A 56,262-nucleotide genomic window follows, 5' to 3' on the forward strand; every position below is an offset into this window, starting at 1 on the left:
AGGATCTCGGGCACGACCAGGAGTGGCCCGACGACCCGGTCGCGCGGGTCGCGCTGGCGGTGGACCTGATGTGGCTGCACTTCCGGCAGCCGTATTTCTGGGCCTCGATGGAACTGTGGCTCGCGGCCCGCTCCCACGAAGAACTCCGCCGCGAATTGATACCGCTCGAACGGACTCTCGGCGGGATGATCAAGGCGCAGACCGATCGGTTCTTCGGCAGCGACTTCATCGGGCTCCCGCGCTACCGCGTGGTGCGCGATCTCGTCTACAGCAGCATGCGGGGGATCGCCCTCGGTTATGCGATCGATCCCCGCGATCCGGACGCGGACCCGAATCTCGTGGTGTGGCGTGAACAGTTCGAGGATCTTCTGCGGCGGTGATCCGTCACCGGGTGTCGACGACATCCTCGAGTACCTGCGACAACACCCGGTTCAGCGACCATCGCAGGACGGAGACGTCCTGAGCGGGAAGAGTTTGCTGATAACCGATCAGGGCGAACATCGCGAGATGCGCGAATCTGTGCGCGTCGTCCCCCGGGCCGAGGATCGCGGCGGTGGACTCGGCCACCACGTCGAATCGCTGCCGGTCCACGAGGGCCTGGATGTCGCGCACGGCGTGATCGCTGTACGCCCAGCCCCGGATCGCCGATTCGGCGGGATGCGGCAGCTTGCACGCGAAGTCGATGAGCATCTCGAGCCGGCGCCGGGGAGAACCTTCGAGCCGTGCGGTCTCGGCCAGTTGCAGGGTCTGCCTGTCGAGCCAGTTCTGAAGGAACTCTTTCTCGAAATCGGCCCAGCTCGCGAAGTAGTTGTAGAACGACCCGGTGGTGACCTCGAGGTGTGCGCACAGGCGTGCCTGCTTGAGTCCCGCGTGGGCGTGCGTCGCAAGAATGTCGAGGGCGGCGGTGAAATAGTCTTCGCGCCTGACAATCGTCGCCACGTGGGTTCCCCTTTCGTCCGGTGCGTCGTCCCGCTGTTCGGGCAGGCTACGTTCGTACGGTCTCGACGTGATCTCATTCCGTCGGGTCGTGGGACATCGAGGCGGCGTTCCGGGCGCCGAATGCTCTCCGGCGGGCATCCCTGCGGGGCGAGGATCGAGGAGGACGGGTGACGCGCGAACCCAAGCAGGACCGCAGTCGAGCGACGCGTCTGCGCCTGCTCGAATCCACGATAGATTGCCTGGCCGAGTTCGGCTGGGCGGCGACCACCGTCGGCGTCGTCGCGGAACGCGCCGGAGTGTCGCGCGGGGCGACCCAGCACCATTTCCCCACCCGTGAGGATCTCATCACGGCTGCTCTCGATTTCATGTTCGACAGCCGGATGGAACGCGCCCGGAACGAGACGCCCGACGTGCCGCCCGGCAGCGCTCGCACCGAGGCGGTCGTGTCGCGTCTCGTCGAGCAGTACACCGGCAATCTGTTCAACGCGGCGTTGCAGGTCTGGACCGCCGCGGCGGCGGATCCCGCGCTGCGCGAACGCCTTCTCCCGCTCGAGGAGCGTTTCGGCCGGGTCGCGCACAAGGTGGCTGTCGAACAACTCGGCGCGGACGACTCCGATCCGGTGGTGCACCGCATGGTGCAGGCGACTCTGGACCTCGCCCGTGGCCTCGGCCTGGCCGACGTCCTCACCGACGACTCGGTGCGACGCCGCGAGATCGTCAGGCACTGGGCGGCCCAGCTCGACACCGTGCTGGAAGACGCCCGGCGTCGGCGCGCAGCAGGCCCTGCGGCTCGGTAGTGTCTCGGCCATGTCCTTCGAGCGGACCGGTAGCAGAGCGGCGACGGCGGCCCTGGCATTCCTGGCGATGCTCGTCGCGGCCGGATGCGGCTCCGGCGACGATGCCGCAGACCAGGTGCAGACCTCGACGACATCGGCTGTGACCGAGCCGGGCCCGCTTTTCGGGGAGTGCGGGTCGCTGACCGACGACGAGGTGGCGAATGCGTTCGCGCTCGGTCCGTTCTCGTCTGTCACCCGCAACTCCGTCGGCTGTGAGTGGGAACTCTTCGTGGGTGGGCCGAGCGTGAGTTTCAGCTGGTACCGGGGAAGTCCGATCGGCAGGGAACGGGCCGGGTCCGATCTGATCGGCCGTCCTGCAACGGATGTCGAGGTCGGGGGCAATCCCGGCTTCCTGGGTTCGTCCCAGTCGCTGGACGGGCAGACGACCCTGTGCGAGATCGGGGTGCAGTTCGGCGGCGACTTCATCCATTGGTCCGTCTCCTACGGGAACTTCCCGCCCGCGGCCGACGCGTGTGCGGTCGCTCGCAGCCTCGCGGAGACCAGCGTCGACAGGGCGCAGCAGTGATGCGCCGGGTCCCGCTCCGGCCGGCCGGTCGTCGTCTCGGCGCCGGCATGGCAGCGCTGGCGGTCTGCGCCACGGTGCTCACCGGATGCTCCCGGACGATCGAGGGCCGCGCGGTGCAGGAAGGTGCGGGTGGCGGCGGAAACACCGAGGAATTCACCCGGCTGCTCACCGAGTGCGACGCGGTCGCGGACCCGCAGATCGCCGAGGCGGTCGGAGCCGAAGCGGTGTACCGGGGGTTCTTCGGAGCGATCTGCCGGTGGGAGGGCGACGGGCCCGGCGGCGTCGTGAAGGTCACCTTCAACTGGTTCGAGACGGGCTCGCTCGACCACGAGCGCTCCGCTGCGGAACACCTCGGGTACGCGGTGGAGAACACCACGGTGGAGGGACGACGGGCCCTGCAGATGCGCCGGCCCGACGACCCGTCGTCGTGCGGGGTGAGTTCGGGTGCCTCGACGACCGGTATCTTCGGCTGGTGGGTGCAGTACCAGGGCGGTGGGCCGGACCCCTGCGAGGCCGCTGCTACCTTGGCACGGCTCACCTTGAACCTCAGCAGCTGACCGTGGCTGGGGCCGACCAGGGTCGAGCGGGTCCTCGGTTGCCTACCTCACTTTGACCTGATGCTCGCCAGCCGGGTATCGTTGTGGGTCGTGTCCGGCAAGCCCGGACCGGTCTGTGTGCCTATGCGAGGTAGTGCCGTGCGCGTCGTCTGTAGAAGTCTGCAGTTACGAGTTCCCGGCTGCCTGTGTGGGGGTACGCGACACACCCGACCTCGTGTGCACACGAGGGGCGAGTGAGGGGCAGCTAGCTCTCTTGTCCCAACCGATGGATCCCTAATTTCAGAACAGCCAGTGTTGCTCGTGTGAGCAGCTCCAGACAACGAAGAAAGCCGGTTAATGCCAACCATCAATCAGCTGGTCCGTAAGGGCCGCCGCGACAAGACCGTCAAGGTCAAGAGCGCGGCCCTCAAGGGCAGCCCGCAGCGTCGCGGCGTGTGCACTCGCGTGTACACCACCACCCCGAAGAAGCCGAACTCGGCTCTTCGTAAGGTCGCCCGCGTGCGCCTCACCAGCTCTGTCGAGGTCACCGCGTACATCCCGGGTGAAGGCCACAACCTCCAGGAGCACTCGATGGTGCTCGTGCGTGGCGGTCGTGTGAAGGACCTTCCCGGTGTCCGCTACAAGATCATCCGCGGCTCGCTCGACACCCAGGGTGTCAAGAACCGCAAGCAGGCCCGTAGCCGCTACGGAGCGAAGAAGGAGAAGGCCTGATGCCACGTAAGGGTCCCGCTCCCAAGCGTCCACTGATCGCCGACCCGGTTTACGGGTCCCCGCTGGTCACCCAGCTGGTCAACAAGATCCTGATGGACGGCAAGAAGTCCACTGCAGAGCGCATCGTCTACCAGGCGCTCGAGCAGGCACGTGAGAAGACCGGTACCGATCCGGTCGTCACCCTCAAGCGCGCGCTCGACAACGTCAAGCCCGCCCTCGAGGTTCGTAGCCGCCGCGTCGGTGGTGCCACCTACCAGGTGCCGGTCGAGGTTCGCCCCGGCCGTTCCACCACCCTCGCACTTCGGTGGCTGGTCACGTTCGCACGTCAGCGTCGTGAAAAGACCATGGTGGAGCGCCTCGCCAACGAGCTCCTCGATGCGAGCAACGGCCTCGGTGCCGCTGTGAAGCGTCGCGAAGACACGCACAAGATGGCTGAAGCCAACAAGGCGTTCGCGCACTACCGCTGGTGAGTCGAGGCCGGTCGGGAGGCACCGTGATCCGGACCTCCCGATCGGCTGCTCGCACAACTGTGTCGGTCCCGTAAAGGCCGGCTGACAACACAAGAACATGGGTCCGCACAAAAGGACCGACACTAGCTACGAGCGGGGTTACCTGTGGCACAGGAAGTGCTGACCGACCTGAACAAGGTCCGCAACATCGGCATCATGGCGCACATCGATGCCGGCAAGACCACCACGACAGAGCGCATCCTCTTCTACACCGGTGTGAACTACAAGATCGGTGAAACCCACGACGGTGCTTCGACCACCGACTGGATGGAGCAGGAGAAGGAGCGTGGTATCACCATCACCTCCGCCGCCGTCACCTGTTTCTGGAACAACAACCAGATCAACATCATCGATACGCCCGGCCACGTCGACTTCACGGTCGAGGTCGAGCGGTCCCTGCGCGTCCTCGACGGCGCCGTTGCCGTCTTCGACGGCAAGGAAGGCGTCGAGCCCCAGTCCGAGCAGGTCTGGCGCCAGGCTGCCAAGTACGACGTTCCGCGCATCTGCTTCGTCAACAAGATGGACAAGATGGGCGCGGACTTCTTCTTCACCGTGCAGACCATCATCGACCGTCTCGGCGCGAAGCCGCTGGTCCTGCAGCTCCCGATCGGTGCCGAGGATGCCTTCGACGGCGTCGTCGACCTGGTCGAGATGCGTGCGCTGACCTGGCGTGGCGTCACCGAGATCGGCACTCCGCCGACGATCGAGGAGATCCCCGCCGATCTCGTCGAGCTGGCTGCGGAATACCGCGAGAAGCTTCTCGAGACGGTTGCCGAGTCCGACGAAGAGCTCATGGAGAAGTACTTCGGCGGTGAAGAGCTCACGGTCGACGAGATCAAGGGCGCCATCCGCAAGCTCACCGTGGCCTCCGAGCTGTACCCGGTCATCTGTGGCACCGCGTTCAAGAACAAGGGCATCCAGCCCATGCTCGACGCTGTCATCGACTACCTGCCGACTCCGCTGGACATCGGCGAGGTCGAGGGTCACAAGCTGAACGACGAGGAGACCATCCTCACTCGTAAGCCGAGCAAGGACGAGCCGTTCTCGGCTCTCGCGTTCAAGATCGCGGCGCACCCGTTCTTCGGCAAGCTCACCTTCGTGCGCGTCTACTCGGGTCGTATCGATCCGGGTGCCCAGGTGCTCAACGCCACCAAGGGCAAGAAGGAGCGCATCGGCAAGCTCTTCCAGATGCACGCCAACAAGGAGAACCCGGTCGACGAGGCCGTGGCCGGCCACATCTACGCGATGATCGGCCTGAAGGACACCACGACCGGTGACACCCTGTGCGACCAGGCGAACCCGATCGTCCTCGAGTCGATGACGTTCCCGGACCCGGTCATCCAGGTCTCGATCGAGCCGAAGACCAAGTCCGACCAGGAGAAGCTGGGCACCGCGATCCAGAAGCTCGCCGAAGAGGACCCGACCTTCTCGGTCGAGCTCGACGAGGAGACCGGCCAGACCGTCATCGGCGGTATGGGCGAGCTCCACCTCGACATCCTCGTCGACCGCATGCGTCGCGAGTTCAAGGTCGAGGCGAACGTCGGCAAGCCGCAGGTCGCGTACCGCGAGACGATCACCAAGCCGGTCGAGAAGCTCGAGTTCACGCACAAGAAGCAGACCGGTGGCTCGGGCCAGTTCGCGAAGGTCATCATCGCCCTCGCGCCGTTCCGCGGCGAAGACGGCGCGACCTACGAGTTCGAGAACAAGGTCTCCGGCGGTCGTGTGCCCCGCGAGTACATCCCGTCGGTCGACGCGGGTGCGCAGGACGCGATGCAGTACGGCGTGCTCGCCGGCTACCCGCTGGTGAACGTCAAGGTCACGCTCCTCGACGGTGCGTACCACGACGTCGACTCGTCCGAAATGGCGTTCAAGATCGCCGGCTCGCAGGCCCTGAAGGAAGCGGCTCGCAAGGCTGCTCCGGTCATCCTCGAACCGCTCATGGCTGTCGAGGTCACCACCCCCGAGGATTACATGGGTGAAGTGATCGGCGACCTCAACTCCCGCCGTGGCCAGATTCAGGCCATGGAGGAACGCAGTGGTGCCCGTGTCGTGAAGGCGCTGGTTCCGCTCTCGGAGATGTTCGGTTACATCGGTGACCTTCGGTCGAAGACCCAGGGCCGCGCGAACTTCTCCATGGTGTTCGATTCCTACGCAGAGGTTCCGTCGAACGTCTCGAAGGAAATCATCGCCAAGGCGACCGGCGAGTAGCCTTCGGGTTATCCCCTCGGTCACCTGCACGACCAAGTAATACAAACCGCACTGCTGCATACTGCAAGCAACAACAGTCCAGGAGGACATTCCAGTGGCTAAGGCGAAGTTCGAGCGGACCAAGCCGCACGTGAACATCGGCACCATCGGTCACGTCGACCATGGCAAGACCACCACGACGGCCGCCATCACCAAGGTGCTGGCAGACAAATTCCCGGACCTGAACGAGAGCTTCGCGTTCGACCAGATCGACAAGGCTCCCGAGGAGAAGGCTCGTGGCATCACGATCAACATCTCCCACGTGGAGTACCAGACCGAGAAGCGTCACTACGCGCACGTCGACGCCCCGGGTCACGCGGACTACATCAAGAACATGATCACGGGTGCCGCCCAGATGGACGGCGCAATCCTGGTCGTGGCTGCAACCGACGGCCCGATGCCCCAGACGCGTGAGCACGTGCTGCTCGCTCGCCAGGTCGGCGTGCCGTACATCCTCGTCGCGCTGAACAAGGCCGACATGGTCGACGACGAGGAAATCCTCGAGCTCGTCGAGATGGAGGTCCGCGAGCTCCTCGCTTCGCAGGAGTTCGACGAGAACGCTCCCGTCGTCCCGATCTCTGCTCTCAAGGCACTCGAGGGTGACGAGAAGTGGGTTCAGTCGATCGTCGACCTCATGCAGGCCGTCGACGACTCCATCCCGGACCCGGTCCGCGAGACCGACAAGCCGTTCCTCATGCCCGTCGAGGACGTCTTCACGATCACCGGCCGCGGCACGGTCGTCACCGGCCGTATCGAGCGTGGCGTTGTCAACGTCAACGAAGAGGTCGAGATCGTCGGCATCAAGGAGACCTCGACCAAGACCACGGTCACCGGTATCGAGATGTTCCGCAAGCTGCTCGATCAGGGCCAGGCGGGCGACAACGTCGGCCTCCTCGTCCGCGGCATCAAGCGCGAGGACGTCGAGCGTGGCCAGGTCGTCGTCAAGCCCGGCACCACGACTCCCCACACGGAGTTCGAGGGCCAGGCTTACATCCTCAACAAGGAAGAGGGCGGCCGCCACACGCCGTTCTTCAACAACTACCGTCCGCAGTTCTACTTCCGTACCACGGACGTGACGGGCGTTGTTACCCTTCCCGAGGGCACCGAGATGGTCATGCCCGGTGACAACACCGAGATGTCCGTCAAGCTGATCCAGCCGATCGCCATGGACGAGGGCCTTCGCTTCGCTATCCGCGAGGGTGGTCGTACCGTCGGCGCCGGTCGCGTCACGAAGATCATCAAGTGAGCTAGTTCTCACTGACGCCAACGGCGTCCACCCTTCGGGGTGGACGCCGTTCGGCGTTTCAGGACCGGTGGGCGATGCGGCCGGCGGGTGCCGTCAGTCGTGTTCGGAATGCGGCGGATCGAGATGCAGCAGCACCTGCGTCGCCACCCTGGCACCGCCGAGTGCGCACGCGGCGCGTTCCGCGGTGTCCTCGGCGTGCGCGGTGAACTCGGCGACGTCGATTCCCGGCTCGGCATGCACGACCACCGACAGCGTGGGCAGGTGACGTTCCACCACCGCGCGGCCGCGCGCCGACCGCACGCCCGGAAGCCCGGCGAGTTCGCGTGCCACGCCCTCCGCGACCGGGCCCAGTTCCACACCGAGCGTCGCGTCCGTCACCTCGTCGAACAGTTGCACCGTCGAGGTGCGACGGCGCGACAGATTCACCACGAGCAGGACGATGCCGATCGCGGCTCCCACGGCGAACACGGTCCACAGTGCGGGCGTCCACCAGTCCTGATCGGGAACGTCGATGACGCGTGGCCGGTCGAGTTGCGAGAGCCGGTCCCGCGCGAGGGGCACTTCCCACAGCCAGGCGAGCGCGAAGGCGCCGATTCCGAGCAGGGCGAAGCCCGTCACAAGCGCGAAGAAACGGTTGGCCAGCACCGTACGGAGTTTCATCGGCGCGTTCCTCCCACGGCGTTCGCCCGCGTCTCTGCGGGGGTGATCTTCACGATCAGTGGAAGGGGATCGGCGAGCAGCGAGAGATTCGGTTCGACCTCGGCACGCACGGTCGCGGTGAGTTCGGCGACCGGTACTTCGGGGTCGGCGACTATCCGTACCACCGCGCGCCGGCGATCGACCACAGTCCGCGCGGTGCGTACACCGGGGAGCGCCGACGCCCGGGCACTGCACATGCGGGCGACGTCGGTACGCCGCATCCACACCGTGTCGACGGGACCGGAGACTCGGAGCGGCAGGTGGGTGCGTCGCCGTGGCTTGATCGCCGCGAACAGCAGCGCGGCACCGAGCAGCACGAGCACCGCGGCCACCGGACCGATCCACGGTTCCCAGTGCAGCCTGCCGAACCACTCGAACGCGTTGCGGAGCCACGGCGCTCCGGCGTAGGTGCCGCGCACGATGAGAAGCTCGCGGGCGGCGACGAACGAGAGTCCGAGCGCACCGATCGCGATGAGCGCCGCGGCCGGCGCCGCCGCCGGGGTCGCGAGCGGGGGCAGCGGTTGCACGACCGGTATCCGCGCGCGGGACTCGGTGTGAGCGACGATGTCCGATTCGAGGTACTCGACAGGCACGGATTGCTCGGCCGGTTCGTCGTCGTGTGCCTGGGGGGTCGCGGCGACGAGGACGTTCAGTTCGGTGACGTGCAGGCCCGTGTAGTCGTGCAGGTGACGCGCGACGGCGTCGTGCACCCTCCGCGTCAGTGCCGCTGCGTCGTAAGGCCATTCGGCGGCGATGAAGAGATTCACCGCGACCGCCCGTCCGCCGGTGGTCACATCGGCACGAGGAAGTTCCCGGCCCGTGAGCAGACTCAGGTTGCCGGTGTGCCGGACCACGCCGGGAACCTGGAGTGCGGCCGACGCGGCGATGCGTTCGACTGCGCGGTCCTTGATGACGAGGGTGCCGCGGTTCCCGACCGTGTCGATGTCGTCGAGCGTGGAGCCCGGCAGTGGCCCGGTCTCCGTGGGGACGCCATCAGCCACGGCCGCGGCTCCGCAGAATCGCACCGAGGTCGAGCAGACCGTCCCGGTGTGCACCGATTGCGGCACCGAGCGCGCCGAGAAGGACCGCGAACAGCAGTCCGCTGACGCCCCCGAAGATCCCGGCAAGAGCGAGGAGGAGACCGGCGATCAGGCCGACCGCGGTGTTGCCGGTGGGAGTGTGGTTCACGGGGACACCTGTTTCTGTTCGAGGTGGACGTCTTCGATCGTCACATGCACCGGAGGGCCGACGACCGCTTCGACGAGCGCTCGCACGGTGTCGGCGAGGGCCGACAGATCGGCGGGGTATTCCGCGGTGATGTGCACGGCGCACCCCTCGGGTCCGAGCCGGATCCCGGGGATCCGGCGTCCCGGCAGGTAGGTCGCGACCGATCCGAACGGGCCGCTGTTGAGCCCGGCGACGCCTGCGACACCCGTGACGATCTCGGCGACGAGGTCTGCGACCTCGGGGTCGGGATGCGTACGGGGGTCCGCGCCGGGAGACGAGGTCACTGCACTCGAGGCTTGAGCTCGTCGGCTGCTGCCGCCTCGTCGTACAGCACCACGTCGAAGACGGTGATGTTGACTTCCGTGACCTCGAGACCGGTCATGCGTTCGACGGCCGTGATCACGTTGTGCCGGATCGCGATCGCCAGCTCGTGGAGCGCCACGCCGTATTCCGCGACGATGCCGATGTCGATCGCTGCCTGTTTCTCGCCGACCTCGACCGCGACGCCCTGCCCGTGGTTGATTCGTGCTCCCGGGATGCGGTCGCGCAAGGCGCCCACCACCCGGGCGGTCCCTGCCCCGACGTCGAACACGCCGCTGACCTCGCGTGTCGCGATGCCTGCGATCTTGGCGACCACCGCGTCGGCGATGATCGTCCGACCCTGGCTGTCGAGGGGACCGGAGAACGAACCGGTACCGAACTGGATGCGGCTGATTCCTGCGCCGCTGTCGCTGGTCATGAGTGCTCCTCGTGCCGTGTGGGTCGTGGGGAACGTGCGGGCCGTGCGTTGTCCATCATTATCCGCCCGGTGAGGGTGATATGCCGGGCAGGACCGCCACCGTGTTGTGCTGCGGGGTATTTCGGTGTTGCCGGGATCGGCGCGCTGTTCAGCCCTGTACGTGCGTTTGGTATGAAGAGTGCACGCACACGGGTGGCAGAGGTCACGCCGCGATGAGGAGGATGTACCAGGTGGCAGTCGAACGGATCGTAATAGCAGGAGCCGGACTCGCGGGTGTGCGAACCGCGGAGGAGTTGCGACGCGCGGGGTACGAGGGCGAGATCGTTCTGCTCGACGACGAGGGCCACCTGCCCTACGACCGGCCCCCGCTGTCGAAGGATGTCATCCGCGGCGAGCGGGAGGACACCACGCTGCGCCCGGCCGAGTTCTTCGACGAGCAGCGCATCGACCTGCGGCTCGGCGCCGCCGCACGCTCGGTCGACACCGACGCCCGCACCGTGACACTCGCCGACGGCACCGAACTCGCCTACGACGAGCTGGTCGTCGCCACGGGTCTGCGAGCACGGCGCATCCCGGGCCTGCCCGATCTCGACAGCGTCCACGTCCTGCGGTCGGTGGACGACAGCCGCGCCTTGCGGGCCGCGATCGTCCCCGGCGTGCGGGCATTGGTCGTCGGCGCCGGATTCATCGGATGCGAGGTCACCGCCAGCCTGCGGGCACTGGGCGTCGACGTCGTCCTGCTCGAGCCGCAGCCGACGCCGCTCGCGTCGGTGCTCGGCACCGAGGTCGGTTCCCTCGTGGCACGACTGCATACCGACGCCGGAGTCGACCTGCGTGCAGGAGTCGGGCTCGCCGAACTGCGCGGCGACGGCCACGTCACCTCTGCCGTGCTCGGGGACGGCACCGAGATCGACGTGGATCTCGTCGTGCTGGGTATCGGATCGGTGCCTGTCACCGAGTGGCTCGAGGGCTCGGGGATCGAACTGGACAACGGGGTCGTGTGCGACGACACGGGCAAGGCGTCCGCGCCGCACGTCTGGGCCGTCGGCGACGTCGCGTCGTGGCAGGTTCCCGGTGGTGCCCGCAAACGTGTCGAGCACTGGACCAGTGCGGGCGAGCAGGCCACCGTGCTCGCGAAGAAGATCGTCACGGGGGAGTCCGGGGGCGCCGGCCAGGTGCCCTACTTCTGGAGCGACCAGTACGACATCAAGATCCAGGGCCTGGGTGCGGTTCGCGCCGACGACACCGTGCACGTGGTGCGCGACGACGGACGGAAGTTCCTCGCGTACTACGAGCGTGAGGGCCGCCTCGTCGGTGTCGTCGGTGGCGGGCTGCCCGCGCAGGTGATGAAGACCCGGATGAAGATCGCCGCCGGCGCGCCCATCGAGGAGTTGCTCGCGGCCGTGTGAGCACTCGAAGCCGTATGCCTGAACACCGCCGCGACCGGGAAGGGCTAGATTCGTAGGGTGATCGTTGCGCTCATCGACTCGGGATTCGGTCTGCTGCCGACTGCTGCGTGGCTGCGCCGGATGCGTCCGGATCTCGACCTGCTGCTGTCGATGGACCCGGAGTGCGCTCCCTGGGGGCCGAAACCGGCCGACTGGGTGTCCGACCGGGTGGTGACCACCGCCCGGCGCGCCGTCGACCGCGGCGCCGACGCGGTGGTGCTGCCGTGCAACACGGCGTCGGTGACCGCGCTGGACGACGTGCGCGCCGCGCTCGGTGACGATGTTCCCGTGATCGGAACCGTGCCCGCGATCAAGCCTGCCGCGGCCGTGTGCACGTCGGTGGCGATCTGGGCGACGGCCGCGACGACCGCGAGTCGTTACCAGGCCGACCTCATCGAGAAGTTCGGGAACGGCAGCGAGGTCGTGGGCGTCGCATGTCACGGACTCGCCGACGCCATCGACCGGGGTGACCGGGAAGGCGCCGACCGGGCGATCGCCGATGCCGCGGCGCGCACTCCGGACGACGTCGAGGGCATCGTCCTCGGCTGCACCCACTACCCGCTGGTGGCGGACTCGATCCTCGCCCGGTTTCCGGAGGGTGTGCGCTTGTTCGACAGCGCCGAAGCGGTCGCCAGGCAGACGCTGCGTCGTATCGCCGACCTCGATGCGGACGAGCCGGGTATCCGCGAATTCGGAGACCGATCCGGAGCCACCGGGCGCGTCGAGGTGTACCTCAGCGGCACACGCGGAGCGCTCCCGCCCGGAGCGGAGGCGTTCGCGGCTGGACGGGAACTGCTCGCCGCCGCGACTACGTCATAGGAGAACGCAGCGCGATGGTGTGGTCTGCCCACGCATCGAGCAGCGCATGGTGGTGGCTGATGGCAAGGACGCCGAGCCCACGGCGGGTTTCTTCGCTGATGAGTTCGGTCAGTGTCGCGGTGGTGACGGGATCGAGCATGGCAGTCATCTCGTCACAGATCAGATAACGCGGCTGCTGTACGAGCGCACGCGCCAGACACGCGCGCTGGAGTTGCCCGTCGGAGACCTGGTGCGGTCGCCGCGCGAGCAGATCGTCGGTGAGCCCGACGCGGGTTGCGGCGTTTCGTACCAGCTCGGGCATGCCTCGGCGGATCCGGACCGGTTCGGCGATGATCCGCGCCAGGGTCCATCGATAGGTCACGGCTGCTCGAGGTGCCTGGAACAGCATCGCGACGGCACCCGACTCGGCAGCGTGCACCGGGATGCCGTCGATCGTGACCTGTCCCGATCCTGCGGGATGCAGGCCTGTGAGTACGCGAGCCAGGGTGGTTTTTCCGCTCCCGGATTCCCCTGTGAGGCCCACGACCGTACCGGTGGGGATGTCGATGGAGACATCGGTGAGTACGGGATGTAACGGGTCGTGGCTCGCAGTGACGCGGTGGGCGCGCAGGCTCATGGCCGGACATCGATCAATCGCCGTACGGAGCGGTCGCCGTGCCGGGTGATGTGTGTAGGTCCGCCGGAGAATCCGGCCGCAGGACGGCGCCGGTAGTACACGCAGTCGTCGGGCAGATCGGTCAACGTCGGTGGTGTGCCCGGGATCGAGTGCAGGCCGCCGGAGGGGAGTGCAGCAAGTAGGTCCTGTGTGTACGGATGCCACGGGTCGCGGAACACGCACTCGGTCGGGCCGGTCTCCACGATGCGCGACGCGTACATGACCGCGACCTCATCGGAATGGCCGGGCAGGGTTGCGAGGTCGTGACTGATCAGGAGGACCGCGGCGCCCGCGTCGGCCGCGCCGCGCAGTAGTCGCAGGGTGTGTTCGGTCAGTGCGGGATCGAGGTTCGAGGTCGGCTCGTCGGCGATGATGACCTCGGGGTCGCCCGCAAGCGCGAAGGCGACCGCGGCGCGTTGCGCCATGCCGCCGGACAACTCGTGTGGATAGAGACGAGCTACCTCCGGCTCGAGACCGACCTGCTCCAGCAGCGCATCAGGACCGTACATGGCACCGAGATGGTGACAGGTTTCGCCGAGTTGGGCACCGACAGTGCGGACCGGAGTCAGATAGGTCGCAGCAGACTGCGGGATCCAGCCGACGGAGCGGCCCCGGATCTTTCGCCACGCGGATGGGGCCGCGGCCGTGAGGTCGACATCGGGACTGCCTGCGCGGTGGAGGACGACGTTCCCGGTCGCCTTGGCGCCGTACGGAAGAAGACCGCAAAGTGCGTACCCTACAACGGATTTGCCACACCCAGATTCTCCGACCAGCGCGAGTATCCGGCCTTCCTCGAGAGTGAGGCAGACGTCGCTGGCGGCATGTACGACGCCGGAGTCGCTCGGGATACGCACTGTCAGGCCGGACATCGTGACCTTGGCGGTGGACGTCATCGGACTGCCCTTTCCGGTACGGAGGGAACGATGCGGCGACGTGCTGTCGCACCCACCGCCGCGACGAGCAGGGTGGTAATGACGAGCGCCGCAGCAGGGAACACCAAGGTCCACCAGGAGCCGGTGAGGACGGCGGCGCGGGCGTCCTGCAACAACGTGCCGAGTGAAGCCCGATCGGGAGGAAGACCGAGACCGAGAAAGGACAGTGTCGACTCGTGCCATATCGCGTGGGGCAGGAGCAGTACTACTGCGACGAGGGCCTGCCCGGCGGCCGCAGGAACGAGATGGGTAACAGTCACCCGGGTGCGGGTGGCGCCCGCGAGTCGGGCAGCTTCGATGTAGGTTCCCGTGCGCGCGGTCCTGACCTCGGCGCGCGCTATGCGCGCGACCTGTGTCCAGTGCGTCAAGGCGATCGACGCGACGATCGCTAGGACGTTGCCGGGATAGAGAGCAACGATCGCGATGCCGAGCAACAGGTGCGGAAGCGCATTGATACCGTCCACCAGTCGCATCACGACCCGGTCGGTCCATCCTCCGAGAGTTCCCGCCGCCACTCCGACCGCGACCCCCAGCACTGTGGACACGACCGCACATACTGCGGCGATCAGCAACGAGACCCGCAATCCGGCCGCGGTGCGCACGAACAAGTCACGTCCCGCCGGGTCTGTGCCGAACCAATGAGAACTCGAGGGGGGCCGATGGGCGGCCGCGAAATCCGTCAGCCTCAGGTCACCACCGGCGAAAAGGGGAACGGCGACGGCATACAGGGCGACTGCGGAGAGGCCGGCGAGGGACCACACGAGGAGGCGGGAGTGTCCCTGCCCCAATATCCTCGGCAACAGCCGGAACCCGTGGGAGTGCGTTGCGTCAAGAGTCATCGGCGACCACCCGAGGATCGATGAGCGCGTGGGCCACATCGGCGAGCAACGAGCCGACGAGCACGAGCAACGTGGTGCCGATGGTCAGTGTTGCGAGCAGCGCGAAGTCGAGTTCCCGCGCTGCCGTGACCACACTCCCGGCCAGGCCGGGCCAGGAGAACACTTCTTCGACGATCGCGGCGCCGACGAGCAACTCGGGCAGTCGCAGGCCGACGACCGTGGTGAAAGGTCCGAGTGCGACCGGCAGGATATGGCGGCGTACAACGACTGTTTCCGGTAGGCCACGCGCGCGGGCACCCAGCACGGCGTCGGAGCCTGCCGCGGCACGGACCGACTCTCGCAGCGACAGCAGGAGCCACGGTAATACCGAAACGGTGAGGACCGCACCGGGAAGAATCAGGTGGCGAAGAGTCTGGGGGAGGCTGGGGTCTTCGCCCGGGGAGGTCAGCCCTGCCACCGGAAGCCACCTCAGGGTGACGGCGAATACGGCAACCGCCCCGAGAGACAGTACGAATGGCGGTACGGCCTGTACCAGGTTCGCGGCGAATGCGGCTCCGCGGTCGAGTACGCCGCCGGGATGCAGACCCGTCCAGATTCCGGCGAGGAGCGCGACGAGGACTGCCGCGGTGAGCGCGGTGCCGGACAGCAGCAGCGTCCATGGGGCTCGCTGGCCGACAACCTCGGATACCGGCTGGGCGTAAGCCCGCGAATACCCCAAATCGCCCCCGAAGGCACGACCGATCCAGATGGTCCACTGGTGCCACCACGGTGTGTCGAGCTGGAGTTGGGTCGCCAATTGTTCTTTGTCGGCGGTCGACATGGTGAGGTAGCGATCCCCGAGAATCCCGGCGAGGGGATCGAACGGTGATCGAGACGCGAGTGCAAACAGACCGAACGAGGTTGCGAGGGTGAGGGGAGCGACGAACAGTATTCGCCGGAAGATCATTCGGACGACTCCCCGCCGTCGTCGACTGCGGGGCACAGTCGCCGTTGCGCGATCCGGTGGCTGGGACGCCGTGTCCCGCTTCCCTGTAGCAGTGGTGGTCATCCCGTGGCCGTCCATTCTTCGAGATTCCACCAGGGCCCCCAGGAGACACCGTGACTGTGCGGCTCGAGAATCGGTTCGCTTCCGGTGAATTCGCTCTCGACCGAGACGTAGGTGTGGTCGAGGAACACGAGCATCACGTACCCGGGATCGTCGACGTATGCGTTCTGCACGGTCCGATACTGTGCCGTCCGCTCATCGGACTCGGTGGCACGCCGCGCGCTGTCGAGGGCATCGTCGATGAGGGGATTGCTGTAGTCGGAGGCGTTGTCGTACGGAGAGCCGGCATCGTCCCGTGCGAACGTCGAGTGCAAAGTGTTGTAGAGCTGCGGATCCGGGTCGTACGGCATATCGCCTCCTCCGAGCAGCACCGCGTTCTCGGAGAGCCGGTCCGGCACGTTCGAGCGGTCCACCGCCGCAACGTCCACCCGCACGCCGATTCGATCGACCTCGGTGGCGAAAGCTTGAGCCAGATCTCGACGCAACGTGTCTTCGGGAAAATACATGACAGTGAATGTTGCTTGTTGCCCGCCCTTTTCACGAACACCCGAGGGTGTCTCGCGCCAGCCCCCTTCGTCCAGGATCCGTTCGGCTTCTGCCGGGTCGAAGTCGAACGTCGCGTTGGGCTCATATGCGTCGCCGTACACCTCGGGCAATGGTGTCGATGCGGGACGACCGTATCCTGCCAGGACGTGCTCGACGAGGGCCTCGCGGTCGACCGCGCGGTTGAGTGCAGCGCGGATTGCGGGGTCGCCCGTGACCGGATTACCGGAGGGAAGACTCACCGCGCGCCAGTCCGCCGACGTATTCGCCGTGACTGTGGTGCCCTCGCGTCCCTCGAATGTCGCCGCGAGTCGCGGCGGCAGATTTGTGCCCGCGATCTCCCCGGCGGCCATCCGCTGTGCGCGGGCGTTGTCGTCCGGGATGTATACCACCGTCAACGGGGAAATTTCGGGCACGCCGCCCCAGTACGTGTCGTTGGCCTCGAAAACTGCCTGGTCCGGTCGCAGGGAGACCAACCTGTACGGGCCCGTGCCGACCGGATCGGTGTTGAGTGTCGACTCGGTGGCGGGACCACCTGTCAGCCGTTCCGACGGAGCGATACCGAGGAGCAGCTTCGTGGGCATCGCCGCGAACGGGTAGTGCAATTCGAATCGCACCTGCAGGGGTTCGACGATATCGACCGATCGGATCATGTCGAAGGATGTGGCGAGTGGCGACGCGGATGCCGGGTCGAGGATCTCGCGGTATGTGGCAGCAACATCGGCTGCGTCGAAGTTCGTTCCGTCGGTGAAGGTGACACCGTCGCGCAGGTGCACGGTCCAAGTCGTACCGTTGTCGCCGACGGTGGGCATCCGGGCCGCAAGGGCGGGTTCGAAGGTAGGGATCCCGTCACCGCCCGCGAGGCTCAGAAGGCCATCGTAGATCTTGGAATCTCCCGCTTCGCCGTGACCCGCGACCGGGTTGTAGGCGCCGAGTTCATAAGCGTCCCCGAGGATCAGGCTGTTCGCGGAGGTCGGTCCGCTCCCGGCCGGTGGGGAAGCCCCGCATGCCGTCGCTGCGGTGGTCATGACGACGGCAACCGAAAGCAGGAAGCGATATCTCGAAAACACTTGTGTCCCTTCGCCAAACATACCGGATCGAGCCGGTAGCCCTTCCTATCTGCCCATCTGCTCATCTGCTCAGATCCGCAGGTGTGAGGGTCGGAGACCGTCGCTTCCTTTCTCTCGAATGTGACCCCTGACAGTCCTGGGCGCAGCTGCTTCCCCGGGGACGCCTGGAGGGAGGCGAAGCACCCACTTCGGGGAACGCATTGTCGAATGCCGCAAAGTTAACAGGAATGCTGAAGGGCGGACGCTGTTTCCGCGGGATCCTTTCGGGTTCGATATCCACGACGCATTTCGTCCGACCGGTTCAGCGGCAACGGGTTCGGACAACTCGGTCTGTCCGGACACCCGTGCAGGCGGCGAGCACGTAGGCTCGTCCACGTGACCGACGACCTGTCCGCGGAGGACGTTCGCGCGGCGCTCGACGCCCTCGGCGATCCTGACGCAGCCGCCGGGATGGGACGCTTCTTCAAGACCGGGCCCGGCGAGTACGGCGAGGGCGACGTCTTTCTGGGACTGCGGGTGCCGCAGACCCGTGCCGTGGTCCGGAAGTTCCGCGACCTGCCGATCGAGGAGTCGCGTCTTCTTCTGGACAGCGCTGTCCACGAACACCGTCTCGCCGGCCTGCTGATCCTCGTGGACAGGTATACGCGCGACCCGGTCTCACGTCGCCGGGTGGTCGAGGTATACCTCGACGCTCTCCGCTGCGGACGGGTGAACAACTGGGATCTCGTCGACGCCTCGTCCGATCACATCGTGGGTGAATGGATCCACGCGAATCCGGCCGATGCCGGGTTGCTCACGACGCTGGTCGACGACCCCGACCTGTGGCGGCGACGTGCCGGGCTGCTCGCCACGTTCGCCTTCGTCAAGAGGGGAGAGGCCGGCCCGACGCTCATGATGGCCGAGCGTGTCCTCGACGACCGCCGGGATCTGATCCAGAAGGCGGCAGGCTGGATGCTGCGTGAGGTCGGCAAACGCGTGGACCGGGACGCCCTGCTCGACTTCCTCGAGCGTCACGCGTCCGCGATGGGCCGGACGGCGCTGAGTTACGCCACCGAGCATCTCGACGCGGAGGAACGCGCCCGGCTCCGCGGGTTGCGCTGACGAGACGTGAGCGGCACCCGGCGATGCCGGCCACGCCTCGTCGTGCGGCTCAGAACTCGATCTTGAGGTGGTCGGTGACCGGACGTGCCTGGCATCCCAGGATGTAGCCCGCCTCGATGTCCTCCGGGTCGAGGACGTCGCAGTTCTCCATCTCGACCTTGCCTTCGAGGACGGTGCACGCGCACGATCCGCACTCGCCCTCCTGGCAGGAGTAGGGGACGTCGATGCCCTTCGCGAGCATGATGTCGACGAGGGTCTGCTTGCGCGGCCAGGTCAGCGTATGGACCTCCCCGTCGAGTTCGACGTCGACGGTCGCCGCGTCCGCTGCCTCGTCGTCGCTGACCTCGACTGGCGCCTGGTCGGCGAACGGGTCACCGGAGAGTGAATTGAACACCTCGGCGTGGACCTGGGTCCGGGGCATCCCGATGCTCTGCAGCGCCTGGTGCACGGTGTCCATGAAGGGGCCTGGACCGCACATGAACGCTTCGCGATCGGCGTACGGCGCAGCGAGTGCCGCGAGTTGGTCGACGCTCGGGAGTCCCTGCACGGATTCGAGCCAATGGATGACGGTCAGTCGCGTCGGATACTTCGCTGCGAGGGTCCGCAGTTCGTCGGCGAAGATGACCGACGTCTCGTCGCGGTTGGCGTAGATCAGAGTGATCTTGCCGGACCCCTGGGTGAGCGCGGACTTCAGGATCGCGATCACCGGAGTGATGCCGCTACCGGCACCGAAGAGCACGAAGTCGTGATCGAAGGACTTCGGGGTGAACACCCCGGCCGGCGGCAGGACCTCGAGGGTGTCGCCCGCCGCGACGGTGTCGCAGAGCCAGTTCGAGCCGTAACCGTCGGAGGTGCGTTTGACGGTGACCTTGGGGGCGTCGTCGGTGTGCGGCGAACTTGCGAGCGAGTAGCAGCGCGCCACCGATCCCGTGCGCTCGCTGGGAATACGCAGTGTCAGGAACTGGCCCGGCTTGTACGCGAACTTGTCACGGAGTTCGTCCGGGACGTCGAAGACGATCGACTTCGCGTCGGCGGTTTCCTCGACGACGGCGGATACGGTGAGAATCACCGATCGTGAGCCGTGCGGCACCTCGACAGTCGTCATGGTGTGTGTCGTCCTCTCGTGCAGACCGTGCGTGAGCTGTGGCGCTACCCCGGATGTTCCCGTTCTCCGATGTTCTCGAACCTCGAATTCTAGAACGCGTTCTAGTTCAAGGGTAACAGCGGGGCGCCACCCCGGAAACGGTACCGGGCGCTCGTCGACGCACCGTCACCCCTCCCGCACAGTGGAAACTTCGCACCGGCGCCACCGGACCCACCCGCGCCGCCCGATGCGGCCGCGCCCGTGTCGAGTGCGGCCGCTTCCGGGTGAGGATCAGGCGGTGGCCTTCGAGAGAAGCTCCTCGATCCGTTCGTAACAGTCGACCATGCCTTCCTCCCATCCCGAGGAGGCCATACCGTCGCGTGCCTCGAGGCTGGGATACACAGCGTGGCCGCTGAGCTTGCTGCGGCCGTCGCCGAGGTCCTCGAAGGTCATGAACTCGATGCTCACGACATCGCGGAATTGATCGAATTCGAAGGTCTGGATGGCGAATTCGTTCTCCCGCACGGTGTGGAACACGCCGGAGAAGGTGTACGAACCGCTGTCGTCGCTGTGCGTGTACCGGTACGAACCACCGCTACGGAAGTCGTAGTGGTCCAGGTCAATGGACACCCCGCGCGGCCCCAGCCACTGAGCGACGAGAGCCGGATCCTGATGTGCTCGGAAGATTTCGGAGACGGGATAGTCGAACTCGCGCTCGTAATCGATGAACGGAACGCCGTCCGGGACGTTGACGTGCAGTGGGTTGCTCATGTCGATGCCTCTCGCAGGGAGCGGGATCACCCCGGTGGGGGGTCTGTGGTGTCGGCCGTGTCCCCGGCCAGCACAGAGTCGAGGCTGCGGAACTGCTGTTCCTTGGTCAACCGATACCGGTCGATCCAGGAAGTCAGCGCCTCCAACTGTGCGGGATTCAGGTGAACGGGGCGGCGCTGGGCATCGCGGGTGCGCGTGACGAGCCCGGCTTGCTCGAGTACCTGAATGTGCTTCGAGATCGCCTGGGTGGTGATCGCGAAGGGTTCCGCGAGTTCGTTGACAGTGGCGGGACCCCGGCTGAGCCGGGCGACGATGCGTCGGCGGATCGGATCGGAAAGGGCCATGAATGCCCGGTCGAGTAGTTCGTCGTCCGCGTCGGCAACGTTCACCTGCCACCATCCTTATTCAACCTTTCGGTTGAATACACCATCCTCCGCAGGGAACAGCCCTGTCAAGACCCTTCCGGGCAGACTCCCGGTGCCGACAAGATGGATGTCGCGTTTGCCCGGTGAATCCCGCGACCCCCGGCTACCGTCGTCAAGATGATCTCGGTGGGGAGAAATCGGTCGGGAATACGTGCCGCTGTGGCTGCGACGGCGGCACTCGTACTCGTGGGCGGATGTGCGTCGAGCACGGACGGTGATTCGGAGAACACCGCCGCGCCCGGGGCGGTGTGTGGAGCGACGCCCAACGGCACGCCGTTGACCGGTGGAGCGCCGCCGGAGACCGGGGGTGGCGACATTTCCACCAACCCGGAAATCGCCACCGGCTACCGCAGCGACATGACCGCTGTGAGTACCGAATCGTTCGCGGTCTCCACCGCCAACCCGGTCTCCACCGAGGTGGCGTGCGAGGTCCTCCGCGACGGCGGGACGGCGGCCGATGCGCTCGTCGCGGCACAGATGGTGCTCGGACTCGTCGAACCGCAGTCGTCCGGTATCGGCGGCGGAGCGTTCCTGATGTACTACGACGCCGAATCCGGTGCGGTGCAGGCGTTCGACGGGAGGGAAACCGCCCCGAGTGCGGCCGACGAGAACTATCTTCGCTGGATCAGCGACACCGACCGCACCGAGCCCAAACCCGACGCTCGCGCGAGCGGACGGTCGATCGGCGTACCCGGTGTCCTGCGCATGCTCGAGTCGGTGCATGCCGAGTACGGAGACCGGGAGTGGCGGAGTCTGTTCGCTCCCGCCATCGATCTGGCCGACAGAGGCGTGACCGTCAGCGACCGGATGGCGCAATCCATTGCCGATTCCGCCCAGCAACTCGCGGTCGACGACGAGGCTCGCGCGTACTTCCTCGAGCCGGACGGCAGCCCCAAGGCCGTAGGCTCGACGCTGACCAATCCGGCAATGGCGAAGACCCTCGGCGCAATTGCCACCGACGGCGCCGACGCGTTCTATACCGGTGGCATCGCACAGTCGATCGTCGAGGCGACCGGAAGTACATCCGGTGGGCGAACACCGGGAATGCTCACGCTCGACGACCTCGCCTCGTACGAGGCGAAGGAGCGCACGCCGCTGTGCACGCCCTACCGTGACCACGAGATTTGCGGGATGCCGAACCCGTCGTCCGGCGGCACCGCCGTCGCGGCCACTCTGGGCATCCTGGAGAACTTCGACCTCGCCGCACTGGGACCGTCCGAGGTCGACGCGAACGGGGGAGTGCCGAATGCCGAAGCGGTGCACCTGATTTCCGAGGCCGAGCGTCTCGCGTACGCCGACCGCGACAAGTACGTCGCGGATTCGGACTTCGTTCCGCTGCCCGGGGGATCGCTCGACACCTTGGTCGACCCCGAGTACCTCTCTCAGCGGGCGGCACTGATCGACCCGGGCAAGAGCATGGGCACCGCGCAGCCGGGCGATTTCGGACCGGTACCGCTCGGGGTGCCGCCGCAGAGTCCCGAGCACGGCACCAGCCACATCTCGGTCGCCGACAGTTACGGCAACGTGGCCGCCATGACGACGACCATCGAATCGGCGTTCGGGTCGTTCCACATGGTCGACGGCTTTCTCCTCAACAACCAGCTCACCGACTTCTCGGCGGAACCCACGGGCAAGGACGGGTTGCCGGCCGCCAATCGGGTCGAGCCGGGAAAGCGTCCGCGCAGTTCGATGGCGCCGACGCTGGTGTTCGACAGGACATCCGACGGCCGACGAGGCGACCTGCAGATGGTTGTGGGGTCGCCCGGTGGATCGGTGATCATCCAGTTCGTCGTCAAAACGCTGGTCGGGATGCTGGACTGGGGGCTCGACCCGCAGCAAGCGATCTCGGCCGTGTCGTTCGGCGCGGCAAACACCCCGGCCACCGGCGTCGGGGGTGAACATCCCGCCGTCGACGCGTCCGACGACGGCGCGAAGGACCCGCTCGTGCAACAGCTTCGGGACAAGGGGCACGAGGTCTCCGTCGCGCCGCAGTCGAGCGGGTTGAGCGCGCTGCAGCGCGAAGAGACGGGTTGGATCGGAGGAGCCGATCCTCGGCGCGAGGGGGCGGTGATGGGCGATCCGGCACCGTGACTGCGCTCGTCCACCAGGAGCGAGCCCCGAGAACATGACATCCGTCGTCTCGGACTCGTGAGAGCGGGTATGTCGCTCGGGCCCGGTTGCGTGCACACTTCGACCATGGAACACACAGGTGCCCCGGCACTCGAACTGCGCGACGTCGTCAAGACCTTCCGTGCGCGGGGAGGGGAGGAGGCGCATGCGGTGTCGGGCCTCGACCTCACCGTCCGGCGCGGTGAGGTCATGGCTCTGCTCGGACCCAACGGCGCAGGGAAGACGACGACGCTCGACATGGTTCTCGGGCTGACGACTCCGACCTCGGGATCGGTTGCCGTGTTCGGTGCACCTCCGCGGCAGGCCGTCCGCGAAGGCCGGGTCTCCGCCGTCCTGCAGACCGGCGGACTGCTACGCGATCTCACGGTGCGTGAAACCGTGCGCATCATCGCTTCGACTTTCGACACCCACCGCGACATCGACGACGTTCTCGACAGCGCCGGGCTCTCGGCACTCTCCCGCCGGATGGTGTCGAAGTGCTCGGGCGGAGAACAACAGCGGCTTCGTTTCGCACTCGCGCTGCTCCCGGACCCCGACCTGCTCGTTCTCGACGAACCGACCGCGGGAATGGATGTGGCCGCCCGCCGCGAGTTCTGGGCCACCATGCATGCCGAGGCCGACCGGGGCCGCACGATCGTGTTCGCAACCCACTATCTCGAAGAAGCGGACGCCTTCGCCGGTCGGATCGTCATGATGGCCGGAGGGCGGGTCGTGGCCGACGGGCCCACTGCCGAGATACGGGCTCGGGCCACCGGAAGGCTGGTCTCCGCAGAACTACCACCGGAGTCCCGAGACGACGCGCAGGCGGTCCTCGCGTCGACCCCGGGTGTCGCCGACATCTCCTGGGTCGGACCGAGAATCGAGGTCCGGACAACGGATTCCGATTCGGTGGCCCGTATTCTCCTCGTACGCTTCGATGCCCGCGACCTCGACATCGTCAGTGGTTCGCTCGAAACCGCCTTCCTCGCGCTGACACAGAAAGCAACGGCATGAACACCACTTTCGTCGGGCTGGAATTGCGGAGGACCTTCCGCGACTACGTCAATGTCTTCTTCATCGCGGTGCTGCCCGCGTTCTTCTACCTGATCTTCGGTGCGTCCCAGTCGTTCGCGACCGAGTCGGCCGGCAACGGCAACGTGGCGATGTACATCATGATTTCGATGGCTGCGTACGGCGCGGTGACCGCTACCACCGGCGTGGGCGGCACGGCAGCGGTCGAGCGGATGCAGGGCTGGGGCAGACAGTTGGGGCTGACCCCGCTCACCGACGCCTCGTATGTGGCGATGAAAGCAACGGTGGCCCTCGTGGTCGCGGCCATTCCGATCGGGCTGATCTTCGTCCTCGGAGTCTTCACCGGTGCGTCCGGCGACTCGAGTGCGTGGATCCTCAGCGCGGTGGCCGTGCTCGTGGGTGCCGCAGTGTTTTCCGTCTACGGTTTGGTCTTCGGTCTGGCTTTCCGATCGGAAGCCGCCGTCGGCGCTGCCGGCGGCAGCCTGGTAATCCTCGCGTTCCTCGGCAACATCTTCATTCCGCTGTCGGGCACGCTGCTCACCATCGCCAAGTTCACTCCGCTCTACGGCTATGTGTCGCTGGCGCGCTACCCCGTGACCGAAGGTGTGCTGATCGACCGCAGCGGAAACCCGCTGCCGTCCGAGCCGCTGTGGGTTCCGATCCTGAACCTGTCGGTGTGGGCGGTGATCTTCGTAGCGCTCGCGACCTGGCTGGTGCAGCGCGGACGTGGCCGGCAGTGACGGAATACGTCGAGGCGGTACGCCGAGTACGGCAGACCGGCGCGAAACCGGCCGTCGGGCGCCACCCGGACCCGCGCCACGGTTGACACCCTTCGGTCCTCGCCGCCACGCTGGAGCCAACGCTCCGGAGTGTTCACCCACCGAAAGGTGCGTCCATGCCCACCGTCGATCTCGCTGCAGGGCCGATTCACTACGTCGAACACGGTGACGGACCGGCCGTGGTCTTCTTGCACGGCCTGCTCATGAACCACACGGTGTGGGACGAGGTGATCGACCGGTTACCCGCCGGGTTCCGTTATGTGCGACCGGATCTACCGCTCGGTGCGCACCCCGAACCGATGCGTCCCGACGCGGATCTGAGCTTGCGCGGTCTGAACCGGATCGTGGCGGACTTTCTCGACGCGCTCGACCTGAACGACGTCACGCTGGTGCACAGTGATTGGGGCGGGGCTCTGTTCCTCACCGCGTACGGACTGGACGACCGCCTCGGCCGTCTGATCCTGCTGCCGTGCGAGGCCTTCGACAACTTCCCGCCGGGCCTGCCGGGCAAGATGGCGGTCCTCGCCGCGCGTATCCCGGGTGGCCTGGCACTCGCGCTGCGGCAACTCCGGGTTTCGTGGCTGCGCAACACGCCGCCGTTGCTCGGCTGGATGGCCCGCACGCCCCTGCCCGACGACCTCGTCCGTACCTGGACCGAACCCGGATTCCGCAGCAAGGACATACGCCGTGATCTGCGCAAGTACGTCGCGACCCGCTTCACCGCAAGCGAACTCGTCGCCGATACCGAAGCGCTGCAGCATTTCACCGGTCCGGCGCTGGTGCTGTGGTCGTCGGCCGGCAAGGTCATGCCGCGCAGCCACGGGCGACGGCTCGCAAATCTGCTGCCGAACGGGACACTCGTGGAGGTCGACGACGCCTATGTGCTGTCGATGCTCGACCGGCCCGAGACGATCGCACAGGCGATGACGACGTTTCTCGTCGCGGAGCGCTCGTAAGTCACACGAGATCGACAGTCACACGAGATCGACAGTCACACGAGATCGACAGTCACACGAGATCGACGATCAGCCACCCGCCGTGGTGTTCGAACACCTCGTACCGAAAACCTGTCGTGCGTCCGAGCGCGTCGAGCGACGCGAGATCGAATGTCCGGATGTGCCCGTGACACGCGGTTGCCTCGTCCTCGAACGGCACCGCGACCACCACGCGTGCACGCGCGATGCGCAGCGCTTCGGCGAGAACGGCGGCTCCCGTCTCGTGGTCGACGTGCTCGAGCAGGTGGATCGCCGTGACGGTGTCCGCGCTGTCGTCGGGAACGGGCACTCCGGCCGCGTTGCAGACGAGGGTGTCCACAGCCAGGCCCAAACGGGGTGCGACCGCGTCGAGCAGTCGCATCGTGCCGGGGAGGATGTCGGTGGCGACCACGTCGAAGCCTGCTCCTGCGAGCCGCAACGGCAGGAACCCGAAGCACGACCCGAGGTCGAGTACGCGGCCTCGTGCCAACGTGGCGGCCTTGTCGTGGATCGGAGCGAACTCTGCTGTGCCGTCGAGCAGTTCGTTCAACGAGTTGCGGTAATAGGTGACCCACGACTCGAGAGCTCCGGGGACCGTCGAGCGGACGAGTCCGACCATCGTCAACTCGAACTCGTCCTGCCCGAACTCGGCGTCCTGCACGGATGCGGTCACGTCGGCGACCAGCCGTTCACTGAGCAGGTCGGGGGTGAGCGAATGCGTGACGCGCAAACCGTCGGTGGTGCGGTGCAACCGGAGCGGACCGGACGGCACCCGCTCGACGGTGACGTGGTCGTGGGTCCAGCGGCCCGGTGGGCACGGTGCGAGGGAATCCAGCACAGCCATTGTCTGTCAACCTCTTTCGAGTGTGCGATTGCTCGGGCCGAGTCCTTCGGCGAGTGTGAGCATTCCTGCTCCCAGCAGGTCGTGCAGGTCCGAGTCCGCGTCGGTGAGCCACTGCTCGTACGACGCGACGGCGACCCCGAGCACGAGGTACGCGACGGTCCTCGGAATGTGGTCGTCGGGGCGGGCACCGGTGTGGCGCGCGACGAACTCGGCGATCGCCGCTCGCCACCCCTGGTACATCACGGACGAGTACCCCTGGAGGGCGGGAGTGCGCAGGATCAGTTCCATCCGGGCGCGGTGCCGCTCGTTCTCGGATGCGGGAAAGGTGTTGAAGTCGAGCAGGGCGGAGGTGAGCGCGGCCGCGAGCGACTCGCCGGGTGGTACCTCTGCGAGCCGTCGCCGCATCTGTTCGAGCTGGCTGTCGAAGTCACCCCACGCGACCGCATTCTTCGAGGGGAAGTACCGGAAGAAGGTGCGCCGCGCGATGCCTGCCGCCTCGGCGATGTCGTCGACGCTGGTCTCGTCGAAGCCGCGGGTGCGGAAGAGTTCGATGCCGACCGCGGCGAGCGATTCTCTGGTGGTGGAGGGGCGCCGGCCGGTCCGGGTGGACGGCTCTCGGCGGTCAGGCATATTTCCCTCGATTCATGGATGACATTCTGCACTCGATGCCATTACAGTGGTGAACCGAGTCACAACGCTAGCCCTGTTGTGACCTGGACTCCACATGTGGAGTGAAACTCGAGGAGGAATCATGTCCGATCGTGACAACGCGGTAATCGAGTCCGAGTTGATCGAGGAGTCCCTCGTGGAAGAGGTCTCGATCGACGGCATGTGCGGCGTCTACTGATCATGTCCGCTCCCGGAGCCACCGCCGTGGCCACCACACAGTTCGATCCGGGCGCCACGTGGAGGCTCCACCCGCAGGTAGCGCTTCGCCCCGAACCTTTCGGGGCGTTGCTCTACCACTTCGGCACTCGCAAATTGTCGTTCCTGAAGAACACCGTCATCGTCGACGTCGTCAGGTCCCTCGACGACCACGCGTCGGTGCGGGAGGCCTTGCGCGCCCATGGAATCGACGAGAGCGCCGAGCGGCCCTATGTGCGTGCCCTCGGGACCCTGGCCGACTCGCACATGATCGTCCCCGCCTGACGCCCCGACCCAGCAAGGACCCGCTATGACGTCTCTGCTCGAACCTCCCGTCACCACCGCGCCTCCGAAAGTCGGTCGTCTCGTCGACCAGTTCGAGAAGGGCCTCGACGCGCCGATCTGCCTGACGTGGGAACTGACCTACGCCTGCAACCTCTCGTGTGTGCACTGCCTGTCCTCGTCGGGCAAGCGCGACCCCCGTGAGCTGTCCACGGAACAGTGCAAGGCCATCATCGACGAACTGCAACGCATGCAGGTGTTCTACGTCAACATCGGTGGCGGCGAGCCGACCGTGCGCTCGGATTTCTGGGAACTCGTCGACTACGCCACCGACCATCAGGTGGGTGTGAAGTTCTCGACCAACGGCGTGCGCATCGACAAGAAGGTCGCGGCGCGGTTGGCAGCGTCCGACTACGTGGACGTGCAGATCTCCCTCGACGGCGCCACGGCCGAGGTCAACGACGCCGTACGCGGCCCCGGTTCCTTCGCCATGGCCGTCCGCGCTCTCGAGAATCTGTCCGAGGCAGGCTTCCGCGACGCGAAGATCTCCGTCGTGGTCACCCGCCACAACGTCGACCAGCTCGACGAATTCAAGGCCCTCGCAGACCGTTACGACGCGACCCTCCGCATCACCCGCCTGCGTCCGTCGGGCCGCGCCGTCGATGTCTGGGACGACCTGCACCCCACGCACGACCAGCAGCGTCAGCTCTACGACTGGCTCGTCGCACACGGCGAAGGCGTACTCACCGGCGACTCGTTCTTCCACCTGTCCGCCTTCGGCGGCGACAGCGGGGCCGGTGCCCTGCCCGGTCTGAATCTCTGTGGCGCCGGGCGCGTCGTGTGCCTGATCGACCCGGTCGGTGACGTGTACGCGTGCCCGTTCGCGATCCACGAGAACTTCCACGCCGGGAACATCCTCACCGACGGCGGTTTCGCCGAGGTGTGGAAGAACTCCGACCTGTTCCGGGAACTGCGCGAACCGCAGTCCGCCGGCGCGTGCGCCTCGTGCAACTTCTACGACTCGTGCCGCGGCGGCTGCATGGCGGCGAAGTTCTTCACCGGCCTTCCGATGGACGGTCCCGACCCGGAATGTGTTCAGGGATACGGTCAGTCGGCCCTCGAGGCCGAACGGACGGTGCCGCAGTCGAGCGTGGACCACTCGCGTACCGGCAAGCGGGCCGAGCGTCGTACCCCGGCAGCACCGGTGCCACTCACGCTGCTCGCCAAGCCGCCCGCCAAATTCTGCGACGAGAACCCTCTCGCAGGCCTGTAGATCTCGAGGAGAGAAGTTCACGATGGCCAAGTTCTCGTGGCTGAAGAATCCCTGGAAGCAGAGCGACTGGTTCGAAACGGTCGCCGTGGCGCAGGAGCGTGCACGCAAGCGGCTGCCGAAGTCGGTGTACGGAGCGCTCGTCGCCGGGTCCGAAGCCGGCATCACCGTCGACGACAATCTCGCGGCGTTCCGCGAACTCGGTTTCGCCCCGCACGTCGCAGGACTGTCGGAGAAGCGCGACATGGGCACCAGGGTCATGGGACAGGACGTGGCCATGCCCGTCCTCATCTCGCCGACCGGCGTCCAGGCCGTCCACCCGGACGGAGAGGTAGCCGTCGCCCGCGCGGCCGCCGCACGGGGAATCGCGATGGGTCTCAGCTCGTTCGCGAGTAAATCCATCGAGGATGTGGCCGCGGCCAACGACAAGACCTTCTTCCAGATGTACTGGGTCGGCAGCCGCGACGTGCTCGTCCAGCGCATGGAACGCGCCCGCGCGGCCGGTGCCAAGGGTCTCATCATGACCCTGGACTGGTCCTTCTCCAACGGCCGTGACTGGGGGAGTCCCGCTATCCCCGAGCGGATGAGCCTCGACGCGATGGTGAAGTTCGCACCCGAGGGCATCATCCGGCCCAAGTGGCTTCTGGACTGGGCCCGCACCGGCGGCGTCCCGGACCTCACCACCCCGAATCTCACCCCGCCCGGCGGGGACACGCCGACGTTCTTCGGCGCGTACGGCGAGTGGATGAGCACCCCGCTGCCCACCTGGGAAGACGTGGCGTGGCTGCGTGAACAGTGGGGCGACGCCCCGTTCATGCTCAAGGGCGTCATGCGCGTCGACGACGCCAAGCGCGCCGTCGACGCCGGCGTCACGGCGATCTCGGTGTCGAACCACGGCGGCAACAACCTCGACGGCACCCCGGCCCCCATCCGCGCGCTCCCGGCTATCGCGGAGGCGGTCGGCAACGACATCGAGGTGCTGCTCGACGGTGGCATCCGGCGCGGCAGCGACGTCGTCAAGGCCGTTGCGCTCGGCGCCGACGCCGTCATGATCGGCCGCGCCTACCTGTGGGGTCTCGCGGCCAACGGCCAGGCGGGTGTCGAGAACGTCCTCGACATCCTCGGCGGCGGAATAGGTTCCGCCCTCTTGGGCCTCGGCCGTGATTCGATCCACGATCTCACACCCGGTGACGTCGTCGTCCCGCCCGGATTCCGTCGCGATCTGGGAGTCGAGTAGCTCCTACCGGTATGAGCTTTGCCCTCACCGATCCGATCACCCTCGCCGGCCGCACTGCGCCGTCGAGGGTGATCTTCGGTCCGCACGAGACCAATCTCGCTGCGGGACGGAGATTCTCGAGGCGACACCGCGCGTACTACGAGCGTCGGGCCCGCGGCGGTGCGGGCGTCGTGATCACCGAAGTGGCGTCGGTTCTCGCCGGCGACCGTCCCTACGAACGGGCCCCTCTCGCAGCCGAATCAGGGGAAGGCTGGGCGGATATCGTCTCGGCGTGCCGGCCGCACGGCGCACTCGTCCTGGCCGGACTCGGGCACTGCGGACTCCAGGGCTCCAGCGCCTGGACCCGAGCGCCGCTGTGGGCCCCGTCGCGCGTACCCGACCCCGCGACCCGTGAACTCCCCGCAGAGATGACTCCCGGCGACATCGAATCCGTGATCACCGGATTCCGTGCTGCGGCGGCCGTCGCGGTCGATGCCGACGCCGACGGCGTCGAACTCGATGCCGGACCGACCGCCCTGCTCCGGCAGTTCCTGTCCGCCCTGACGAACCACCGCACCGACCGATACGGCTCCGACCGGACACGCCTCCTCCGGGAGGTGATCGCCGCCGTGCGCGCCGAACTCGGACCCGGCCGGGTCGTGGCGCTGCGCCTGAGTTGCGACGAGAACGCCCCGTGGGCCGGCCTCACACCGGACGTCGCCGCCGGCTACGCGCGGGAAGTCGCACCGTCGCTCGACTTGCTCACCGTCGTCCGTGGGGGCTTGTTCACGCCGGAAACGTACCGGCCCGACGCGCACACGCCGGCGGACTTCAACCGAGACCTGTGCAACCAGGTCCGCGCGGCCGTCGCGGGCACCGTGCCGGTGGTGTTGCAGGGCAGCGTCGTCCATCCTTCGTCCGCCCAGGAAGCTCTCGATCTGGGGGTGTGCGATGCGGTGGAGATGACCCGTGCGCAGATCGCCGACCCCGACCTCGTCGACTCGATCCGCGACCACCGCGATCCGCGGCCGTGTGTGCGCTGCAACCAGGCGTGCCTCGTGCGCGACTTCCGCAATCCGGAAGTCGGATGTATCGCCAACCCGGAGGCGGGTCAGGAAGATCGTCCGGCCGCCCCTGCGGCGACCGCGGCGCGTGACGTGCTCGTCGTCGGCGGGGGGCCTGCCGGGCTGGAAGCGGCACGCGGTCTCGCGGGACGTGGCCACCGTGTGACCGTCGCCGAGCGCACCGATCGCGTCGGAGGGATGCTGCACACCGCGGCACGCGGCACGGGTGCTCCCGACTTCGGACTGCTTGCACAGTGGCTCGAGGACCGCTGCCGGGACCTCGGTGTCGTCGTCCGCACCGGCGTCACCGTCACCTCGGACGACCTCGACGCCGCGATGGGGGCCGGCACCACGGTGGTGCTGGCCACCGGCAGCCGCCCCCGCCCACCCGGATTCCCGGTCCACCGGGGTGGCCGCTACGTCACGGCCGCGTATGCCCTCGACCACCCGGACACGGTCCCCGATCATGTCGTCGTCTGGGATCCCGCAGGCGGCCGGCTCGGTGTCGCTGTCGCGGAGCACCTCGTCGCGCCGGGGCGCGCGGTCCACTACGCCACGCCGGACCCCATACCGGGATCGAGGCTGGCGCCCACCGGCGATCTGGTCGCGGCGAACGTCCGGTTGCAGCGTGCGGGCGTGCGGCGGCACCTCGGCGTCGGGGTGCGCGCGGTCGACTCGTCGGGGGTGCGTCTCGTCCATCGAGTAACCGAATCGGAGGTCACCGTGCGTGCGGCCGCACTCGTGGACTGCTCAGTGGGACTACCGGATGACAGATCGCGCCGTCCGGGGCTGGATGAGATCGGTGACTGCATCGCTCCTCGGACGGTGCGGGACGCGATCCGGGAGGGGCACCGTCTCGCCTCGGAACTGTAACCTGTTGCATAGACCGATCTGGAAGGATCTCCATGGGCGAGTTCGACGGCAAGGTTGTCTTCATCACCGGTATCGCGCGAGGCCAAGGGCGTAACCACGCCCTGAGGTTCGCCCGGGAAGGAGCGTCGATCATCGGCATCGACGTCGCGAAGCCGGTATCGGAGTACATCACCTACGAGCAGGCGACCGAAGACGATTTCCGTGAGACCGTCCGACTCGTCGAGGAGGCCGGGGGCAAGATCGTCGCTCGCATCGCCGACGTCCGCGACAGTGCCGCTCTGCGCGCTGCGGTCGACGAGGGTGTCGCGCAGTTCGGACGGCTCGATGTCGTTGTCGCGAACGCCGGCATCTGCAGTTGGAACCGATTCTGGGAAATGCCCGACGAGCAGTTCGAAGAACTCGTCGACATCAACCTCACGGGCGTGTTCAAGACGTTGAAGGCGGCGGCGCCCGCCATGATCGAAGCCGGGAACGGCGGTTCGATCATCGTCGTCAGTTCCGTCGCCGGACTGAAGGCGATGCCCGGACAGGCACATTACGGCGCTGCCAAGTTCGGTCTCGTCGGCATCACCCAGGCTGCTGCGAAAGAACTGGGCGAGTTCAACATCCGCGTCAATTCGATCCACCCGTACGGCGTGAAGACCCCGATGGGCACCGATCAGGGGTCGCTGAAGATGTTCGAGCGCTTCCCGGCCTGGCTCCCCAACTTCGCACCCATCCTCACCGAGAAGCCGATCGCCGATCCCGACGACACGTCCGACGCGGTGCTGTTCCTCGCGAGCGATCGTGCGAAGACGATCACGGGCAGCCAGATGGCGCTCGACCAGGGCAACTCCAAGGTCTAGCCGGTGTCGCGCAACACGGCCGGTCCCGATCCCGCGGACAGCCTCAGGATCGGTCCGGCCACGTTGCGCAACCGGATCATTTTCCCGGCCCACCTGACGAACTTCGCGGTCGACGGGGAGATCACCGACCAGCACATCGCGTATTACACGGCGCGGGCGCGCGGCGGGGCAGCGATGATCGTCACCGAGGAACACACGGTGCATCGCTCGGATCGGCCGTACGAGAAGCTGATACGGGGCTGGGATCCCGCCGTGCTACCCGGGTACCGCCGCCTCACCGACGCGGTGCACGCGCACGGCACACGAATCCTGGCTCAGCTCAACCACAACGGTGCACAAGGAAGCTCGATGTACACGGGCCGGCCGTTGTGGGCACCGGGACCGGAACCCGACGCGTTGTTCCGGGAAGTGCCGGCGGCGATCGGTGGCGACGAGATCGCCGAACTGATCGCCGGCTACGCGGCGGTCGCGCGGCGGTGTGCCGACGGCGGATTCGACGGTGTCGAGATCCAGTGCTCGCAGGCGTCGATCCTGCGCGCCTTCCTCGCACCGGGGACCAACCGCCGCACCGACCGCTACGGTGGCGATCCGACCGGTCGTGCCCGGTTGCTCCTCGAGGTCGTGGCCGCGGTCAGGTCCGTGCTGGGGCACGAGTACATCGTGGGGGTGCGTCTGAGCGGCCACGACGGCACCGCCGGCGGGATCGGCATCGACGATGCGGTGCAGGTCGCGCGCATGCTGGATGCGACGGATGCCGTCGACTACCTCAGCACGTCGGTCGGTGTGGCCACCGAAACGCTCCATCTCGTCGAAGCGCCGATGTCCACGCCGCACGGATACTCCTTGTTCGTGCCCGCTGCGTTCCGCGCGGTTGTGTCGCTACCCGTTGTGGGCGTCGGACGGTTCACGACACCCGGCCAGGTCCGCTCCGCGCTGGCAGAGGGGGTCTGCGACCTCGTCGGTGCGGTGCGGGCACAGATCGCCGACCCCGACTTCGCGGGGAAGACTCTCGGTGGACGCGACGCGGAGGTGCGGCCGTGTATCGGTTGCAACCAGGAATGCATCGGGCGGGTCGGTCTGGGCCGGTGGATCGGGTGCACGGTGAACCCGCGCGCGGGCCGCGAATCCACGCCCCTGCCTGCGCCGCGGATGCCGGGCAGCCGGGTGCTCGTGGTCGGTGGTGGACCGGCCGGACTACAGGCTGCCGCTACGTCCGCTCGTCGCGGGCACTCCGTGACGCTGTGTGAGCGAGAGCCGTGGACGGGTGGGCAGATTCGCGCCGCGGCGACCGCACCGCACCGCGGCGAACTGGCAGGGATGGTGACGAGCCTCGAGGCGGAATGCGCTCGGGCCGGTGTCGAGATCAGGACCGGATTCGAGGTCGATGCCGACTTCGTCCGCGCCTACCGGCCCGACGCCGTGATCGTGGCGACAGGTGCCCGGCCTCAGCGGCCGGTCTGGGCCGGAGACTCCGCGAAGGTCGTGGACGTCCGCGACGTGCTCGAGGGTCGCGGCGATCCGGAGGGGAGGGTGCTCGTGGTCGACGATCTGGGTTTTCATCAGGCGACGTCGGTGGCCGAACTTCTCGCCGGACGTGGCTGCACCGTGACGGTGTGCACCGGCGGCATGATCGTCGGACAGGATCTCGGCCTCACCCTCGATATGGACGGATGGACGCGTCGCGCCCATGCTGCGGGGATCATGCAGATCACCGACGTGATGGTCACGGGAGTCGTGGACGCCGACGACGCGACGGTCGTGTCGCTCGTCGATCACCGGACCGGCACGGCCCGGCCCTTCGTGGCCGACGCCGTGGTGGTCGTCGCCCATCAGGAACCCGTGGACGAACTCTGGAAACAACTGTGCGACAGCAGCATTCCTGTGTTCCGCGTCGGCGACGCGGTGACCCCGCGCCGTGCGCACAACGCGATCCTCGAGGGGGATGCCGCAGCGATCGCGGTGTGACACCGCGTCCGAGTGTGCGGTGCCTACGAACCGAGTTCGCGTCGCATCGCAACGCGTGGACGGTAGTCGAGTCCCAGCTCCGTTTCGTGCGCGCGAATCCGGCGCAGCCCCGGGGTGAGTTCTCCGTCGCCGAGAATGCGGAAGCCGAGGCGTTCGTAATAGGGCGCGTTCCAGGGAACGTCGCGGTAGGTCGTGAGCGTCACGGCGTTGTACCCGTGATCGCGAGCCCACCCGGCGGCGTGGGCGAGCAGGTCGCGACCGACGCCGCGCCGAGCGTGACCGGGATGCACCGAGACCTGCTCGATGTGGAGCGCGTCGTCGACCGGTTCGGCGATCAGGTACGCCACCGGCGCACCGCCTTCGTCGAACGCCACCCAGTTCCGGCCCGCGGCGAGATAACGGTGCAATTCCGCGACCGTCGGCGGGGCGTCGTCCGCGACGAAGGTCATGCCCAGTTCGGCGAACTGTTCGCCCGCCGCCCGTTCGATGTCCTGGAGCAACGGTAGTTCTGCCTCCGCCGCGAGCCGGATGCGAGGCAATCCCTTGGCGAAGTACAGCGAAGACTCCGAGTCGGCCCAGACGCCGAACCGCTCGTGCATCGGGGCGTACCCGGCTGCGGTGTACATCGCGATGGCTTCCGGTTGCGCAGTGCCGGTTTCGAGCACCATCCGGCGACGTCCCGCGTCCGCTGCGGTTCGCTCCAGCGCGTCGAGCAGGCGCCGCGCGATTCCGCGTCGCCGCGAATCCGCACGCACGTACATCCTCTTGATCTCCGCGTCGCCGTCGCGCAGACCGGGATGCCCCGCGTCGTACGCGCGCCAGCCCCCGATGCCCAGCGGCGCAGTTCCGGAATGTGCGAGCAGGAACAGCCCGCGTGGGGGTGCGAACTGTTCCGGATGAAGTTCGGTGTGGTCGGGCCCGCCGTAGCGACGCACGTACTCGAGCTGAACCTCGTCGATGAGGGCCTGCACGTCCGGGTCGTCCAAGGGACGAGGTTCGATCTGCACCAGACGAGAGTACGTGCCGGCCGTGGCGCGACCGGCGCCGATCCTCCCGCCTGTCCCTCGGGCCCACGATCCTCCGACGGGACTCGCCCGGCGGACAACCGGATAAACACACTCGGCGGTATTGCTGGGCATTTGCGGGAGATGTTTATCGAATCGTTGCATGGGCACCCACTGGTGATGCACAAGAACATATTCATCCCGGCCCTGACCGATCAGCAGCGTGACAAGCTCGACACTCTTTCGAACGCCGACGAACTCCGGTTCCACGGCCTTCTGGATTACGAGTCACTGGTCGAGCCCGAGACCTATGTGTTCCGAGACCTGCTCGATCGGGCACGCCGCGAACTCGACGAGTTCGACGGCAGCGTGGACGGGATCGTCGCGCACTGGGATTTCCCGACGAGCGTGCTCGCTCCGATTCTCGCCGCCGAACGGGGCCTGCCCGCGCCGACACTCCGCAGTATTCTCCAGTGCGAGCACAAGGCGTGGAGCCGAATCGAGCAGCGGAAGAGCATTCCCGAATGTGTCCCGGGCTTCGCGGTTTTCGATCCTTTCGACGACAACGCGCTCGATTCGATCGACCTTTCCTTCCCGTTCTGGGTCAAGCCGATCAAGTCCCACTCGTCGCAACTCGGATTCGAGATCAACAGCGCCGAGGAGTTCGCCGCTGCACTCGAGCAGATCCGTGCCGAGATCGGCCGGGTCGGGGACGCGTTCGACGAAGTGCTGTCCCTGGTGGAACTGCCGCCCGAACTCGAAGGAGTCGGCGGCAACATGTGCCTCGCCGAAGACATCATCACGGGTATCCAGGTCGCGCCCGAAGGCACGATGTTCAACGGCGAGTACCGCATTCACGGCTTCTTCGACATGCGTAAGGATGCGGCAGGGCACAGCTTCGACAGGCTCGACTACCCGGCACAGTCGGTCCCCGAGGATGTGCAGCAAAGCATGATCGATCTGACGGAGCGGTACCTGCGTCACGTCGGTTTCGACAACGGTTGCTTCAACACGGAGTTCATGTGGGACGAGAAGACGGGAAAGCTGTCGCTCATCGAGGTCAACACCCGCATCTCGCAGTCGCACAGTGACCTTTTCGTCAAGGTCGACGGAACGTCGAACCACGAGGTGGCGATCGATATCGCGCTCGGCGTGGAACCGCGCATCGAACCGCGCAAGGGCAAGTTCCGCCACGCGGCTCAGTGCCACGTCGGTTACTACTCCGACGGTATCGTGCGCAGCGTCCCCAGCGCCGACGATCTCGCCCGAGTCTGCGAGGAGATCCCGGATACGGTGGTGGACATCAAGGTTCGGGTAGGCGACCGGCTCTCCGAACTGCCCAACCAGGACGGCTACCGGACGGTCCTCGCGACCCTGTACATCGGTGCCGACGACGTGGGCGGGCTCGAGAAGTACTTCGATCGTGCGACCGAGTTGCTGCCGTTCGGGATCGACGAAATCTCCGACTAGGGCCTTCCTGCCTGCGACTTGTTCAACCGATCGACAGGAAGGTACTCGTGCAGACAGTGACATCCTTTCCCCACAGTGTTCGCGTCATCGAGAACACCTTCATCACGATGCCCGACGGCTGTCGGCTGTCGGCTCGCATCTGGCTTCCGGACGGAGCCGAGAGCAACCCGGTTCCCGCTGTGCTGGAATATATTCCGTATCGGCACCGGGATACCACCCGAGCGCGAGACGAGCTCAACCACCCGTACATCGCCGGCCACGGATACGCCTGTATCCGGGTGGACCTGCGCGGCAGCGGCAACTCCGACGGGGTACTCGAGGACGAGTACCTCCCTACCGAGCAGGACGATGCGTGCGCCGTGATCGAGTGGGCTGCGCAGCAACCCTGGTGCGACGGCAACGTCGGCATGATGGGTATCTCGTGGGGAGGCTTCAACAGCCTCCATGTTGCCGCGAAGCGGCCACCGGCACTCAAAGCGATCATCAGCGCGTCCGCCACCGACGATCTGTACGTCGACAACATGCACTACATGGGTGGATGCCTGCTGTCGGACAACCTGTCCGAAGCCACCGTGATGTTCGCCTTCAACAGCATGGCGCCGGACCCGGCGATCGTCGGCGACCGGTGGCGCGAGATGTGGCACGAACGATTGCAGGGCAGCGGACTGTGGGTCGAGAAGTGGCTCGAGCATCAACATCGGGACGACTACTGGAAGCGTGCCTCCGTCAACGAGAACTACGCGGACGTGCAATGTCCCGTGTTCGCGGTGGGCGGCTGGGCCGACGGTTACACCAACGCGATCTTCCGGCTGATGGAGAACCTCGACGTCCCTCGTAAGGGACTCATCGGACCGTGGGGTCACAAGTACCCGCACCAGGGAGTGCCCGGTCCGGAGATCGGGTTCCTGCAGGAGGTCGTCCGGTGGTGGGACTACTGGCTCAAGGGGATCGACAACGGCATCATGGACGAACCCATGCTCCGCATGTGGAAGCAGGGCAGCGTCCCGCCGCACCCGCGCTACCCCGAGCGGCCGGGTACATGGATCTCCGAGCCGTCGTGGCCCGCGCCGGGCATCGAGAGCCACGAGTACTCGCTCACGCGCTTCGGACTGGACCAGGACGCCGATCCGGACGCCGTGGAGCGCCGGGACCTGGCGGTGTGCTCACCGCTGAGCCTGGGGATGGCGGGTGGCAAGTGGGCCTCGTACGCGGCCACTCCCGACCTGCCCTCCGATCAGCGGGAAGAGGACGGCGGCGCACTCGTTTTCGAAACCGAAGCCCTCGACGAACCGCTCGACGTGGTCGGCCTGCCGAAGCTCGATCTCGAGATCAGTGCCGACAAGCCGGTGGCGATGGTCGCGGCCAGGCTCAGCGATGTCGCTCCGGACGGCCAGGCGACGCGAGTGACCTACGGTCTGCTGAACCTCACGCATCGTGACGGCAGCGCGGACCCGCAGCCGCTCGAGCCGGGTCGCAAGTATCGGGTGCGCGTCAAGCTCAACGGGATGGCGCAGGAGTTCCCGGCAGGCCATCGCATCCGCTTGTCGTTGTCCACCTCGTACTTTCCGCTGGTGTGGCCGGCGCCCGAACTCGCGACCCTCACGGTGACCACCGGCGAAAGCCGTCTGAGCCTGCCCGTGCGTCCGCGACGCGACGCCGAGGACTCGGCGCTGCCCGCGTTCGGTGAGCCCGAAGGTGCGGAATCCTCCGCCGTCACACGGGTCGAGCCGGGCGAACACCACTGGCGGACCTCGCGCGATCTCGAAACCGGCGTGACCACACTCGAGATCAAGGACGACCAGGGAGAACTCTTCGTCGAAGACACCGGTACCACGATGCGGAGCGCAACGACCGAGTGGTTCAGCTTCCAGGGGAACGACGTGGAGTCGGCGCGCGGCGAGACCCAGACCGTGCGCTACCTCGGCCGAGGGGACTGGCAGACGGAGGTGCGGACCCGGACGGTGCTGACTTCGACACCGGACGAGTTCGTGATCACAGCACAGTTGGATGCGTACGAGTCCGACGAGATCCACGGCAAGCGGCGCGTCTACTCCGAGAACTGGAATCGGGAAATACCTCGCTTGCTGGTGTGACACCACGCGCTCGCGGTGCGGGCTGTCCGACGCACTAGCATCGGACCGGTGATACGGGATCTAGCCGGCGCCTATTGGACCCACGTCGAACCGGAGCGGTGGACCGTCGCGGTACCGGTGGGATCGCTCGAACAACACGGCCCGCATCTGCCCCTCGATACCGATACCCGGATCGCCACGGCCGTTGCCGAGGCACTTCCCGACGTCCTCGTGGCTCCGCCGCTCGCGTACGGCGCGAGCGGCGAGCACGAGGACTTTCCGGGAACGGTGTCCATCGGAGCAGAGGCGCTGCGCACCGTGTTCGTGGAGTACGGGCGCTCTATCTGCCGCTGGGCTTCCCGGGTGCTGTTCGTCAACGGGCACGGCGGAAACGCATATGCCCTGGCCGAAGCAGTGTCGCTGCTGCGCTACGAGGGGCGCGACGTGGCCTGGCTCCCGTGCGCGGTGCCGGGCGCCGACGCCCACGCGGGGGTGACCGAAACGAGTCTGATGTTGCACCTTTTCCCGAACGCGGTGGATATGGCGAGCGCGGTTGCCGGGAACACAGATCCGATCTCCACTTTGATGCCACAACTGCGTGAAGCCGGTATGGTTTCGGTGTCGGCGAACGGGGTTCTCGGCGATCCCACCACCGCAACTGCAGCGCAGGGGGCCCGCTTGTTCGCACACCTGACGGAACGTGCAGCATCGCAGGTCGCTCGGTGGGAACCGGGCACGGAGGGGGGACTTCGGTGAGTCAGGCGACAACACCCGAACTGGCGCAGACTCCCGGTGGACGGCTACCCGACGGATTCGGGGTGCGCATCGATCCGCGGGTCCGGCGGTTCGCCGGCGGGCGCGTACTCATCGGAGGCTCGCCCACCCGGATGCTCAAACTGGCGCCCGCCGCCGCGGCGATGATCGACGGCGATCACCTCGAGGTCGTCGACTCCCGAACCGCGGTGGTCGCCCGGCGCCTGCTCGACTCCGGTGTCGGTAATCCGCGTCCCACGCGACTGCCCTCCACCGCGGACGTCACGGTGGTCGTTCCCGTCCGGAACAATGCGGCGGGAGTGCGGCGGTTGCTGCAAGCGCTTCCCGGCCTCGAGGTCATCGTGGTCGACGACGGCTCCGACATGCCGATCGACTGGCCGGACAACCCGCGGGTCCGCGTGGTTCGATTCGAGGCATCGCGCGGACCCTCCGCAGCACGAAACATCGGATTGCGGGAAGCACAAACAGAATTCGTGGCATTCCTCGACTCCGATGTCGTTCCGCGCATCGGGTGGCTCGAGGCGTCGCTCGGCCATTTCAGCGATCCGGCCGTGGCGCTCGTCGCGCCCCGCATCGTGGCTCTCGATCCCGACAACGGAGCGCTGGCACGCTACGAGCACGCCCGCTCGTCGTTGGACCTCGGCCGCCGGGAAGCCCCCGTTGTGGCAGGTAGCCCGGTGTCCTACGTCCCCAGCGCCGCCATGGTGGTCCGCCGCGAGGCACTTGCCGGGTGCGGGGGTTTCGACGAGTCGATGCACGTCGCGGAGGATGTCGACGTGTGCCGCCGCCTCCGGAGCGAGGGATGGCGACTCCGGTACGAACCGGTTGCGCGGGTTGCCCACGATCATCGTGTGAGTTTCCCGGAATGGTTCTCCCGCAAGGTCTTCTACGGAACCGGGGCGGCGCCGCTGGAAGCGAGACACCCCGGTACCGTGCCCCCGATGGCGATGTCCGTCTGGACCCTTCTCGCGTGCTCGGCCGTCGCCACGATGACCCGGTTCGGCGTCGTCGTCGCGGTACTGACCCAATTCGTCACGCTCGTGCGGTTGCGCCGCATGTTCGCCGAACTCGACCGCCCGACGCGCATCGCAGCGGTGCTGACCGGTCAGAGCTTCGCGGGCGGTATGTGGCAGGTCGCCTCCGCCGTCTGCCGGCACTACTGGCCGCTCACATTCGTTGCGGCGGTGCTGTCGTCGAAAGTGCGGCGCGCGGTGGTGGCTTTCGCTGTGGCAGAAGGCATGTGGGACTGGTATTCGCACCGCGAGGGCGGGGGGCTCGACCCGGTGCGGTACGTCTTCTACAAGCGCCTCGACGACCTCGCCTACGGCGCCGGGCTCTGGAAAGGGGTCGTCGACGCCCGCGATCCCGCGGCGCTGATGCCCGATATCCGGTCCTGACGTGATTCCGGCGCGCGCCGACATCGTGGTGGTCGGGGGTGGGAGCGCCGGATGCACACTTGCCGCCACCCTCGCCGGACGCCCGGGCCGCACCGTCGTGCTGCTCGAGAGCGGTCCCGGCTACGCGAGCACCGGTACCGCGCCACCGGAACTGTTGGACGCCTCGAGGCTTCCCGTCGGGCCTGAAAGTCGTTGGACTGCGCAATATCCGGTGCTCCTGGCCGGGAGGCCCGGCACGATCGCCCGGGGCCGGGTGCTCGGAGGCTCCGGCGCGGTCAACGGCGGCTACTTCGTCCGCGGGCGCCCGGGAGATTTCGACGCCTGGCCCCCGTCATGGTCGTTCGACCACGTGCTGCCGTACTTCCGGCTCATCGAGCATGACTCGGACTTCGGCGACGAGTGGCACGGCGCCGCCGGACCGGTACCGGTGTCGCGAACCCCGTGGTCCCGTCTGCACCCCGTGGCGCGCGCGTTCCACGATGCCGCTGTGGCGGCGGGCCATCTTCCGGTGGAGGACCTCAACGCGCCCGGTCCGGTCGGGGTGGGACGCGTTCCCCTCAACATCGCGAACGGGGTACGCATGGGACCGGCACTCTCGTCGTTGATGCCCGCGCTCGCCTCCCCGAATCTGACCGTGTGCTCCGGTACGCGGGCGCGCAGGGTGGTGATGTCCGGTGCCGAGGCGGTAGGGGTGGAGGTGGACGGCGGTGACGGCGTCACGTTCATCGAGGCGGGAAGTGTCGTGCTGTGCGCCGGTGCGGTCGAAAGTCCCCGCCTTCTCCTGCTCTCCGGCATCGGGCCCGCGGACGAACTCGCCACGCTCGGCGTCGCGCCCGTCGTCGACCTTCCCGGGGTCGGTACGGGATTTACCGACCATCCGGAAGTTGCCGTTCCGTACCGGTACCGCAGCGATCTGCCTCTCGGTGCGGCTGTACTCGAAACTGTCCTGCACACAGGCGAACTCGAACTGCGTCCCTACACGACTCCGTTCGCCGACTCCGTACCGGGCAGTGGCGCTGCCGTACCTGTGCTGGGGGTCGTCCTCACCCGGCCGCGCAGTCGCGGGCGCCTGATCTTCGACGCACGCGACCCGTACGCCGCGCCTCTCCTGGACTACGGATACCTGGACGACCCTCGCGATCGTGCAGCGCTCCGGCACGGGGTCGCATCGGCGGTCCACCTGCTCGCGGCGATGGACGGGGTCGTGGACCCGCACAGTGTTCAGGCGGGCGCAGCGGACGTGGACGACGAGTGGCTCGCGGCGCATCTCGGTACGTCCCAGCATTTGTCGGGCTCGTGCAGGATGGGTTCGGACGATTCGGCGGTCGTCGACGACCGGTGCCGGGTGCACGGCGCCGAGCGTCTCTTCGTCGCCGACACCTCCGTGTTCCCGCAGGTGCCCAGCCGGGGCCCGCATGCCACGGTCGTGATGCTGGCGAGGCGTGTCGCGGACGCTCTCTGAATCCGGCACGCGTCCGCCAGGGTGCCCCCGAGTGCGATGACACCGACCCGCTGTGATCTGCACTACAGTGGCCCCCGGCGGAACGCGAGGAGGACAGCGGTAGATGATCGACCGTGCGGGAGCGAAAGCCATTTCGTGGATGGCGCTGCATCCTGGGGACGACGCAGAAGCGCACGCCCGTCGACTGTCGGAAGTCCATACGGCTGTGGTGGGATCAGCGTCGAGCAGAGAGCGGTCTGCTGCGCTTGCGGCACCCGCGGCGGTACGCCCCGTAGTGCGCGACTCGTGGCTCCGTAGCCTCGGCAGGGCGATCGATCCCGACGTCATCGAGCAACCCCTGTTGCTGACCGGCAAGGATCTCGAGGACTACCGCGCGGAACACCCGATGGCGATGATCCGTCCGGTCGTCCGCAAGCTTCTCGTGGAAGATGCCGCCGACAGCGGACTGCTGATCGCGATCAGCGACGAGCGGGGACGACTGCTGTGGATCGAGGGAGACCACGACGCCCGCGACCGGGCGCTGGCGATGAACTTCGCCGAGGGCGCGGATTGGAGTGAGGAGCACGTCGAGACCAACGCTCCCGGCACGGCCCTCACACTCGATCGCTGCGTGCAGATCTTCGGTGCCGAGCACTACAACCGTGCCGTGCACGAGTGGAGTTGCTCGGCAGCCCCGGTCCACGACCCCATCAGCGGCCGCATTCTCGGAGCACTCGACATCACCGGCGGACCGCGCGTCGCGGCGCCGGAGGTTTTACAACTCGTGCGAGCGACGGCTGCCGCTGCCGAAGCCGAACTGCGCCTGTCCATGCTCGAGGGTGCGAGTGCCCGATCTTCTGCCGCGGGCGTACTCGAGACGTTCGGCCCGGGACGTGCGACGCTCGTTCGCGGACGCGACCGGCTCGCGCTGTCGCAACGGCATGCCGAGATCCTGCTCATTCTCAGCGAGCATCCGGAAGGGGTCGGCGCTCGGAGGCTTGCGGTCCTGCTCGACGAGAACGAACTCGATGCCGTGACGGTGCGCGCCGAGATATCCCGTCTGCGTAGGGTACTCGGGCCGGACACGATCGCGTCCCGGCCGTATCGAGTGCAGAGCGCGCTGCGCACCGATGTTGCGAACGTACGTGCTGCGCTGGATCGCGGGGACCTCGACACCGCGGTGCGCCTCTACACCGGCAGGGTGCTTCCCGGCTCGGGTGCGCCGGGAGTGATCGACGTGGGCGACGAGTTGGATGCCGGAATCCGGGGTGCGCTTCTGCGCCGGGGTGCAGCGCCGCTGCTCGCCCGCTGGACGGCATCGATTCACGGCCGCGAAGACCTGCCGGCGTGGAGTGCGTATCTCGGATGCCTGGACCCGGACTCCACCGTGTTCGCACAGGTCGAGGCGAAGATCCGGATGCTCGACCGGAACTTCGCAACCTAGTTGCAACCCCGGCGTTTGTAGTGTCCGGGGTCACACCCTCGACGGGTGATCACCCCGACGCGCAGGAGAACACGATGCCCGAGTACGCCCGCCCCGGTTCGCCCGATGCCCTGATGTCCTTCCGGTCCCGTTACGACAACTGGATCGGCGGTCGATGGGTGGCTCCCGTTTCGGGCGAGTATTTCGAGGACATCACTCCCGTGACCGGACAACCGTTCACCGAGGTCGCACGTTCGACCGACAAGGACATCGAACTCGCTCTCGACGCCGCGCACGCCGCCGCCCCGGCGTGGGGCAAGACGTCACCGGCGGAGCGGGCGCTGATTCTGAACCGGATCGCCGACCGGATCGAAGAGAACCTCGAGGCCGTCGCGGTCGCCGAAACGTGGGACAACGGCAAGCCCATCCGGGAAACTCTCAACGCGGACATCCCGTTGGCGATCGACCACTTCCGGTACTTCGCGGGCGCGATCCGCGCGCAGGAAGGCTCGATCTCCGAGATAGACGCCGATACCGTGGCCTACCACTTCCAGGAGCCTCTCGGCGTCGTGGGCCAGATCATCCCGTGGAACTTCCCGATCCTGATGGCGGTGTGGAAGCTTGCCCCGGCGCTCGCAGCCGGAAATGCCGTGGTGCTCAAGCCCGCCGAGCAGACGCCCGCGTCGATTCTGTACCTCGTGGAGCTGATCGGGGACCTGCTCCCCGACGGTGTCGTCAACGTCGTCAACGGATTCGGTACCGAGGCGGGCAAGCCGCTTGCGTCGAGCCCGCGGATCCGCAAGATCGCGTTCACCGGTGAGACCACGACCGGCCGGCTCATCATGCAGTACGCGTCGCAGAACCTCATCCCCGTCACACTCGAACTCGGTGGTAAGAGCCCGAACATCTTCTTCTCGGACGTGTTGTCCGCAGACGACGACTATCAGGACAAGGCGCTCGAGGGCTTCACCATGTTCGCGCTGAACCAGGGTGAGGTGTGCACCTGCCCGTCGCGTTCACTCATCCAGCACGACATCTTCGACGATTTCCTGTCGCTCGCGGCAGTGCGCACGAAAGCGGTCCGGCAGGGCAACCCGCTCGACACCGACACGATGATCGGCGCGCAGGCATCCAACGACCAGCTCGAGAAGATCTTGTCCTACATCGAGATCGGTAAGGGCGAGGGCGCCAAGATCGTCACCGGCGGTGAACGCGCCGACCTCGGCGGTGACCTGTCCGGCGGCTACTACGTGCAGCCGACGATCTTCGAGGGCCACAACAAGATGCGGATTTTCCAGGAGGAGATCTTCGGTCCCGTCGTGTCGGTGACGTCGTTCCGGGACTTCGACGATGCGATCGCCACCGCCAACGACACGCTGTACGGTCTCGGCGCCGGTGTGTGGTCGCGCGACGGCGGAGTCGCATATCGCGCCGGACGCGCGATCCAGGCCGGCCGGGTATGGACCAACACCTACCACCAGTACCCCGCCCACGCGGCTTTCGGCGGTTACAAGCAGTCAGGTATCGGCCGCGAAAATCACCACATGATGCTCGACCACTACCAGCAGACGAAGAACCTGCTTGTCTCCTACGCTCCGAAGGCCCAGGGATTCTTCTGAGTCACTCTCGGCGCCTGCACCTTTCGTACAGGGAGGTGCGGGCGCCGGCCCGTTTCTGCGAAAGAGAGGTATGCCGTGTCAGTCCCAGCCCGGGTGACGGCCACGGTCGCGGCCGTGGATCTTCTGCGCCGCTTGGCCGACCGCAACGGATCGCTGATGATCCACCAGTCGGGAGGATGTTGCGACGGGTCGTCGCCGATGTGCTTTCCCTCAGGCGAATTTCTGGTGGGTGATCGGGATGTGCTCCTCGGCGTGCTCGACCTCCGTCTCGACGTGGGTCGCACGCTTCCCGATCCGCCGTCCTGGGCCCACTCTGTTCCCGTGTGGATCTCGGGGTCGCAGTTCGAGGTCTGGAAGCACACCTGTCTGGTGCTCGATGTGGTTCCGGGAAGGGGAGCGGGCTTCAGTCTCGAAACGCCCGAGGGTGTCCGATTCCTCGCTCGGGGAGAAGTATTCAGCGAGCCGGAGAACGCCGCGCTTGCGACATCGCCGGTTGTGCTCGGGAAGGAGTGGGCGAGCGGCGTCCGGCCGGGCGCCTCGCCGGTGCCACTCGTGGTGGCCGACGCCGAGGCCGGATGCGCCGTGCCTCAGTAGCCGGACCGTGACGACGAGACCGGTGGCGGCCCGGATACTGTCGCCGGAGAGGTCGGTCGACCCGCGAGTGCCTGATAACTCACGTTCCACAGCCATTCGACGGGACCCCGCTCGAATCGGGCCAGCCACAGGCGCGCGACGATCATGAGTGTCGCGCAGACGGCGACGAACAGCGCCACGGTGGCCGGCACGATCGTGTCGCCGTCGAAGCGAGCGGCCATGCCGAATCCCCAGCCGTAGCACACTATCGAACACAGGATGTTCTGCAATATGTAGCAGCTCAATGCCATTCGTCCCACAGGGCTGAGAGCGGTGCCGACCGCGCCGGGTGCACGGCCGTCGGCATAGCGGTGTGCGACGGCTGCGAGGAGTGCGAAAGCCACGATCGGGGCCGTGCCGTAGCGGCCCAGGACGAGACCCGCGTCGGTCCCGGACAGGCCCAGCGCGAAGTCGATCGGGAGCGCGACACCGAACCCGACGATCATGAGAATGCGTCGGAGCGGGGCCTGTTCCGGGTCGAGGATGCCGCGGAGGTACAGCCGCGCGCCGATCAGGAAGAGAGTTATCGACGGCGGCAGGATGAAGATCGTTTCCAGCCGGAACAGTGCGATGTTCTCGGCACGGAAGACCACCAGATCCCAGAACGAGCCGTCCGCATAAGGATTGGGGGACAGCGTCCGATTGCCCGGATTCGCAGGCAGCGCAGCGAGTGCGGCTACCGCGACGGCGAGCATCGCGGCGTGCAGAGCGAGTGCGCAGGCGATCCAGATCCGCTGGGAGCGAATGCCGGTAGCCAGGACGAACGCGACGACGAGTCCGGTGACGGCGTATCCGGTGAGCACGTCGAACTCGGTGAACAGGAAGTAGTGCAGTATCCCGTCGATCATGAGAAGTCCTGCTCGCCAGGGGTATTTACCCGGCCAGGGAAGCCCCCGTCCGGCCGCCGAACGCTGCTGGATGGCGAGTCCGATGCCGAACATGATCGTGAGGAGCCCGAGGAACTTTCCCTGCGTCACCTGTTGCAGCACGTCTTGGACGAAAGACCAGCTTCCGGTAGCTCGTCCGGTGCCGTTGATGTAGCCGACCAATCCTTCCGCGTTGGTGAAAATCCAGATGTTGGTACCGAGGGTGCCGAGAATCGCGACCCCCCGTAGTACGTCGAGTGCGGCGTATCGAGGTGTGGTGCTCACGGTGATCCCTTCCGGGGACGCAGAGCGTAAGTAGCACGGTCGTGCTTACAAAACGTGATGCTAGCACGACCGTGTTAGCATGGTCCAGTGCCGAAACTGATCGATCACGATGCGAGACAGCAGGAAATAGCGGAGGCCGTCTGGCGGCTGATCCTGCGCGAAGGGGTCGGCGCTGTCTCGATACGGGAAGTCGCGGCCGAGGCTGGCCTGTCTACGGGTTCCGTGCGGCACGTCTTCGGCAGCAAGTCGGAACTGCTCGGCTATTCGATGCGCCTGGTTCACGACCGCGCCGCAGAGCGCGTGTCCGCCCACCTCGGCATTGCCGATGTCAGGGAACGGGCGCGGGCCATGCTCGGTGAACTCCTTCCGCTCGACGAGGTCCGTCGTTGCGAAATGCTGGTCAATCTCGCGCTGATCGCGGAATCTCCCGGGCATGACGAGCTGCGGCAGATCGCAGTCGATGCGCAGCGCGCGCTGCGGGCAGGGTGTGAGCTCATCCTGGCAGGTCTGGCCGCGGAGGGGCTCGTCGCGCCGGCGCGTGATCTCCAGATGGAAGCCGAGCGTCTGCACGCCGTCGTCGACGGTCTTGCAATGCACCTGCTCGTCGGTGCCGGTGACACCCCGAGGTCCGCCGAGACGGCACTCGCGGCGCATATCGATTCGCTCGCCTGAAGCCCCGGCCACTCCGGTGCCGGCTCCCGCCGATGCCCGCGCACCCACGCGCGTCCCCGGTACGCCAGAATCGGACCGGGATCCGTCCGGATTCCGCGGTACGCGGGGCATCGGCCCCCGCATGTTCGGCGCCCGTCGGGCGGTGAGGAGTGGACGATGGCCTTCGCGGGCAACGTGGATGAGCTGGCCCTGCTGCAGACGGTGCGCCTGAAGAACCAGGTCACCGCGGAAGTGGTTGCTGCGCACCTGGGAGTGACGGTGTCGGCCGGCCAGGCCGCAGTGGATGCGCTCGTCCGGCAGGGCAAGGCCCGAGCGGCCGGCGAGGGCATCGAGCTCACCGACGAGGGGGTTCACGAGCTGACCGGCCAACTCGAGGCGGAACGCGTATCGATCGACGAGGATTCGATCGCGGACCTGCACGATCAATTCCTGCCGCTGGACGATGAACTCGCGGAGCTACTCGCCGAGCCGGAGGCGGACGGGTTCATCGACGCACTGCTCGATTTCGACCGGCGTGCGCAGGCGCTGTTCGACGACGTGTCCGCGTTCGTTCCCCGCCTGTCGCGATACCAGGACCTTTTCGCGGAAGCTCTCGAGAAGGTCAAGGGGGGCGCGCTGGCATGGGCCACCGCGGGCAACATCGATTCCTACTCCGCGGTGTGGGGCGAGATGCGGGAGGAACTCAGGGGCGCCGCGGGTCGCTGACCAACCGCTCCGTTCGGACGTGCTGTGTGACGCGGTCATGACCCCCCTTCGGGGGCAGTGACGACCGACCCGGATGACGCCGATCGAATCCGCGCCGCGTACCTCGGCACCCGCGCTGCGTTTTCCGCCAGCACCTTCGGTGAAATCCTCGAAGCCGCCGCCTCTCGAACCGATCAAGCGACTCGAAGGGATGTCGTAGCTAGCGGACGGCGGTGGTCACCGGTTCGAGGAGGAACAGGCACGACCGCTCCTCGTAGCGGTCGACCTCTGCCGTGATGCTCAGGTTGGCCCCCACACCGATCGTGTCCGGCACGGACCCGACCCAGTGAAGGTCGTACGTGGTGTTCACATCACGGAACTGGAAGGCCGGTCCGGTCGCGGACGTTTCGCTGAAGTCGCCCGCACCGATGAGGATGTCGTATCTGGTCTCCGCGCTCTCATGGGGTCCCATCGCGCCGATGGAGCCCGGGAACGCGATCGTCTGACCACGATGAGCCGCAGCGAACGCTGCGACGTCAGGCGCGCAGTAGTCGGTCCCCGCGAGGAGAGCCGCGAGCTCAGGACTGTTCGCAGGCGTCAGCACACCATCAGGTTCGGGCGATGGTGTCGGTACCGCCTCTGCCGATTCCAGCGACGGTTGCTCGCTCGGTGCAGCTGCCGTTTCGCTCGGCACAGGACTCGCGGATTCTGCTGGGGCGGCGTTCTCGCCGTTCATCCTCAAGACGATGATAATTGCGAGCCCAAGCAGGAACACTCCGCCACTGGTCCAAAGAAGCTCGGGAAACCGCGGCTTGGGGCGTCGGAACGTGATCTCCGTCAGCACCTTCCCGGGCGCCTGAGAGACGAACTCCCAGCCTTTGTACTCCCACTTGTCGATGGTCAGCGACTCCGTGCCGCGGATTGTGCGGACCGTCTTCGTCTGGTACGTGACTTCGGTGCTCGTTGTCAATGCCCCAGCCCCCCGATTCATGCCGGAAGTGACCGGCCTCGCGGAGCTTACCGGCCTCACGAGCCTCTGCTCGCTCTCGCTGGGTTCGCGGCCGCAGGTGGGGTATTCAGGCACGGGCGGGATCGTGCAGTCGCTCGTCGGCCGAGCTGAGGACGGCCGCGCCGTGGGTCGCGAGACGCGATAAATGGTTCTCGGGGATCAGATTCCGAAGAACAGTGCGACGAGACCGAAAGTGGACCCCGCGACACCGCAGTACAGGAAGAAGTTCACACCGTCGCGGCTCGACCTGTTCTTGTGCATGAGACCGGCGATGCCGAGGCAGATGATTCCCACGATGAGCAGGAGCCACCAGAATGCGTCGAGGTTCCCGACCATCTCGCGCACGAAGGCAGGGGGACCGTCGTTCGCAGTGACGCCGGCCTGGGCGTAGAGGTAGAGCATGTTCACGGGTGTTCGCCCCTTTTGGTGGCTCGGAGGTGTATGCGTCGGCACTGTGCCATAGGGCACCGACTCCGAAGCTCAGGAGTCGATCGCAGCCTGAGATACCTACGGGGAGGAGATCGCCGATCTCGTCCGCGATTTCCTCCCCGGAATCTGTAAGACACCCAAAGCGGCAACGTGTCGACCGTCCGGCCGGCCTGTGGCAACCATGAGCGCCCCGACCGAATCGCACGCAAGCGGGTCGGCGCGCAGCCGTCTCACCGTCGCTTCCGAAGAAGAATCACCCAGGCGACCCGCGACTCTCATCCAGTCACACGCGTCCGGCCGCGACCGCTCCCAGAATTCGGGTTCACCTCGAGGACTGACCACCACCAACCACGATGCCCCACACCGATCGGTGCGGGGCATCCCCCTATCTCCACTCACCACAGCCCAGACCAGCGACCCCCGGCGCGCGCGCATTGCCGGCATCGGGGCATCGAGCCCCTTCGCCCGACCCTCCCGCAGGTCGGCCGCGGGACAACGCCGCCGTACCGGGCCGACCGCACCGGCCGGGTAACGATCTGCGGCGCTTGGACCATCTCTCGTCGACGACCTCCCGTACAACAACGCCCGCGATTGGATCCGCTTGTCTGTCTACACATATGCCGGTGCAGGGTCCACAGTCTCGTTTGATGAGGCTGCGGGAACCATCACGTTCAAGCACACTCACTGGCGCCAACCCCGCAGGAAGCGCGCAGTGTCACCCTGGACGGTGCCGGTCGGAGCGGTCGAAGGTGTGTCATGGCGAGAAGGAACCGCCACCAAACCCGCGGAAATGCGGCTCCTTCTGCGGGGCCGCGTCGGACACAACAAAGACGGCCGTGCGGACTTCAACTTCATCTCCGGCCCGGAGAAGATCGGTCCACTGGTAGAAGCCATCAACGCTGCAATCCAAGGCGCCGAACCGGTCCTAGGCTTCGGAAGTGAACTAACGCCAGCGCGACGCCCCGCACCCCCGCAGTTTCCGTCAACGTCCCCCAAGACGGTCCACGTGTGCCCACCAAGGCAGCCTTCGCCGGGATGGTCTTGGAAGGCAAAGTTCTGCGATACGCCGGAGAGGTGTACCGGGTGGCCGGCGTTCACGTCTCCGTAGACCTCGGAGGAACCCACAGCCGCACGACAGCTACACGGGTGGTGCTCGGAACCGCGATCAATGCAGGCTCCGGAACGCTCATCGGCGCTATGGCGAAGAAGCAGACCGGCTACGTCTACTTGACCGTCGAGTTTCCCAACGGCGGCCAGATCGTCCTGGAATCGAAAGCAAACTACGAGATTCTTGCGCGTGATTTCGCCGCAGCAGTGAACTCCGCGAGCAGAGCAGCGGCTCGCTAGCGCAACGCCGCACGGGGCGGTTTCAGCCAGGGGCACCGCGAAGGGCAGCGGACGAGGTCACCGCGAACAAGACCGCCGCAGCACCAGACACGTCCCATGCGGCAGTCCGTCAGAGAATGTCCGGCTGTTCGGCGAAACAGATGCTGGCCCTTCCCTTCTTTGAAGTGCTGCGCTTCCAGTCCCGGGAAGTACTGCTCGCCGCCGGAGCGCTGGCCATCATGTTCGCGTTCTTCTACATGGGCACCGCCTACCTCACCAGTTACGCAACCACCACCCTCGGCTTCGACCGGCCCTTCGTGCTCGTCGTGGGAATCTCGTCGTCGCTCGTGTTCGGTGCCGCGATCGTGCTCTCTGCCCTGTATTTCCGACCGCGTGGGACGCCGACGGGTCATCATGGTCTCGTGCGGATTCTCCGTCGTGTGGGCACTGGCGTTGTTCCCGTTGCTCGACACCGGGTCGCCGGTCACATTCGTGATCGGCATGATGGTCACGCTCGCGATCTTCGGGATCGCCTACGGTCCGTGCGATGCCTTGCTGCCCGAGATGTTCGCAACGCGCTACCGGTACACGGGGGCCGGTCTCGGGTACAACCTCGCCGGCGTTCTCGGCGGAGCGATTCCCCCGCTGCTCGCAGCACCTCTTGCTGCCTCGTTCGGCAGCGTCGCGATCGGAGTCATGCTCGCGACGCTCGGTCTGCTGAGCCTGGTCTGCACCGCAAGGCTCTTCGAAACGCGGCACCGGGCTCTCTGAGCCTGTCGCGGCCTGTCGATCTCGAACTACGAAGGAGAACACGATGTCCGGCACCACCGCCGACCGCCTGCCGAGCTATTCCCAGGGCGCCTGGGATGTTCCGCTTATCGGCGACACCATCGGCGACAACCTCGACCGCACCGCCGCCCGATTCGGTGACCGTGAGGCGCTCGTCGACCTCGCCGCGGGGAAACGTTGGAACTACACCGAATTCGTAGCGGATGTCGACGCAGTCGCTGTCGGCATGCTCCGGTCGGGCATCGCGAAGGGCGACCGGGTGGGGATCTGGGCCCCGAACTGCTGGGAATGGGTCCTCGTCCAGTACGCGACCGCGAAGATCGGCGCGATTCTCGTCAATATCAATCCCGCGTACCGTTCGCACGAATTGCAGTACGTCCTCGAGCAGGCAGGCGTCCGGATGCTGTTGTCCGCGTCCGCATTCAAAACATCCGACTATGCGCAGATGATCGAGACCGTACAGGCGAACTGCCCCGACCTCGAGGATGTCGTTCTGCTCGGCTCCCCGCGGTGGGAAGACCTCGTCGAGGTGGGACGGGCCGCACTCGCCGACGACCGCCGGGTGCTCACCGAGGCGCAGTCTCTGCTCTCTCCCGACGATGCCATCAACATCCAGTACACCTCGGGGACCACTGGGTTCCCCAAAGGCGCCACGCTCAGTCACCACAATGTGCTCAACAACGGGTTCTTCGTCGGCGAACTCTGCCACTACACGGAACTGGATCGGGTATGTATCCCCGTTCCGCTCTACCACTGTTTCGGTATGACGATGGGCAATCTCGCGTGCACGAGTCACGGCGCGACAATTGTGCTGCCGTCCCCGGCGTTCGATCCCGCGGCCACGCTCACCGCAGTGGCGGAGGAGCAATGCACCTCGCTCTACGGGGTGCCGACCATGTTCATCGCCGCGTTGGCGGAGCCCGATTTCGCACGGTACGACCTGGCGAGCCTGCGCACCGGAATCATGGCGGGCTCGCCGTGTCCCGTCGAGGTGATGAAACAGGTCATCGATCGGATGGGGATGAACGAGGTGTCGATCTGCTACGGCATGACCGAAACTTCGCCGGTGTCGACGCAGACCCGCAGCGACGACAGCATCGAGCGGCGTGTGGCCACGGTCGGCCGGGTGGGTCCTCACCTCGAGGTGAAGATCGTCGATCCCGGAACAGGTCTGACGGTCCCGCGCGGCGTGCCGGGCGAACTGTGCACCCGCGGATATTCGGTGATGCTGGGGTACTGGGACCAGCCGGAGAAGACGGCCGAGGCGATCGACGTGGCCCGGTGGATGCACACCGGGGACATCGGAGTCATGGACGAGGACGGCTACGTGTCCATCACCGGCCGCATCAAGGACATGGTGATCCGCGGGGGAGAGAACATCTACCCCCGCGAGATCGAAGAGTTCCTCTACACCCACCCAGACATTCTCGACGCTCAGGTGGTGGGGGTGCCCGACGTGAAATACGGGGAAGAACTCATGGCCTGGGTCCGGATGCGCGACGGCTCGGAGCGGCCCCTCGACGCGGCGAGCCTCAGGGCGTTCTGCGACGGGAAGCTCGCCCACTACAAGATCCCGCGCTATGTGCACGTGGTCGACGAGTTCCCGATGACGGTCACCGGCAAAGTGCGAAAGGTCGAGATGCGTGAACAGGCTCGGGCGATCATCGAGGCCACCGTGACCGAGCACAACTGACGGCCCTTCGGCACGCATGGGCGAGTAATTCGGCCGTACCCGCCCCGAACCGGTCACTTTCGTCGGTTTCAAGGCAGACACTGAAGGGGTAAAGAGTCGTCGACGATGCGCAGCCACCGGGCGGCGCCGCAGCAGAGGGGCTCACCATGGGACAAATCATCGGCACGATCATTTTCGGTGCGGTCATCGGGATCCTGGCCAGATTGGTGATCCCGGGCAAGCAGGCCATGGGCATGATCATCACGATCGTCATCGGCATCATCGGCGCGCTGATCGGCTACTGGCTGTGGGGCCTGATCTCCTCCGAGGGCAACGAGGACACCAGCGGCATCGACTGGATCCGGTGGATCATCAGCATCATCGTGGCCGTGGTCCTCACCCTGATCTACACCGGCGCTACCCGCGAGCGGCGGTAACCCGTGCTATGTGCCCCGCCCGGCCACACCGGACGGGGCCAGACGTCTCTCCGCCTCGGCCCGAAAGTGAGTTGCCGTGCAGCCGCAGTGGATTCCCCATGAGGCCGCCGTTGCGCGAGCGAACATCACGGAGTTTGCGCGGTTCGCCGAACGGCGTCACGGGCTGAACCTGCCCGATTACGGGTCGCTGTGGCGATGGTCGGTCGAGGCCCCGGGGGACTTCTGGAAAGCGGTGTGGGACCGGTTCGAGGTGGTGTCGCACACCGCCCCCGGGCCGCCTATCGCCGACACGGCCATGCCCGGTGCCGTGTGGTTTCCCGGTGCGCGGCTGAACCTCGTCGAGCACCTCTTCCGGGATCGGCCGCCGCTCGCGCCGGCCGTCGTCCACCTCGACGAGGCCGGGCACCGCAGCGAGATGACATGGTCGGAACTCCGCGGCCGGACAGCCGCGTTCGCCGCCACGCTCCGGGAGTACGGAGTCGGACCGGGGGACCGGGTCGTCGGCTACCTTCCCAACATCCCGGAGGCCGTCGTCGCCCTGCTTGCGACCGCGAGTATCGGGGCAGTCTGGGCCGCGTGCGGGCAGGACTACGCCGCTCCGGCTGCGCTCGACCGGCTCGGCCGACTCGAGCCGAAAGTCCTCGTCACCGCGACCGGATACGCCTACGCAGGCACGTGGCACGACCGGACGAACGAACTGACGTGGCTGCGCGACCGACTACCCGGTCTCGACCTGACAGTCGTCGTCCCCCGCGCGCCGGCCCGCGAGATTTCCCCACCCACCGCCACGTCCCCGTCGGTGCTGAACTGGAAAGAGGCAGCGCTCGAGGAGGGCGCAGCCCTCGACACCGTCGCGGTTCCCTTCGACCACCCACTGTGGGTCGTGTTCTCCTCCGGTACGACAGGACCGCCCAAGGGCATCGTCCACGGCCACGGCGGGGTACTGCTCGAGCATCTCAAAGCACTGTCACTCCACCTCGACCTCGGTCCGGCCGACCGCTACTTCTGGTACACGAGTCCGAGTTGGATGATGTGGAACTTCCTCGTCTCCGGACTTCTTGTGGGCGCGACCATCGTCTGTTACGACGGTGCCCCGTCGCATCCCGAGGTCGACCGGCTCTGGCGGATCGCCGCCGACGAACGGGTCACCGTGCTGGGCACGAGTCCTGCCTACG

Annotated in this window: 57 protein-coding genes and 1 pseudogene (2 of these 58 running past the window's edge); 38 read left to right on the plus strand and 20 right to left on the minus strand. The window is 66.7% G+C overall.

Annotated elements, in window-relative coordinates; all coding sequences use genetic code 11:
* A protein-coding gene (locus tag ACFWBU_RS08305) for a TetR/AcrR family transcriptional regulator (protein ID WP_169619624.1) crosses the window boundary here: on the plus strand, nt 1-380 show its 3' portion. The gene continues 235 nt to the left of window position 1, outside the view; 380 of the gene's 615 nt are visible here — the last part of the coding sequence; its start codon lies beyond the left edge, outside the window; it ends in the stop codon at nt 378-380.
* Nucleotides 381-384: 4 nt separating this feature from the next.
* Here ACFWBU_RS08305 and ACFWBU_RS08310 read toward each other — a convergent pair whose 3' ends face one another.
* Nucleotides 385-939 (minus strand): TetR/AcrR family transcriptional regulator, encoded by a 555-nt coding sequence (locus tag ACFWBU_RS08310; RefSeq protein ID WP_169619522.1) that lies wholly within the window; start codon nt 937-939, stop codon nt 385-387.
* 167 nt (nt 940-1,106) lie between these two features.
* Here ACFWBU_RS08310 and ACFWBU_RS08315 point away from each other — a divergent pair, with 167 nt between their 5' ends.
* The 7 genes from ACFWBU_RS08315 (at nt 1,107) to tuf (ending at nt 7,571) form a co-directional block, all read left to right on the plus strand.
* Nucleotides 1,107-1,736: a TetR/AcrR family transcriptional regulator gene (locus ACFWBU_RS08315; RefSeq protein WP_169619523.1), complete on the plus strand. Its 630-nt coding sequence runs from the start codon at nt 1,107-1,109 to the stop codon at nt 1,734-1,736.
* Nucleotides 1,737-1,746: 10 nt separating this feature from the next.
* On the plus strand, nt 1,747-2,301 hold the full coding sequence (locus ACFWBU_RS08320) for a DUF3558 domain-containing protein (protein WP_378527999.1): 555 nt from the start codon (nt 1,747-1,749) through the stop codon (nt 2,299-2,301).
* Nucleotides 2,301-2,858, plus strand: coding sequence for a DUF3558 domain-containing protein (locus tag ACFWBU_RS08325; protein WP_378528000.1), 558 nt, complete (start codon nt 2,301-2,303; stop codon nt 2,856-2,858). Before ACFWBU_RS08320 ends, ACFWBU_RS08325 begins: the two co-directional genes overlap by 1 nt.
* A gap of 336 nt (nt 2,859-3,194) precedes the next feature.
* Nucleotides 3,195-3,569, plus strand: a complete 375-nt coding sequence (gene rpsL / locus ACFWBU_RS08330) for a 30S ribosomal protein S12 (RefSeq protein ID WP_072704519.1) — start codon at nt 3,195-3,197, stop codon at nt 3,567-3,569.
* Complete coding sequence (gene rpsG / locus ACFWBU_RS08335) at nt 3,569-4,039, plus strand: 30S ribosomal protein S7 (protein ID WP_072704522.1); 471 nt, start codon at nt 3,569-3,571, stop codon at nt 4,037-4,039. The genes rpsL and rpsG overlap by 1 nt, the downstream gene beginning before the upstream one ends.
* Before the next feature lie 144 nt (nt 4,040-4,183).
* Nucleotides 4,184-6,286, plus strand: a complete 2,103-nt coding sequence (gene fusA, locus ACFWBU_RS08340) for an elongation factor G (protein WP_169619524.1) — start codon at nt 4,184-4,186, stop codon at nt 6,284-6,286.
* Nucleotides 6,287-6,380: 94 nt separating this feature from the next.
* The gene (gene tuf / locus ACFWBU_RS08345; protein WP_169651244.1) at nt 6,381-7,571 is read left to right on the plus strand and encodes an elongation factor Tu; all 1,191 of its coding nucleotides are present in this window, start codon (nt 6,381-6,383) and stop codon (nt 7,569-7,571) included.
* 93 nt (nt 7,572-7,664) lie between these two features.
* On the opposite strand, the gene ACFWBU_RS08350 is transcribed toward tuf, so the two are convergent.
* The 5 genes from ACFWBU_RS08350 to ACFWBU_RS08370 are packed head-to-tail and all read right to left on the minus strand — an operon-like array spanning nt 7,665 to nt 10,236.
* Nucleotides 7,665-8,231: a hypothetical protein gene (locus tag ACFWBU_RS08350; protein WP_169619526.1), complete on the minus strand. Its 567-nt coding sequence runs from the start codon at nt 8,229-8,231 to the stop codon at nt 7,665-7,667.
* Complete coding sequence (locus ACFWBU_RS08355; RefSeq protein WP_169651243.1) at nt 8,228-9,271, minus strand: Asp23/Gls24 family envelope stress response protein; 1,044 nt, start codon at nt 9,269-9,271, stop codon at nt 8,228-8,230. Before ACFWBU_RS08355 ends, ACFWBU_RS08350 begins: the two co-directional genes overlap by 4 nt.
* Nucleotides 9,264-9,458: a DUF2273 domain-containing protein gene (locus tag ACFWBU_RS08360; protein ID WP_169619528.1), complete on the minus strand. Its 195-nt coding sequence runs from the start codon at nt 9,456-9,458 to the stop codon at nt 9,264-9,266. The genes ACFWBU_RS08355 and ACFWBU_RS08360 overlap by 8 nt, the downstream gene beginning before the upstream one ends.
* On the minus strand, nt 9,455-9,781 hold the full coding sequence (locus ACFWBU_RS08365; protein WP_378528001.1) for a hypothetical protein: 327 nt from the start codon (nt 9,779-9,781) through the stop codon (nt 9,455-9,457). The genes ACFWBU_RS08360 and ACFWBU_RS08365 overlap by 4 nt, the downstream gene beginning before the upstream one ends.
* Nucleotides 9,778-10,236 (minus strand): Asp23/Gls24 family envelope stress response protein, encoded by a 459-nt coding sequence (locus ACFWBU_RS08370; RefSeq protein WP_169619529.1) that lies wholly within the window; start codon nt 10,234-10,236, stop codon nt 9,778-9,780. The genes ACFWBU_RS08365 and ACFWBU_RS08370 overlap by 4 nt, the downstream gene beginning before the upstream one ends.
* Before the next feature lie 230 nt (nt 10,237-10,466).
* Between ACFWBU_RS08370 and ACFWBU_RS08375 the strand changes: the two genes are divergently transcribed.
* Together ACFWBU_RS08375 and ACFWBU_RS08380 are read left to right on the plus strand one after the other, a co-directional pair.
* Nucleotides 10,467-11,645 carry an NAD(P)/FAD-dependent oxidoreductase gene (locus ACFWBU_RS08375; protein ID WP_378528002.1) on the plus strand — a complete coding sequence of 393 codons (1,179 nt, stop codon included), beginning with the start codon at nt 10,467-10,469 and terminating at the stop codon, nt 11,643-11,645.
* 57 nt (nt 11,646-11,702) lie between these two features.
* Nucleotides 11,703-12,503 (plus strand): glutamate racemase, encoded by an 801-nt coding sequence (locus tag ACFWBU_RS08380; RefSeq protein ID WP_378528003.1) that lies wholly within the window; start codon nt 11,703-11,705, stop codon nt 12,501-12,503.
* Here ACFWBU_RS08380 and ACFWBU_RS08385 read toward each other — a convergent pair.
* From ACFWBU_RS08385 to ACFWBU_RS08405, 5 genes are all read right to left on the minus strand, one after another.
* Nucleotides 12,493-13,119: an ABC transporter ATP-binding protein gene (locus tag ACFWBU_RS08385; protein ID WP_378528004.1), complete on the minus strand. Its 627-nt coding sequence runs from the start codon at nt 13,117-13,119 to the stop codon at nt 12,493-12,495. The two genes, ACFWBU_RS08380 and ACFWBU_RS08385, sit on opposite strands and share 11 nt — an antisense overlap.
* Nucleotides 13,116-14,051: an ABC transporter ATP-binding protein gene (locus tag ACFWBU_RS08390; protein ID WP_378528005.1), complete on the minus strand. Its 936-nt coding sequence runs from the start codon at nt 14,049-14,051 to the stop codon at nt 13,116-13,118. The genes ACFWBU_RS08385 and ACFWBU_RS08390 overlap by 4 nt, the downstream gene beginning before the upstream one ends.
* On the minus strand, nt 14,048-14,929 hold the full coding sequence (locus tag ACFWBU_RS08395) for an ABC transporter permease (RefSeq protein ID WP_378528006.1): 882 nt from the start codon (nt 14,927-14,929) through the stop codon (nt 14,048-14,050). Before ACFWBU_RS08395 ends, ACFWBU_RS08390 begins: the two co-directional genes overlap by 4 nt.
* Nucleotides 14,919-15,875: an ABC transporter permease gene (locus ACFWBU_RS08400; RefSeq protein WP_378528007.1), complete on the minus strand. Its 957-nt coding sequence runs from the start codon at nt 15,873-15,875 to the stop codon at nt 14,919-14,921. Before ACFWBU_RS08400 ends, ACFWBU_RS08395 begins: the two co-directional genes overlap by 11 nt.
* A gap of 98 nt (nt 15,876-15,973) precedes the next feature.
* Entirely contained in the window at nt 15,974-17,545 is a 1,572-nt protein-coding gene (locus ACFWBU_RS08405) for an ABC transporter substrate-binding protein (protein WP_378528008.1), read from the minus strand.
* A gap of 417 nt (nt 17,546-17,962) precedes the next feature.
* Between ACFWBU_RS08405 and ACFWBU_RS08410 the strand changes: the two genes are divergently transcribed.
* Nucleotides 17,963-18,688, plus strand: coding sequence for a DNA alkylation repair protein (locus ACFWBU_RS08410; RefSeq protein ID WP_378528009.1), 726 nt, complete (start codon nt 17,963-17,965; stop codon nt 18,686-18,688).
* Between the two features lie 49 nt (nt 18,689-18,737).
* Here ACFWBU_RS08410 and ACFWBU_RS08415 read toward each other — a convergent pair whose 3' ends face one another.
* The 3 genes from ACFWBU_RS08415 to ACFWBU_RS08425 all read right to left on the minus strand — a co-directional run bounded on the left by ACFWBU_RS08415 (nt 18,738) and on the right by ACFWBU_RS08425 (nt 20,887).
* On the minus strand, nt 18,738-19,793 hold the full coding sequence (locus ACFWBU_RS08415) for a 2Fe-2S iron-sulfur cluster-binding protein (protein ID WP_378528010.1): 1,056 nt from the start codon (nt 19,791-19,793) through the stop codon (nt 18,738-18,740).
* A gap of 270 nt (nt 19,794-20,063) precedes the next feature.
* Entirely contained in the window at nt 20,064-20,543 is a 480-nt protein-coding gene (locus ACFWBU_RS08420) for an SRPBCC family protein (RefSeq protein WP_378528011.1), read from the minus strand.
* A 26-nt stretch (nt 20,544-20,569) separates the two neighbouring features.
* The gene (locus ACFWBU_RS08425) at nt 20,570-20,887 is read right to left on the minus strand and encodes a helix-turn-helix transcriptional regulator (protein WP_169619629.1); all 318 of its coding nucleotides are present in this window, start codon (nt 20,885-20,887) and stop codon (nt 20,570-20,572) included.
* A 198-nt stretch (nt 20,888-21,085) separates the two neighbouring features.
* On the opposite strand from ACFWBU_RS08425, the gene ggt reads away from it, so the two are divergent.
* The 4 genes from ggt (at nt 21,086) to ACFWBU_RS08445 (ending at nt 25,844) form a co-directional block, all read left to right on the plus strand.
* Nucleotides 21,086-23,059, plus strand: coding sequence for a gamma-glutamyltransferase (ggt, locus tag ACFWBU_RS08430; protein ID WP_378528012.1), 1,974 nt, complete (start codon nt 21,086-21,088; stop codon nt 23,057-23,059).
* Nucleotides 23,060-23,164: 105 nt separating this feature from the next.
* Nucleotides 23,165-24,091: an ABC transporter ATP-binding protein gene (locus tag ACFWBU_RS08435; protein ID WP_378528013.1), complete on the plus strand. Its 927-nt coding sequence runs from the start codon at nt 23,165-23,167 to the stop codon at nt 24,089-24,091.
* Nucleotides 24,088-24,849 carry an ABC transporter permease gene (locus tag ACFWBU_RS08440; protein ID WP_169651238.1) on the plus strand — a complete coding sequence of 254 codons (762 nt, stop codon included), beginning with the start codon at nt 24,088-24,090 and terminating at the stop codon, nt 24,847-24,849. The genes ACFWBU_RS08435 and ACFWBU_RS08440 overlap by 4 nt, the downstream gene beginning before the upstream one ends.
* A gap of 155 nt (nt 24,850-25,004) precedes the next feature.
* Entirely contained in the window at nt 25,005-25,844 is an 840-nt protein-coding gene (locus tag ACFWBU_RS08445) for an alpha/beta fold hydrolase (RefSeq protein ID WP_378528014.1), read from the plus strand.
* 52 nt (nt 25,845-25,896) lie between these two features.
* Here ACFWBU_RS08445 and mftM read toward each other — a convergent pair whose 3' ends face one another.
* Together mftM and mftR are read right to left on the minus strand one after the other, a co-directional pair.
* On the minus strand, nt 25,897-26,706 hold the full coding sequence (gene mftM, locus ACFWBU_RS08450) for a mycofactocin oligosaccharide methyltransferase MftM (RefSeq protein ID WP_378528015.1): 810 nt from the start codon (nt 26,704-26,706) through the stop codon (nt 25,897-25,899).
* 6 nt (nt 26,707-26,712) lie between these two features.
* A complete protein-coding gene (gene mftR / locus ACFWBU_RS08455) occupies nt 26,713-27,336 on the minus strand; it encodes a mycofactocin system transcriptional regulator (protein WP_378528016.1) in 624 nt (207 codons plus the stop codon).
* A gap of 121 nt (nt 27,337-27,457) precedes the next feature.
* Here mftR and mftA point away from each other — a divergent pair, with 121 nt between their 5' ends.
* From mftA to ACFWBU_RS08490, 7 genes are read left to right on the plus strand one after another with little or no spacing between them, the layout of a single operon-like run.
* Nucleotides 27,458-27,553 carry a mycofactocin precursor MftA gene (mftA, locus tag ACFWBU_RS08460; RefSeq protein WP_068159438.1) on the plus strand — a complete coding sequence of 32 codons (96 nt, stop codon included), beginning with the start codon at nt 27,458-27,460 and terminating at the stop codon, nt 27,551-27,553.
* Between the two features lie 2 nt (nt 27,554-27,555).
* The gene (gene mftB, locus ACFWBU_RS08465) at nt 27,556-27,855 is read left to right on the plus strand and encodes a mycofactocin biosynthesis chaperone MftB (protein WP_296550397.1); all 300 of its coding nucleotides are present in this window, start codon (nt 27,556-27,558) and stop codon (nt 27,853-27,855) included.
* Between the two features lie 25 nt (nt 27,856-27,880).
* Entirely contained in the window at nt 27,881-29,125 is a 1,245-nt protein-coding gene (gene mftC / locus ACFWBU_RS08470; RefSeq protein WP_378528017.1) for a mycofactocin radical SAM maturase, read from the plus strand.
* A gap of 22 nt (nt 29,126-29,147) precedes the next feature.
* Nucleotides 29,148-30,359 (plus strand): pre-mycofactocin synthase MftD, encoded by a 1,212-nt coding sequence (gene mftD / locus ACFWBU_RS08475; protein WP_169651235.1) that lies wholly within the window; start codon nt 29,148-29,150, stop codon nt 30,357-30,359.
* Between the two features lie 11 nt (nt 30,360-30,370).
* On the plus strand, nt 30,371-32,275 hold the full coding sequence (locus tag ACFWBU_RS08480; RefSeq protein ID WP_378528018.1) for a mycofactocin system FadH/OYE family oxidoreductase 1: 1,905 nt from the start codon (nt 30,371-30,373) through the stop codon (nt 32,273-32,275).
* Nucleotides 32,276-32,307: 32 nt separating this feature from the next.
* The gene (locus ACFWBU_RS08485; protein WP_169651233.1) at nt 32,308-33,120 is read left to right on the plus strand and encodes a mycofactocin-coupled SDR family oxidoreductase; all 813 of its coding nucleotides are present in this window, start codon (nt 32,308-32,310) and stop codon (nt 33,118-33,120) included.
* A 3-nt stretch (nt 33,121-33,123) separates the two neighbouring features.
* Entirely contained in the window at nt 33,124-35,085 is a 1,962-nt protein-coding gene (locus ACFWBU_RS08490) for a mycofactocin system FadH/OYE family oxidoreductase 2 (RefSeq protein WP_378528019.1), read from the plus strand.
* Nucleotides 35,086-35,108: 23 nt separating this feature from the next.
* On the opposite strand, the gene ACFWBU_RS08495 is transcribed toward ACFWBU_RS08490, so the two are convergent.
* Complete coding sequence (locus tag ACFWBU_RS08495) at nt 35,109-36,092, minus strand: GNAT family N-acetyltransferase (protein WP_169651231.1); 984 nt, start codon at nt 36,090-36,092, stop codon at nt 35,109-35,111.
* 177 nt (nt 36,093-36,269) lie between these two features.
* On the opposite strand from ACFWBU_RS08495, the gene ACFWBU_RS08500 reads away from it, so the two are divergent.
* The 8 genes from ACFWBU_RS08500 to ACFWBU_RS08535 all read left to right on the plus strand — a co-directional run bounded on the left by ACFWBU_RS08500 (nt 36,270) and on the right by ACFWBU_RS08535 (nt 46,879).
* Complete coding sequence (locus ACFWBU_RS08500) at nt 36,270-37,559, plus strand: acetyl-CoA carboxylase biotin carboxylase subunit family protein (protein ID WP_169651230.1); 1,290 nt, start codon at nt 36,270-36,272, stop codon at nt 37,557-37,559.
* A gap of 47 nt (nt 37,560-37,606) precedes the next feature.
* Nucleotides 37,607-39,652, plus strand: a complete 2,046-nt coding sequence (locus ACFWBU_RS08505) for a CocE/NonD family hydrolase (RefSeq protein WP_378528020.1) — start codon at nt 37,607-37,609, stop codon at nt 39,650-39,652.
* A gap of 48 nt (nt 39,653-39,700) precedes the next feature.
* Complete coding sequence (mftE, locus tag ACFWBU_RS08510; protein ID WP_296550401.1) at nt 39,701-40,387, plus strand: mycofactocin biosynthesis peptidyl-dipeptidase MftE; 687 nt, start codon at nt 39,701-39,703, stop codon at nt 40,385-40,387.
* Nucleotides 40,384-41,802 (plus strand): mycofactocin biosynthesis glycosyltransferase MftF, encoded by a 1,419-nt coding sequence (gene mftF / locus ACFWBU_RS08515; protein WP_378528021.1) that lies wholly within the window; start codon nt 40,384-40,386, stop codon nt 41,800-41,802. Before mftE ends, mftF begins: the two co-directional genes overlap by 4 nt.
* A 1-nt stretch (nt 41,803) precedes the next feature.
* On the plus strand, nt 41,804-43,264 hold the full coding sequence (gene mftG, locus ACFWBU_RS08520) for a mycofactocin system GMC family oxidoreductase MftG (protein ID WP_378528022.1): 1,461 nt from the start codon (nt 41,804-41,806) through the stop codon (nt 43,262-43,264).
* A 103-nt stretch (nt 43,265-43,367) separates the two neighbouring features.
* A complete protein-coding gene (locus ACFWBU_RS08525; RefSeq protein WP_378528023.1) occupies nt 43,368-44,687 on the plus strand; it encodes a GAF domain-containing protein in 1,320 nt (439 codons plus the stop codon).
* 74 nt (nt 44,688-44,761) lie between these two features.
* Complete coding sequence (gene adh / locus ACFWBU_RS08530) at nt 44,762-46,285, plus strand: aldehyde dehydrogenase (RefSeq protein ID WP_378528024.1); 1,524 nt, start codon at nt 44,762-44,764, stop codon at nt 46,283-46,285.
* Between the two features lie 75 nt (nt 46,286-46,360).
* Nucleotides 46,361-46,879, plus strand: a complete 519-nt coding sequence (locus ACFWBU_RS08535) for a DUF779 domain-containing protein (RefSeq protein ID WP_378528025.1) — start codon at nt 46,361-46,363, stop codon at nt 46,877-46,879.
* Here the strand turns inward: ACFWBU_RS08535 and ACFWBU_RS08540 are convergent.
* Entirely contained in the window at nt 46,873-48,069 is a 1,197-nt protein-coding gene (locus ACFWBU_RS08540; protein WP_378528026.1) for a DUF418 domain-containing protein, read from the minus strand. The two genes, ACFWBU_RS08535 and ACFWBU_RS08540, sit on opposite strands and share 7 nt — an antisense overlap.
* A gap of 87 nt (nt 48,070-48,156) precedes the next feature.
* Between ACFWBU_RS08540 and ACFWBU_RS08545 the strand changes: the two genes are divergently transcribed.
* Both ACFWBU_RS08545 and ACFWBU_RS08550 read left to right on the plus strand, forming a co-directional pair.
* Nucleotides 48,157-48,741: a TetR/AcrR family transcriptional regulator gene (locus ACFWBU_RS08545; protein ID WP_378528027.1), complete on the plus strand. Its 585-nt coding sequence runs from the start codon at nt 48,157-48,159 to the stop codon at nt 48,739-48,741.
* 156 nt (nt 48,742-48,897) lie between these two features.
* The gene (locus tag ACFWBU_RS08550; RefSeq protein ID WP_169619559.1) at nt 48,898-49,446 is read left to right on the plus strand and encodes a hypothetical protein; all 549 of its coding nucleotides are present in this window, start codon (nt 48,898-48,900) and stop codon (nt 49,444-49,446) included.
* A 199-nt stretch (nt 49,447-49,645) separates the two neighbouring features.
* Here ACFWBU_RS08550 and ACFWBU_RS08555 read toward each other — a convergent pair whose 3' ends face one another.
* Together ACFWBU_RS08555 and ACFWBU_RS08560 are read right to left on the minus strand one after the other, a co-directional pair.
* Nucleotides 49,646-50,509, minus strand: coding sequence for a DUF4839 domain-containing protein (locus ACFWBU_RS08555; RefSeq protein ID WP_378528028.1), 864 nt, complete (start codon nt 50,507-50,509; stop codon nt 49,646-49,648).
* 84 nt (nt 50,510-50,593) lie between these two features.
* Complete coding sequence (locus ACFWBU_RS08560) at nt 50,594-50,842, minus strand: hypothetical protein (RefSeq protein ID WP_378528029.1); 249 nt, start codon at nt 50,840-50,842, stop codon at nt 50,594-50,596.
* A 622-nt stretch (nt 50,843-51,464) separates the two neighbouring features.
* Between ACFWBU_RS08560 and ACFWBU_RS08565 the strand changes: the two genes are divergently transcribed.
* The 6 genes and pseudogenes from ACFWBU_RS08565 to ACFWBU_RS08590 form a co-directional block, all read left to right on the plus strand.
* Nucleotides 51,465-51,971 carry a DUF4429 domain-containing protein gene (locus ACFWBU_RS08565; RefSeq protein ID WP_378528030.1) on the plus strand — a complete coding sequence of 169 codons (507 nt, stop codon included), beginning with the start codon at nt 51,465-51,467 and terminating at the stop codon, nt 51,969-51,971.
* On the plus strand, nt 51,872-52,210 hold the full coding sequence (locus tag ACFWBU_RS08570; RefSeq protein ID WP_378528036.1) for a hypothetical protein: 339 nt from the start codon (nt 51,872-51,874) through the stop codon (nt 52,208-52,210). The genes ACFWBU_RS08565 and ACFWBU_RS08570 overlap by 100 nt, the downstream gene beginning before the upstream one ends.
* Nucleotides 52,211-52,359: 149 nt before the next feature.
* A pseudogene (locus ACFWBU_RS08575) lies at nt 52,360-52,960 on the plus strand (MFS transporter); the annotation flags it as partial.
* Between the two features lie 43 nt (nt 52,961-53,003).
* Nucleotides 53,004-54,671, plus strand: a complete 1,668-nt coding sequence (locus tag ACFWBU_RS08580; RefSeq protein ID WP_378528031.1) for an AMP-binding protein — start codon at nt 53,004-53,006, stop codon at nt 54,669-54,671.
* Nucleotides 54,672-54,817: 146 nt separating this feature from the next.
* Nucleotides 54,818-55,087: a GlsB/YeaQ/YmgE family stress response membrane protein gene (locus ACFWBU_RS08585; RefSeq protein WP_169619561.1), complete on the plus strand. Its 270-nt coding sequence runs from the start codon at nt 54,818-54,820 to the stop codon at nt 55,085-55,087.
* A gap of 76 nt (nt 55,088-55,163) precedes the next feature.
* Nucleotides 55,164-56,262, plus strand: the 5' portion of a protein-coding gene (locus ACFWBU_RS08590) for an acetoacetate--CoA ligase (RefSeq protein WP_378528032.1). 857 nt of this gene lie beyond the right edge of the window; the window shows 1,099 of its 1,956 coding nt (coding positions 1-1,099); the start codon lies at nt 55,164-55,166; its stop codon lies beyond the right edge, outside the window.

The organism is Rhodococcus sp. NPDC060084 (genome assembly GCF_042730335.1).
GTDB lineage: Bacteria > Actinomycetota > Actinomycetes > Mycobacteriales > Mycobacteriaceae > Rhodococcus.

Excerpts from the sequence above, each read along its gene's own strand:
- ACFWBU_RS08320 (WP_378527999.1), top strand. The coding sequence starts at position 1,747 with ATGTCCTTCGAGCGGACCGGTAGCAGAGCGGCGACGGCGGCCCTGGCA.
- ACFWBU_RS08325 (WP_378528000.1), top strand. The coding sequence starts at position 2,301 with ATGCGCCGGGTCCCGCTCCGGCCGGCCGGTCGTCGTCTCGGCGCCGGC.
- rpsL (WP_072704519.1), top strand. The coding sequence starts at position 3,195 with ATGCCAACCATCAATCAGCTGGTCCGTAAGGGCCGCCGCGACAAGACC.
- rpsG (WP_072704522.1), top strand. The coding sequence starts at position 3,569 with ATGCCACGTAAGGGTCCCGCTCCCAAGCGTCCACTGATCGCCGACCCG.
- ACFWBU_RS08350 (WP_169619526.1), bottom strand. The coding sequence starts at position 8,231 with ATGAAACTCCGTACGGTGCTGGCCAACCGTTTCTTCGCGCTTGTGACG.
- ACFWBU_RS08370 (WP_169619529.1), bottom strand. The coding sequence starts at position 10,236 with ATGACCAGCGACAGCGGCGCAGGAATCAGCCGCATCCAGTTCGGTACC.
- ACFWBU_RS08385 (WP_378528004.1), bottom strand. The coding sequence starts at position 13,119 with ATGAGCCTGCGCGCCCACCGCGTCACTGCGAGCCACGACCCGTTACAT.
- ACFWBU_RS08390 (WP_378528005.1), bottom strand. The coding sequence starts at position 14,051 with ATGACGTCCACCGCCAAGGTCACGATGTCCGGCCTGACAGTGCGTATC.
- ACFWBU_RS08395 (WP_378528006.1), bottom strand. The coding sequence starts at position 14,929 with ATGACTCTTGACGCAACGCACTCCCACGGGTTCCGGCTGTTGCCGAGG.
- ACFWBU_RS08400 (WP_378528007.1), bottom strand. The coding sequence starts at position 15,875 with ATGATCTTCCGGCGAATACTGTTCGTCGCTCCCCTCACCCTCGCAACC.
- ACFWBU_RS08405 (WP_378528008.1), bottom strand. The coding sequence starts at position 17,545 with ATGACCACCGCAGCGACGGCATGCGGGGCTTCCCCACCGGCCGGGAGC.
- ACFWBU_RS08415 (WP_378528010.1), bottom strand. The coding sequence starts at position 19,793 with ATGACGACTGTCGAGGTGCCGCACGGCTCACGATCGGTGATTCTCACC.
- ACFWBU_RS08420 (WP_378528011.1), bottom strand. The coding sequence starts at position 20,543 with ATGAGCAACCCACTGCACGTCAACGTCCCGGACGGCGTTCCGTTCATC.
- ACFWBU_RS08425 (WP_169619629.1), bottom strand. The coding sequence starts at position 20,887 with ATGGCCCTTTCCGATCCGATCCGCCGACGCATCGTCGCCCGGCTCAGC.
- ggt (WP_378528012.1), top strand. The coding sequence starts at position 21,086 with ATGATCTCGGTGGGGAGAAATCGGTCGGGAATACGTGCCGCTGTGGCT.
- ACFWBU_RS08435 (WP_378528013.1), top strand. The coding sequence starts at position 23,165 with ATGGAACACACAGGTGCCCCGGCACTCGAACTGCGCGACGTCGTCAAG.
- ACFWBU_RS08440 (WP_169651238.1), top strand. The coding sequence starts at position 24,088 with ATGAACACCACTTTCGTCGGGCTGGAATTGCGGAGGACCTTCCGCGAC.
- ACFWBU_RS08445 (WP_378528014.1), top strand. The coding sequence starts at position 25,005 with ATGCCCACCGTCGATCTCGCTGCAGGGCCGATTCACTACGTCGAACAC.
- mftM (WP_378528015.1), bottom strand. The coding sequence starts at position 26,706 with ATGGCTGTGCTGGATTCCCTCGCACCGTGCCCACCGGGCCGCTGGACC.
- mftR (WP_378528016.1), bottom strand. The coding sequence starts at position 27,336 with ATGCCTGACCGCCGAGAGCCGTCCACCCGGACCGGCCGGCGCCCCTCC.
- mftA (WP_068159438.1), top strand. The coding sequence starts at position 27,458 with ATGTCCGATCGTGACAACGCGGTAATCGAGTCCGAGTTGATCGAGGAG.
- mftB (WP_296550397.1), top strand. The coding sequence starts at position 27,556 with ATGTCCGCTCCCGGAGCCACCGCCGTGGCCACCACACAGTTCGATCCG.
- mftC (WP_378528017.1), top strand. The coding sequence starts at position 27,881 with ATGACGTCTCTGCTCGAACCTCCCGTCACCACCGCGCCTCCGAAAGTC.
- mftD (WP_169651235.1), top strand. The coding sequence starts at position 29,148 with ATGGCCAAGTTCTCGTGGCTGAAGAATCCCTGGAAGCAGAGCGACTGG.
- ACFWBU_RS08480 (WP_378528018.1), top strand. The coding sequence starts at position 30,371 with ATGAGCTTTGCCCTCACCGATCCGATCACCCTCGCCGGCCGCACTGCG.
- ACFWBU_RS08485 (WP_169651233.1), top strand. The coding sequence starts at position 32,308 with ATGGGCGAGTTCGACGGCAAGGTTGTCTTCATCACCGGTATCGCGCGA.
- ACFWBU_RS08500 (WP_169651230.1), top strand. The coding sequence starts at position 36,270 with ATGCACAAGAACATATTCATCCCGGCCCTGACCGATCAGCAGCGTGAC.
- ACFWBU_RS08525 (WP_378528023.1), top strand. The coding sequence starts at position 43,368 with ATGATCGACCGTGCGGGAGCGAAAGCCATTTCGTGGATGGCGCTGCAT.
- adh (WP_378528024.1), top strand. The coding sequence starts at position 44,762 with ATGCCCGAGTACGCCCGCCCCGGTTCGCCCGATGCCCTGATGTCCTTC.
- ACFWBU_RS08550 (WP_169619559.1), top strand. The coding sequence starts at position 48,898 with ATGGCCTTCGCGGGCAACGTGGATGAGCTGGCCCTGCTGCAGACGGTG.
- ACFWBU_RS08580 (WP_378528031.1), top strand. The coding sequence starts at position 53,004 with ATGTCCGGCACCACCGCCGACCGCCTGCCGAGCTATTCCCAGGGCGCC.
- ACFWBU_RS08585 (WP_169619561.1), top strand. The coding sequence starts at position 54,818 with ATGGGACAAATCATCGGCACGATCATTTTCGGTGCGGTCATCGGGATC.